Genomic DNA, 56551 nt, shown 5'->3' with positions numbered 1-56551 from the left:
GGCCGGCTACTACGAAGGCTGGTGGGACCGCATCGTGATGCGTATCTCCGATGTGCTGTTCGCCTTCCCCGGCATCCTGCTGGCGATCGGCATCGTCGCCATCCTCGGCAACGGCATGACCAACGTGATCTTCGCGGTGGCGGTGTTCAGCATCCCGGCGTTCGCCCGCCTGGTGCGCGGCAATACGCTGATGCTCAAGCGCCTGACGTATGTGGAAGCCGCGCGCAGCATCGGCGCGTCCGACTTCACCATCCTGATGCGCCACATCCTGCCGGGCACCATCTCGTCCATCGTGGTGTATTTCTCGATGCGTATCGGCACCTCGATCATCACCGCGGCCAGCCTGTCTTTCCTGGGCCTGGGCGCGCAGCCGCCCACGCCGGAGTGGGGCGCGATGCTCAACGAAGCCCGCGCCGACATGGTGACCGCGCCGCATGTGGCGATTTTCCCCAGCCTGGCCATCTTCCTGACCGTGCTGGCGTTCAACCTGCTGGGCGACGGCCTGCGCGACGCGCTGGACCCGAAGATCGACCGGCGCTAAGGAGCGCACGCGGATGTCCGGATCCATGCCGCATATCGGCGCGTTGCCAGCCGGCGCGCGCAACAGCATCACCGACGTGCCGGGCGTGGCGGTTGGCCAATGCACGCTGGCCGACGGCGCCTGCCAGACCGGTGTGACGGTGGTGCTGCCGCACGGCGGCAACCTGTTCACCGACAAGGTGCCGGCCGCCGCGACCGTGCTCAATGGCTTCGGCAAGAGCGTAGGCCTGGTGCAGGTGGAAGAGCTCGGCGTGCTGGAGACGCCCATCGCGCTGAGCAACACCTTTGCCGTGGGCGCGCTGTCGCAGGCGCAGATCCGGCAGGCCATTGCAGCCAATCCGGAGATCGGGCGTGCCTGGCCAACGGTCAACCCACTGGTGTTCGAGTGCAACGATGGCTACCTGAACGACATACAGGCGATGGCCGTGCAGGAGGCGCACTATGCGCAAGCCTGCGCCGCGGCCAGCGTGGATTTCGCGCAGGGCGCTGTCGGCGCAGGGCGCGGCATGTCGTCGTTCGGACTGAAAGGCGGCATCGGCTCCGCCTCCCGCCAGGTGGGTGGATACCATGTGGGCGCGCTGGTGCAGGCGAACTTCGGCACCTTGCCCAGCTTCACCGTGGCCGGCGCGCGCCTTGGCGGCTTGCTGGCCGAACGGCTCCAGGCGCATACGCAAACGCCGGCGGAGTCAGGGCCGGAGAAGGGCTCGATCATCATGATCCTCGCCACCGACGCGCCGCTCGACGCCCGCCAGCTGCGCCGCCTGTCGCGACGCGCGGGGGCGGGCCTGGCGCGTACCGGCTCGGTATTCGGCCACGGCTCGGGCGACATCGCGCTCGCTTTTTCCACCGCCTACACCGTGCCGCAGCAAGCCGGCGCGCCCATGCCGGCGCTGGCCATGCTGCATGAAACCCGGCTCGATGCGCTGTTCCATGCCGCCGCCGACAGCGTTGAGCAGGCCATCCTGCATGCGCTGTGGCAGGCCGAAACCGTGCGTGGCCGCGATGGGCACCAGCGTGTCGCGCTGCGCGAACTGATGCCCGAGCTGCCGCAATGGCTGCTGCGCGCGGCACCGACGAACTGAATCCCCACAAGCCATGAAGATCCTGATTTCCACCGACATCGAAGGCGTAGCCGGGGTTTTCCATCCCGAGCAGACCCGCGCCGGCAACGGCGAGTACGAACGCGCCCGCGCCTGGATGACGGCCGAAGCCAATGCCGCCGTGCAGGGCGCCTTCGCGGGCGGCGCGGCCGAAGTGCTGGTCAACGACTCCCACGGCGGCTTTCGCAACCTGCTGCCGGATCAGCTCGACCCGCGCGCGCGCCTGGTGCTAGGCAAGCCGCGCTACCTCGGCATGATGGCCGGGGTGCACGGCTGCGACGGCGTCTTCATGATCGGCTACCACGGCCGCGCGCAAAGCCGCGGGATCCTCGCCCACACCATCAACAGCAGCGCGTTCGCCCGCATCTGGCTCAACGGCCAGGAGCTGGGCGAGGCCGGGATCTACGGCGCCCTGGCGGGCGAATTCGGCGTGCCGGTGCTGATGGCCAGCGGTGACGATATCTTCGTGGAAGAGACCCGACCGCTGATGCCCTGGGTGCGCTACGTGCAGACCAAGGAGGCCGGCGGGCAGGGCAGCGGCAACACGCTGTCGCTGGCCGCCTCGCGCGAGGCCATCGCTGCTGCCGCCGAAGTGGCGGTGCGCAATGCGGACGGGCGCCCCCTGAAGATCGACGGCCCGATCCGTTGCCGCCTGCAGACCCAGAGCCCGGCGTTCGCCGACCTGTTCTGCCAGTGGCCCACGCTGGAGCGCGTGGACGGCGTCACGCTGGTATTCGACGCCGCCTCGGTGCAGGCGGCCGTGCGCATGCTGAACTGCCTGTCGGCGATGTCGTTCATGCTGAAGTAGGCTGCGCCCTGGCCTGTTGTGCCCTGTTGTGCCCGGTTGTGCCGCTGCTGGCCGCATGGTGGACAATGGCGGGTGGCAGCCGCCGGCGGCGCCCCGCAAGCCATAAGCCACTTTGCAGCACTCATCACGGCAGGTACAAGCAGATTCATGATCGCAGTCAACGACGGGAGCTGGACTCCCGTACGCAAGGATTTTGTCGAGCCCGGCACGCGCTGCCGGCAGCAGGTCGGCCGTGGGCGGCACCACGGCTTCGGTAACGGCCAGGCCTTTATCCTGCGCGACGGGCAAGGCCACGAGTACCCCTTTGGCGAGGCCTGCGCGCGGGCCGTGCTTGCTGAGCCAGACCTGTTGTACCTGGTGCCAGACTACACCGAGCGGGACGCCGGCCAGCCCGTGCCCGAAGCGACCGCGCCGGACAGCGACGAGTTCGAGGCCACCGGCCCGGCTGCTCCGCGTTCCCGCGGCGCGGCGGGCGGTGGCCGCCAAGGCAAGGCCAGCGACGCCGCGCTGCGGCGTACAGCCGCCATTCGTTACCTCGTGCTGCGCATGGAAAAGGTGGCCGGCGTGCCGCGCGTGCAACCCACCGTGCGTTTTCCTGCGCTCGAAGCGGTGTATCAGTCCTTCCTTGAGACCGGCGAGCTGCCGGATGCCCAGGTCAAGCGCATTCTCGCCATCGAGCGCAGCGCAACCACGCCGCCCAAGCTCAAGACCATCAACCTGCTCGATGTCTACACTGCGCACGTCAAGCTGGAGCGCGTGATCCAGGAGTCCAACCGCGTCGAGCAGCGCCGGTTCCTGCGCAGCATCCATGACTGGCTGGCGCGCCACCTGGTGCTGTCCGCCGCCCAGATCGCCGCGGCAGGCATCCAGATGCATCCGCATGCGTTCCGCTCCCTGTTGCTGCGTGAGGCGGTGCCGGCGGATGCCGCCAAGGGCGGGAAGGCCGAGAAGGGCGATTTGGGTGCCAAGAACGAGAAGGGCGCCAAGGGCGGCAAAGGCTAGCTGCCCGGCTTCGGGCGGCTTCGGATGGCAATGCCGGCCAAGTTGGCGTTTAATAGCGGCACCCCCACTCCTCGCCAAGCGCGAAATCTGCTGTCATGTCCTTGCACACCAGCTTTTCCCGCAGTTATGTCGAAGCCCGGCAGAAATTCCGTGACGCGGCCCAGGCTGCCGGCGGCACCCTGACCGATTTTCCCCATCCCACCAAGCGCGGCTGCGCCGACGAGGAACTCGCCATGGATGTCGCCTGGGTGGGCGGCGCCGAGGCCGGGCGCGTGCTCATGGTGACTTCAGGCATGCACGGCGTGGAAGGCTTCTGCGGCTCCGGGGCGCAGGTCGCCATGCTGGGCGACGCGGATCTGCTGCAGGCGTGCGCCGGCGCGGGCGTGGCGCTGCTGCTGGTGCATGCGGTCAATCCCTACGGCTTCTCGCATATGCGCCGGGTCAACGAAGACAACGTTGATCTCAACCGCAATTTCATGGATTTCACCCAGCCGCTGCCCGACAACGCGCCGTATGCCGAGGTGGCGCCCATGCTGCTGCCCGAGCACTGGCCGCCCTCCGAGACCGACCAGGCCGCGCTGATGAAGGCGGTGGCCGAGAAAGGCCTGCCCTGGTACCAGGCGGCGGTGAGCGCGGGCCAGTATCAGGCGCCCGAAGGGCTGTTCTTCGGCGGCAACAAGGCGACCTGGAGCAATTACACGCTGCGCCGCATCCTGGCGCGCTTCGGCGCCGGGCGCGAAGCCCTGCGCTGGATCGACCTGCATACCGGCCTGGGGCCTTGGGGCTACGGTGAGCCGATTTACATGGGGCCGGACCGCGAAGAGGCAATCGGCAAGGTGCGCGCTATCTGGGGCAGCAATGTCACCTCGATCTACGATGGCTCGTCGGCATCGGCCAATCTCAACGGCATGGCCTGGGTGGCCGCGCCGCAGACGTTGCCGACGCTGGCGTATAGCGGCATCGCGCTGGAGTTCGGCACCTTGCCTGTTACCGAGGTGTTGGAGGCATTACGTGGCGATCATTGGCTGCACCTGCACCCGGAGGCGGATGAAGGCCAGCGGAATTTGATTCGGCAGGCGATGTGGCATGCCTTTTATGGGGATGCGGACGACTGGCGGGCGAGCGTGGTGGAGCAGGTCAGGGAGGCGGTGGTGAAGGGGCTGGCGGGATGGTGAGGGACTGAGCGAACTATCCGGCCGTCGCGGCTGGCATCCATTGCGAAGAAAGACGGCCGCAGGAATCTGCGGCCGTGTCTTGTGCACGCCTTCAACCTGGCAGTGCTTCGTAAGTCAGCAGGAACACCTGTTCCTCGCCAGCGCTGACCGGCAGCCAGACGATCTCCAGTCCGGGGAACGCGGCCTCCACATTGGCGTGCTCGTTGCCGATCTCCACCACCAGCGCGCCGCCCGGGTTCAGGTGCGCTTTGGCGCCAGCGATGATGCGCCGTACCACGTCCATGCCGTCGTCGCCGCCAGCCAGTGCGATGCGCGGCTCGGCCTGGTATTCGGCCGGCAGCGCTTGCATGGAGGTTTCGTTGACGTAGGGCGGGTTGGTGAGGATCACATCGTACTTGGCGCCTGCGGGCAGCGGTGCGTACAGGTCGCCCTCATACAGGCTGATGCGGTCTTCCATCTTGTAGTCCGCCACATTGCGGCGGGCCACAGCCAGCGCATCCGGCGAGATGTCGACCGCATCGATGCGGGCCTTCGGCCAGACATGCGCGGCGATGATGGGCAGGCAGCCCGAGCCGGTGCACAGCTCCAGCACCGGGCCGATTTCGGCGCTGTCGCCTACCCACGGTTCCAGTCCTTCATGCAGCAGTTCGCCAACGAAGCTGCGCGGCACGATCACGCGCGAGTCCACGTAGAAGCGCAGGCCGTGCATGAAGGCCTCGTTGGTGATATAGGCCGCGGGCACGCGCTCGGTCACGCGGCGCTCGATGACCTGCAGCACGGCGTCGACTTCTTCGGGCAGCAGGCGCGCGTCGAGGAACGGGTCGAGCGTGTCCAGCGGCAGGTGCAGCGTATGCAGCGTCAGGTACGCGGCTTCGTCGTAGGCATTGGCGCTGCCGTGGCCAAAGGACAGCTTGGCCTGGGTGAAGCGCGATACCGCGAAGCGCAGCAGGTCGCGCACGGTGAGCAGGGGGGAGGAGGTTGCCATAACGTCTTTTTCTGGTCCGCGGCGATCAGGCGATCAGGCGTTCCAGCACGCCACGGTAAATGTTCTTGAGGGGTTCGATAAATCGCACTTCCACGTGCTCGTCAATCTTGTGGATGCTTGCATTGGGCGGCCCGAACTCGATCACCTGCGGGCAGATCTTGGCGATAAAGCGGCCATCCGAGGTGCCGCCGGTGGTGGACAGCTCGGTCTTGATGCCCGTTTCCGCCGCGATGGCGCCAGCCAGCGCTTCGGAAAGGTCGCCGCGCGCGGTCAGGAAGGGCTCGCCGCCCAGGGTCCAGTCCAGGTCGTAGTCGAGCTGGTGGCGGTCCAGGATGGCATGCACGCGCGCCTTCAGGCCGTCGGGCGTGCTGGCGGTGGAGAAGCGGAAATTGAAATCGACGGTGACATGGCCGGGGATCACGTTGGTGGCGCCGGTGCCGCCGTGGATATTCGACATCTGCCAGCTGGTGGCGGGGAAGTACTCGTTGCCTTCGTCCCAGCGCTCGTTCACCAGGTCGGTCAATGCGGGCACGGCCAGGTGGATGGGGTTCTTGGCCAGATGCGGGTAGGCGATATGGCCTTGCACGCCCTTGACGCTGAGCTTGCCCGAGAGCGAGCCGCGCCGGCCGTTCTTGACCATGTCGCCGAGCGTGTCGACCGAGGTGGGCTCGCCGATCACGCAGTAATCGAGTCGCTCGCCGCGCGCCTTCAGCGCTTCGACCACCTTGACGGTGCCATCGTGCGCGGGGCCTTCCTCGTCGCTGGTGATCAGCAAGGCGATGGAGCCGGCGTGGTCCGGGTGGGCCTGCACGAATTCTTCGACAGCTACCACGAAGCCAGCGATGGAGGTCTTCATGTCGGCGGCGCCGCGGCCGTACAGCTTGCCGTCGCGGTGGCTGGGCAGGAAGGGGTCGGAGCCCCATTGCTCCAGCGGGCCGGTGGGCACCACGTCGGTGTGGCCGGCAAAGGCCAGCAGCTTGCCGTCCTGGCCGCGCGTGCCGCGCTTGACGGCCCACAGGTTGGTCACGCGGAAGTCGTCCGGGCCGCTGACGATGGCTTCGCAGGCGAAGCCCAGCGCCTTCAGGCGGGTTTCCAGCACGGCCTGGCAGCCTTCATCGGCGGGCGTGACGGAGCGGCGGCGGATCAGGTCTTCGGTGAGGGCGAGGGTGGGGTTCATGGTGGCAGCGAGGAGGCGCGTGGCGCCGGAGTCCGGCGGGGTGCATGGTTCGAGTCTTGCGTCCTGGCAGCGCGCATGTCCTGGCGCTGCCATCGGGCTTAAAAAAGGCTGGCGTAATTATCCGGTGAAAACCCCACGCTGACGCTGCCCTTGTGGGCCAGCACCGGCCGCTTGATCAGCGACGGGCTTTGCTGCATCAGCGCAATCGCGCCGGCTTCCTGTTCTGCAAGCGCCTTGTCCGTGTCGGACAGCGCGCGCCAGGTGGTGCCTTTGCGGTTGAGCAGGGTGGCGAGCGGCACATGCGCGAGCCAGCCGCGCAGCATGGCTTCGTCCACGCCTTGCTTCTTGAAGTCGTGGAAGGTGTAATCCACACCGTTGGATTCCAGCCAGGTGCGGGCGTTCTTGACGGTATCGCAGTTGGGAATGCCGTAGAGCAGGACAGTCATGGCGAATTCGGGGCCAGCCGGGGCTAGCGCAGCAAGAGGTTGAGGGCGACCACCAGGCCGGCGAGGCCCAGCGCGAAACCAGCCATGGCCACCGCCGTCATCCGGCGCAGCCGGCGGTCCAGCCGTGCGGCTTCGCGGCGCAGGGCCTCGATGGTGATGGCGTGTTGCTCGGCCAGCAGCTTGACGGCCTCGGCCTGCTGCATGGCGGCGTTTTCCAGCTCTGCAATGCGCGCGGCAGGGTCACGCGCGTCCTGGCCGGGCATGTCGGCGCTGCCATCGCGGCGCTTGCCTTTCTTGATCTTCTCGATGGTCTTGTTGGCCTGTTCGAGGATCGTGGGCAGCAGCGAGAGAACGGTGGTGACAGTGGTCGGGTCCAGGGCCATGAGTCGCTTGCGAAGGGCGGGCCAGCGGCGGCCGGCGGCGGTATCCATTGAGCGGGAACCGTTGGAGAGCGAGAAAAGGGAAAAGGAAAAAGGGGTGAGGGGAGCGTTAGCGTTCTGAACCGGCATTCCGGTTCAGGCCGGCCGTGCACGCGCACGTTTGCGGGCCAGGGGCGCTCCCCTCGATGCAGCGGGCGAGATCAGTCGCCGCGCAGCAGGTCGTTCAGGCTGGTCTTGGCGCGGGTTTGCGCGTCCACCTTCTTGACGATCACGGCGCAGTACAGGCTGTACTTGCCATCCTTGGAGGGCAGGTTGCCCGCCACCACCACCGAGCCAGCCGGCACGCGGCCGTAGTGGATCTCGCCGGTTTCGCGGTCATAGATCTTGGTCGACTGGCCGAGGTACACGCCCATCGAGATCACCGAGTTTTCTTCCACGATCACGCCTTCGACCACTTCCGAGCGCGCGCCGATGAAGCAGTTGTCTTCGATGATGACCGGGTTGGCCTGCAGCGGCTCGAGCACGCCGCCGATGCCGACGCCGCCGGACAGGTGGACGTTCTTGCCGATCTGGGCGCACGAGCCGACGGTGGCCCAGGTGTCGACCATGGTGCCTTCATCGACGTAGGCGCCGATGTTGACGTACGAAGGCATCAGCACGGCGTTCTTGGCGATGAACGAGCCACGGCGGGCGACCGCCGGGGGCACCACGCGGAAGCCGCCCTTGGCGAAGTCGTCAGCGGTCCAGTTGGCGAACTTGGTCGGGACCTTGTCGTAGAACTGGGCGAAGCCGCCAGCGGACATCGGCGCGTTGTCTTCCAGGCGGAACGACAGCAGCACGGCCTTCTTGATCCACTGGTTGACGATCCATTCCTTGCCTTGCTTCTCGGCTACGCGCAGGGCGCCGGTGTCGAGCTGGCCGATCACGTTGGCTACGGCTTCGCGGATGTCGTTGGGGGCGGACTTGGGCGAGAGGCTTGCGCGGTCTTCCCATGCCTGGTCGATCAGGGCTTGCAGTGCTTGCGTCATATGCGTGTTTTCAGTGGTTGATCGTTGTCTACAACAAAATACGGTGTGTGCGGCGCGGTGCACTTTGCCCGCATCCGCTGGTTTCAGCCCAGCGACTTGCAGAAGGCGACGATGCGGCGCGCGCCTTCCAGGCACTCCTCGGGCGTGGCCACCAGCGCCATGCGCACGCGGTTGGCGCCCGGGTTGATGCCGTCGGCCTCGCGCGCCAGGTAGCTGCCCGGCAGCACGGTAACGTTCTGCTCGGCCAGCAGCCGCGCGGCAAACTCGGTGTCGGACAGGCCGGTGCGCGAGACATCCGCCCACAGGTAGAAGCCGGCATCGGGCAAGGCCACGTCCAGCACCTCGGCCAGCATCGGCGTGACCTCGGCAAACTTGCGTACGTAGGCGGCGCGATTGTCGCGCACATGGGCCTCGTCGTTCCAGGCCGCCACGCTGGCGGTCTGCACCGCCGGGTTCATGGCGCCGCCGTGATAGGTACGGTATAGCAGGAATTTCTTCAGCAGGGCGGCATCGCCGGCCACGAAGCCCGAGCGCAGGCCCGGTACGTTGGAGCGCTTGGACAGGCTGGAGAACATCACCAGGCGCTCGAAGGGATGGGCGCCTTCGGCACGGCCCAGCTTGTGCGCGGCTTCCAGCGCGCCCAGCGGCGGCTCGCCTTCCTTGAAGTAGATCTCGGAGTAGCACTCGTCCGAGGCGATCACGAAGCCATGGCGGTCGGACAGCGCGAACAGCTCGCGCCAGTCTTCCAGCGACAGCACGGCACCGGTCGGGTTGCCCGGAGAGCACACAAAGACCAGCTGCACCTTGGCCCAGGTCTCGGCGCTAATGCGGTCGAAAGCGGGCGCGAAGTTGCGCGCCGGATCGCTGTTTGCAAATACCGGCGTGGCACCGGCCAGCAGGGCCGCGCCTTCATAGATCTGATAGAACGGGTTGGGGCACAGCACCAGCGCGCCGGGCTGGCTGGCGTCGACCACGGTCTGGGCGAAGGCGAACAAGGCCTCGCGCGAGCCGGTGACCGGCAGCACCTGGGTGGCGGCATTGACCGCCGGCAGGTTGTAGCGGCGCTGGATCCACGTGGCCATGCACTGTCGTAGTGCATCCGATCCGGCCGTTGTGGGATAATTCGCCAGCCCTTGCAGCGCGTTTGACAGCGCTGTCTTGATGAATTCGGGCGTGGGGTGCTTGGGTTCGCCGATGCCGAAGCTGATCGCGGGCAGCGCGCCGTTTGGCTTGACGTCAGCCAGCAGCGCGCGCAGTTTCTCGAACGGATAGGGCTGGAGCAGGTCGAGGCGGGGATTCACGATCGGGTTCAGGCCGGTAGGGCCAAGCTCAAAGCCGGTCATTATAAAGGATTGCCGCGCATTCCCGCGTGCCGGCAAGGCCTTGCCGGCACGCCGCGCCGGCTTGTCCCTGCCTATCCCCGGCCGTCCGCGACCGGCCCCGGTCGCGCCGCGGTGCTTTTCCGATACCGAATGCTGACTGGCTGCCCAAGTGGCAGCCTTAACCGTTTTCCCATGAGCAATCTGCCCGTCACTTCCACCGCTTCGGCCCCGGCCGACCCGCATGCCTTCAAATCCACCTTGTCCATCCTGCTGGGCGCCTCGGTCTGGGGCATCGCCTGGTTCCCCTACCGGCTGCTCGCCGGCTGGGGGCTGGGTGGCATGACGGCAGCCGCGCTGGTGAGCGCCATGGCCGCGCTGATCGCCCTGGTGGCCTTCGCCCGCCACCTGGGCGGCCTGCGCTGGTCGTGGCTGTTCGTGGCGATCGGGCTGGCGGCGGGTGTGACCAACGCCGGCTTTGTATGGGGCAGCGTCAACGGCCATGTGATGCGGGTGTTGCTGCTGTTCTACCTGACGCCGGTATGGACGGCCTTGTTTGCCCGCGTCTTCCTGGGCGAGAAACTGTCGGCATCCGGCTTGCTGCTGGTGGTGCTGGCGCTGTTTGGCGCGGGGCTGATGCTGTGGACGCCGGAAGTGGGCCTGCCGCTGCCAACGCACGCGGCGGAATGGTCCGGCCTGATCGGCGGCATGGGTTTTGCCGTCAACAATGTGCTGTCGCGCCGGGCCGGGCAGCTTTACCCGGAGATGGATGCGCGCCTGCGCACCGTGATGGTCTACGTGGGCTGCACCGCGGTCGGCCTGCCGTGCGCGCTGTTGCTGGAGCCGGGCGGTGTGGCGCTGGCGCCGGTGATCGGCTGGGGCGGCGTGGCGCTGATGCTGGGCCTCGCCGCCACGCTGGTGCTGAGCAATTCGGTGGTCCAGTACGGACTGCAGCGCCTGCCGGCCAACCGGGTATCGCTGCTGATGCTGTTCGAGATCGTGATCGCGGCGGTGTCGTCGTGGTGGCTGGCGACCGAGACGCTGAGCTGGAAGGAGGCCGCCGGCGGCCTGTGCATCGTGGCGGCTGGCGCCTTGTCGGGGCTGGTGCACCGCACCAAGGCGCGTCGCGGCAACGATGCCGCCGGTGCGGCGGACCAGGCGCTACAGCCGCAATAGCTGGCGCCGCGCCTCAATAAAGCATCGCCCGCGACACCACCGCCACCAGCGGCTTGCGGATGGCGCGTTCCACGCCGGCATGCAGGTGCAGCGGGCGGAGCAGCATCTTGACCGTCATCTCGATCGGCAGGTTGCGCCGGATCACGGCGCTCACCCGGGAGTTGAGCTTGCGCACGTCCCGTTGCGGGATATCCTCGGTGCCGCGCTCGATGCGCAGCACATTGCGCAGCGCGATCTCCGCGTCTTCGTTCTTGATTTCCAGCAAGCGGCGCACCAAGGCGCCCAGTACGCGCAGGCGGCCGAGCCGTTCCACGCCGTTGAAGGTGTTGAAGTAGCGGTAGAAGTGCTTGTAGTGGCGCACCTCGTCGTCAGCGATGCGCCGCGTCAGGTTGCGCAGCACCGGCTCGTCGCTGGCTTGCTCCAGAGAGCGGTAGAGGGCTGCGGTGCCCGTCTCGACCACGCAGCGCGCTGCCATCTCAAGGGCTTTCGTGGGTTCGAAATTGTCGATCGAGCAGGTATGGCGGTATTCGTCGAAGAACCGCGCATAGCCGCGCTCCCAGTCGAACTCGGGCCAGACATGTTCCACGTAGCGCCGCAGGGCCAGGCCGTGCTGCAGCTCCTCCGCCTCCCAGTGTTCGGACAGCCAGCCGGAGGCCTCGGGATTGGCGGCGTAGTAGTTGGCCAGGTTGCCGGCGTACGTGTCCGAGCCGCTTTCGACAAAGGACGCCGACACCAGCAGGTAGAACAACTCCCGATCGGGCCGGACAAGGGCGGTGTCGATGGCCTGGAAATCGATGTCGCCCAAGGACCATTGTGGCGTTTTGGGCACATTCACGGCATCTTGGCCGGGCAAGCTGCTGTCGGATATCGCCGGTAAGAAGGCGGTCATGCTGGACACTCCCAGAAGGGTCGCGAAGCCGGGTTCCGTGTTGGCCGGAGGCAGCCATTGCGCCGGGAACGGGGCGGCAGGTGCAATGGGCCTCAAGGATCACGCTGACAATAAGAGACTAGCACTAACCCTTGGAAGTTTCCCGCCGGTGCCAAGAAGTGCGACGACGTTAAGCGCAGGGTGGTGGCCTTTAGCCGCATGGCAGCATCGCCGCAAGTGTGGGGCGTGAACCGCACGGGGTGTATCGGAAGCGGCCCAAACTCCCTTGGGGAAATGGCTTGCGCTTAGCCCGGAAAGCGCCCGGACGCCGAAGGCGCGATGGTATGATTAGCGCCATCTATCGGGCACAAGAGAGAAGGCATGGGGCGCAACCGGCACGCGTCGGCCCCGCTTCTCGTTGGGGCCCGGCTCTCCTGAACGCTGCATTACGCTAGATACCCCACGACCAACCGTGCGACTGTCCTCGATCAAGCTGGCGGGCTTCAAGTCCTTCGTCGATCCCACCAATTTTCAAGTGCCCGGCCAACTGGTCGGCATCGTCGGTCCCAACGGCTGCGGCAAATCGAACATCATCGATGCGGTGCGCTGGGTGCTGGGCGAGTCGCGCGCCTCCGAGCTGCGCGGCGAGTCCATGCAGGACGTGATCTTCAATGGCTCCACCGCGCGCAAACAGGCTGGCCGCGCCAGCGTCGAACTGGTGTTCGACAACCCTGAGGGGCGCGCCGGCGGGCAATGGAGCCAATACGCCGAAATCGCCGTCAAGCGGGTGCTGACCCGCGACGGCACGTCCTCCTACTACATCAATAACCAGGCCGTGCGCCGCCGCGATATCCAGGACATCTTCCTGGGCACCGGCCTGGGGCCGCGCGCCTACGCCATCATCGGGCAGGGCATGATCTCGCGCATCATCGAGGCCAAGCCCGATGACATGCGGATCTTCCTGGAAGAAGCCGCAGGAGTGTCCAAGTACAAGGAACGCCGCCGCGAAACCGAAAACCGCCTGTCCGACACGCGCGAGAACCTGACCCGCGTGGAAGACATCCTGCGCGAGCTCGGCACCAACCTGGACAAGCTCGAAGGGCAGGCCGAAGTGGCCCAGCGCTTCAAGACCTTGCAGTCCGACGGCGAGGAAAAGCAGCACCTGCTGTGGCTGCTGCGCAAGCGCGAGGCCCAGGCCGAGCAGGAGCGGCACACGCGTGCCATCGAGCAGGCACAGATCGACCTGGAAGCGCAAACCGCGCAACTGCGTCACGTCGAGGCCGAGCTCGAGACCATGCGCGCAGCGCATTACGCCGCCTCTGACAATATGCACACCGCGCAGGGCGGCTTGTACGAGGCCAATGCCGAGGTCAGCAAGCTCGAGGCCGAGATCCGCTATGTGGTGGAGTCGCGCAATCGCGTGCAGGCGCAGATCGCCGCACTGACGGCGCAGCGCGAGCAGTGGCAAGGCAAGGCCGAGCAGGCTACCGATGCCCTGGCGCAGGCCGAGGAAGAGCTGGCGGTGGCCGAAGGCCGCACCATCGAAGCCCAGGAGGCCGTGGCGCACAAGACCGATGAGCTGCCCACGCTGGAAGCCCAGTGGCGCGATGCCCAGGTGCTGTCCAACGAGCAGCGCGCCAGCATCATGCAGGCTGAGCAGGCGCTCAAGCTGGAGGCCGCGCAGCAGCGCAGCGCCGACCAGATGCTGCAGCAGCTGGAGCAACGCCGCGAGCGCTTGTCCGGGGAAGAAAAGGGGCTGGACCGCCCCGATGAAACCCGCCTGGAAGAGCAACGCGCCGAGCTGGCCGAACAGGAAGCCGTGCTGGAAGAGGCGCAGGCCATCCTGGCTGACTCCGCCGACAGCGTGCCGCGCCTGGACGGCGAGCGCCGCAGCGCGCAGGAACGCGTGCAGCGCGAGGCCGCCGCGATCGGATCGCTGGAAGCGCGCCTGGCCGCGCTAAAGCAGTTGCAGGAAAACGTGCAGACCGAAGGCAAGGTGCAGCCCTGGCTGGCCAAGCACGGCCTGGCCGAACTGCCGCGCCTGTGGAAGAAGCTCCATATCGAGCCGGGCTGGGAAAGCGCGCTGGAATCCGTGCTGCGCGAAAAGCTCGGCGCGCTCGAAGTCTCCAACCTGGACTGGATCAAGTCCTTCCTGTCCGACGCGCCGCCCGCCAAGCTGGCCTTCTACTCGCCGCCGCCGGCCGCGCGCCCGCAGGAAATCCCCGCCGGCATGCGTCCGCTGATGGCGCTGGTGCAGATCACCGAGCCCGGCATCCGGGCCGTGATGCAGGACTGGCTGGCCGATATCTACATCGCCACCGACATGGCGTCGGCGCTGGCCCAGCGTGCCACGCTGCCCGAAGGCGCGTCGTTCGTCGTGGCCGAGGGCCATCTGGTGGGCCGCAGCTCGGTCCACCTCTATGCGGCCGATTCCGAACAGGCCGGCATGCTGGCCCGCGAGCAGGAAATCGAAAACCTGCAGAAGCAGGCGCGCGCCCAGCTGCTGCTGTCCGACGAAGCCAAGAGCCAGGCGGTTCGCGCCGAGGCTGCCTACACCCAGGCCAGCGCCGCGCTCACCGAGGCCCGCGGACGCAGCGAGCAGGCCACACGCCGCGTGCACGCGCTGCAGATGGATGTGCTCAAGCTGTCGCAGGCCATGGAGCGCTACGCCGCGCGCAGCGGCCAGATCCGTGAGGAACTGGCCGAAATCGCCGCGCAGATCGAAGAGCAGCGCGCCATCCGCGCCGAGTCCGAAGCCAGCTTCGAGCAGCACGACGCCGCGCTGGCGGAGATGCAGTCCACGCACGAAGACCACCAGATGGCCTTCGAGGCGCTGGACAGCAAGCTGTCATCGGCGCGGCACCAGCTGCGCGACTTCGAGCGCGCGGCGCAGGAAGCGCTGTTCGCCGAGCGCAACCTGGCTAACCGCATCGACGAGCTGCGCCGCAATATCCAGACCGCGGGCGACCAGTCGGAGCGTCTTGCCCAGTCGCTGGAAGATGCCCGCGTCGAGCTGGAAACCATCAATGAGCAGACCGCCCACACCGGCCTGCAGGATGCGCTGGAGCGCCGTGCCGAGAAGGAAGAAAAACTCCAGCTCGCCCGCACCGAGCTCGATGCGCTGTCGGCGCAGTTGCGCCAGTACGACGACCAGCGCCTGGCCGCCGAGCGTAGCCTGCAGCCGCTGCGCGACCGCATCACCGAGTACCAGTTGAAGGAACAGGCCGCGCGCCTGAACCAGGAGCAGTTCAGCGAGCAACTGACGACCGCCGAGGTGGACGAGGCAGTGCTGGCCGAGAAGCTCACGCCCGATCTCAAGCCCTCCTACCTGCAGGGTGAGGTCACGCGCCTGAACAACGCCATCAACGCGCTCGGGCCGGTGAACATGGCCGCGCTGGACGAACTGGCGGCGGCGCGCGAGCGCAAGACTTTCCTCGATGCGCAGTCGGCCGACCTGATCGACGCCATCACCACGCTGGAAGACGCGATCCACAAGATCGACCAGGAAACCCGCGCGATGCTGCAAGGGACCTTCGACCAGGTCAACCATCACTTCGGCGAGCTGTTCCCGTCGCTCTTCGGTGGCGGGCAAGCCAAGCTGATCATGACCGGCGACGAAATCCTCGACGCCGGCGTGCAGGTGATGGCGCAGCCGCCAGGCAAGAAGAACTCGACCATCCACCTGCTGTCGGGCGGTGAGAAGGCCCTGACGGCCATCGCGCTGGTGTTCGCCATGTTCCAGCTCAACCCGGCGCCGTTCTGCCTGCTCGACGAGGTGGACGCGCCGCTGGACGATGCCAATACGGAGCGCTACGCCAATATGGTGGCGCGCATGTCGGACAAGACCCAGTTCGTCTTCATTTCCCACAATAAAATCGCAATGGAAATGGCACACCAGTTGATTGGCGTGACGATGCAAGAGCAAGGTGTATCGCGTATCGTCGCCGTGGATATGGACGCAGCGCTCTCGATGGCGGAGGCAGCATGACGCTCCAGACCGCCCTGATCGTTGCAGGCATTGTCCTGCTGCTGCTGGTAGTCGCCTACAACCAGTGGCAGATCCGCAAGGCGCGCCGCCCGCGCGCGCTGCAGCCCGAAGACGACCTGCCGCCGATGCGCGAGCCGGTGGTAAGCCCGGTGGTCAAGCCGGAAGTCAGCGCCAAGCTGCACGAGCCATTGCCCGAGCATCAGGTCGAGCGGCGCGAGCCCACGTTGTCGGCTTCGCCGCTGGACGCCGCCGCCGTGGCGGCTGGCATGGCCGCCAGCTCAGCCGATGCCGACGAAGCCCTGGCGGATGAAGTCGCCGTTGCCGCGGCGCCGTCGTCGGTCCATGCGCCCCATGCGGCTGCCGGCAAGCCCGTGCATGCCGAGGAGGCGGGAGAGTCTGCCGGGCCCGCCGAATCGCATGACGTTGCAGACCATGAAGAATACGCAGAACATGCGGAGCACGCGGAACGAACCGAACAGATAAAGCCCAAGCAAGAGGCCGCGCCTGCCAAGGCAGCGCAGCTGGAGCCCGTTGCGCTCGATGGCCAGCCCACACCGGCCGTCATCGATCCGCTGATCGACTGCATCGTGCCGCTGCACCTGGAGCGCAAAAGCTCGGGCGATCGCATCCTGCCGCTCACCGGCCGCCTGCGCCGTGCGGGGACCAAGCAGGTGCACATCGAAGGCCTACGCAGCGAAGCCAATGCCTGGGAGCCGGTCACCGCCGGCCATCAGTACGAAGACCTGCAGGTAGCGGTGCAGCTTGCCAACCGCGGCGGCGCGCTCAATGCGCTCGAGTTTTCGGAGTTCATCAATGCGGTGGAAGCGCTGGCAGAAGCGCTCGACGCCTCGGCCGATCTGCCCGACATGACCGAGACGGTCGCCAACGGCCGCGAGCTGGATGCGTTTGCCGCCAGTTGCGATGTGCAGCTTGGCGTCAACGTGATCTCCGACGGCGCGCCGTGGTCGGCCGCTTATGTGCAGACGGTGGCGACCCAGGACGGGCTGGTCCTGTCGCGCGACGGCACTCGCTTCACGCGCTATCAGGCCAACGCCGAGGGCGTGCAGCGGGCGCTGTTTACGCTGCAGTTCGGCGATACCAACTTCCTGCGCGATGACCTCACGGCCAAGGCCGGCCGCCAGATCACGCTGCTGCTCGATGTGCCGTCCGCGGCGCAGGCGACCAAGCCGTTCAAGACCGTGTGCGAGTACGGCTACAGCCTGGCGCAGCGCATGGGCGCGCAACTGGTCGACGACAATATGCGGCCGTTGAGCGAATCGTCCTTCGTCGCCATCTTCGGCCAGCTTCAAACACTCTACGACAAGCTGGAAGCCCGCGGCATGCCCGCGGGCTCGCCGGTGACGCTACGTTTGTTCAGTCTCTGATACGCCAGTTCGGCATCGACGATAACGACGACAACGGATTCAGCCCTTCAGCATGAGCACCAAACCAGAAGGTGCGGCGGCGCAAGCCCCCGCGCCTGTCAGCGATTCTCCCGCCGCGCGCGCCGACTGGCTGCGCGCCGAGCTGGAGCGCCACAATTACCAGTACTACGTCCTCGATGCGCCGTCGGTGCCCGATGCCGAGTACGACGCGCTGTTCCGCGAATTGCAGGATATCGAGGCCAGGCATCCCGAATTGCTGACACCTGAGTCGCCCACGCAGCGCGTGGGCGGCCAGCCGCTGTCGGCCTTCGATACGGTGCGCCACGCCATCCCGATGCTGTCGCTCAACAACGGCTTCGAGGATGAGGATGTGCTGGCCTTCGACCGTCGTTGCGCGCAGGGGCTGGGGCGTGCCGCCCCAGCCGAGGGCGCGGCTGACCTGTTCAGCGCCGCCGAGGCGGTGGAGTATGCCTGCGAGCTGAAGTTCGATGGCCTGGCCATGTCCTTGCGCTACGAGGCCGGCCGGCTGGTGCAGGCCGCCACCCGCGGCGACGGCGAAACCGGCGAGGACGTGACCGTCAACGTGCGCACCATCAAGGCGATTCCGCTGCGCTTGCGCGGGGAAGCTGAGGCCTTGCCGGCGGTGCTGGAAGTGCGCGGGGAAGTCTTCATGTATCGCCGCGAATTCGACAAGCTCAATGCGCGGCAGGCCGAGGCCGGGGAAAAGACCTTCGTCAATCCGCGCAATGCCGCCGCCGGCAGCCTGCGCCAGCTGGATCCACGCATCACCGCCAAGCGTCCGTTGTCGTTCTTTGCCTACGGGCTGGGCGAGCTGCAAGGCGCGCCGCGTCCCGAGACGCACAGCGCCATGCTCGACTGGTTCGCCGGGTTTGGCATGCCGGTCTGCACGGAGCGCGAAGTCGTGCGGGGCGCGGACGGCTTGCTGAGCTTTTATCGCGGCGTGGGCGAGCGGCGCGCGGCGTTGCCCTACGACATCGACGGCGTGGTGTACAAGGTCAATGCGCTGGCCGAGCAGGAGCGCCTTGGCTTCGTGTCGCGCGCGCCGCGCTTCGCGCTGGCGCACAAGTTCCCGGCCCAGGAAATGACCACGGTGGTTGAAGACATCGAGGTGCAGGTTGGCCGCACCGGCGCCATCACGCCGGTAGCGCGGTTGGCGCCGGTGTTCGTGGGCGGCGTGACGGTGACCAATGCCACGTTGCACAACGAGGACGAAATCCGCCGCAAGGACGTGCATATCGGCGATACCGTGATTGTGCGGCGCGCGGGCGACGTGATTCCCGAAGTGGTGGCGGTGGTGCCGGAGCGCCGGCCCGCCGACGCACGCGCCTTCGTCATGCCCACCGCATGCCCGGTGTGCGGATCGCACATCGAGAAGCTGGAAGGCGAGGTGATCGCGCGCTGCACTGGTGGGCTGATCTGCGCGGCTCAGCGCAAGCAGGCGCTGCTGCATTTCGCGCAGCGCCGCGCCATGGATATCGAAGGCCTGGGCGACAAGGTGGTCGAGCAACTGGTCGACATGGCTATCGTGCACACGCCGGCCGATCTCTACAAGCTCGGCGTCGCCAAGCTGGCCGCGCTGGACCGGATGGCCGACAAGTCGGCCACCAACCTGGTGGCAGCCATCGAGGCGTCGCGCGAGACCACGTTCAACCGCTTTATCTTCTCGCTTGGCATCCGCCATGTGGGCGAAGCGACGGCCAAGGACCTGGCCAAGCATTTCGGCAAGCTCGATGGGCTGCTGGCAGCCGACGAGGCCGCCTTGCTGGAGGTCAACGACGTGGGGCCGGTGGTGGCGCAGTCCATCGCCAACTTCCTGGCCGAGCCGCACAATGTGGAAGTCATCGAGCAACTGCGTGCAGCCGGCGTGCACTGGCCGGAAAGCGAGCCGGCGGAGCGCGCCGCGCCCGCGCCGCTGGCCGGCAAGACGTTCGTGCTGACTGGCACGCTGCCCACGCTGTCGCGCGAAGACGCCAAGGAAAAGCTGGAAGCGGCCGGCGCCAAGGTGGCCGGCTCGGTGTCGAAGAAGACCGACTATGTGGTGGCTGGCGCGGAAGCCGGCAGCAAACTGGAAAAGGCCGAGGCGCTCGGCGTGCCCGTGCTGGACGAGGCCGCCTTGCTGGCTTTGCTGGCCGAGCTTAATACCGGAGATCAAGCATGATCCGTGACATTCTCAAGATGGGCGACCCGCGCCTGCTGCAGGTAGCGCGCCCTGTCACGCGCTTCAACACGCCCGAGTTGCGCATCCTGATCGACGATATGTTCGACACCATGGATCACGCCAATGGTGCTGGCCTGGCCGCGCCGCAGATCGGCGTGGACCTGCAGGTGGTGATCTTCGGCTTCGACCGCAATCCGCGCTATCCCGACGCCCCCACCGTGCCCAAGACCGTACTGATCAATCCCGAGCTGACGCCGCTTGGCGAGGAGCAGGATGAAGCCTGGGAAGGCTGCCTGTCGGTGCCGGGGCTGCGCGGGGTGGTGCCGCGTTTCACGCGCCTGAAGTACACCGGCTTTGACTTGATGGGCGGGCGCATCGAGCGCGTGGCCGAGGATTTCCACGCGCGCGTGGTGCAGCATGAATGCGACCACCTGCAGGGCATCCTCTATCCCATGCGGGTGACGGACTTCACGCGCTTCGGATTTACCGATGTGCTGTTCCCCGACCTGCCTCCGAATAGCGATGACTGACTGGCGACGACTGACCCGCGACGACTGATCAGCGATTGCCCTGGCGGCGATGGCGTGCCGCGATGCGGTGGGTCAGGGCGACCAGTGCCGCGCAGGCAGGATTGTCGTCTCGCTCCCGGTAAGCCAGCGTCAGCGGCGCGCGCAACTGGTCGGCTTCTTCCATGCGGCGGTAAGCCACGCCGTGCGGGTTGAGCCCGGCCATCGAGGCCGGTACCACGGTCACGCCGGCGCCGGCGGCTACCAGGTTCAGGTTGCTCAGCATGCGCTCGACTTCAGCGCCCACGCGCGGCGTGAAGCCCAGCCGCTCGCACACCTTCAGCAGATCGCCATACATGCCCGGCGCGCCCGGGCGCCGCACCAGGATGAACGCATCGTCTGCCAGCGCGCGCAGCGAGATGGCTTCCTGGGCCGCTGCGTGGGCCGGCGCGCCGCGCTTGCGCAGCAGCGGATGGTCCAGCGGCAGCGCGATCACCATTTCCTCTTCCAGCAGCAACTCGAAACGCAGGCCTTCGGGGCGTCCCACCGGCGCGCGCAGCAGTGCGACATCGAGCGTGCCCGCGGTGAGTTGCTCGATGACCTCGGCGGCGTTGTTCTCGCTGAGCTTGAGCGCGATGCCGGGAAAGCGGCGGCGGCAGGCGCGCAGTACCTCGAGCGTCAGCTTATGCGCGGCTGCCGAGCTGGTGAATCCGACCGATAGCATGCCTTGCTCGCCGCGCGCCATGCGTTGCATGCGCTGGCGCATCTGGTCCAGGCGCGCGAAGATGTCTAGCGCGTCGGTACGCAGCGCGTGCCCGGCGGCGGTGAGCGCCACACCGCGCGGCTGGCGCTCGAACAGGATCACGCCTAGCTCCGTCTCGAGCGCCTTCAACTGTTGCGACAGCGGAGGTTGCTGGATGCCGAGCTGCTCGGCGGCGCGCGTGATGTGGCCTGTTTCGGCTACCGCGAGAAAGTAGCGAAGGTGTCTCAGTTCCATGGTGTCTTTGCGGGCCGGGCGCTGTAGAAGGCATATCTTTTCGATATGTATTTCCACTGTGGCATATATTTTACATCCAGGTCGCGGGAGCCTAGGATGACACGGCTTTACGAACGAAAACACGGGCGCGCGCCAGGCGGCGCGCCGCATCGAGCACCGGGAGACAGGACATGAAAACACTTCGCCTTGCGCATTGCGCATCGATTGCACTGATTGCGCTAGCCGCGGCGGCCCAGTTTGGCTGCGCCGCCCCGGGCGTGGACAGTGCCGCGAGCGCGAAGCAGGCCGCACCGGCGCCCGGCACGGCGGCGCAAGCTGCCGCGCCCCAATGGCAGCGGGTCAGGCTCGGCGCGGGCGCTGGCGCCTACGATTTTCCGGTCTACGCCAACCATCCGCTGGACGCGGACCTGCGCGGTATCCGCGAGGTGATCTTCGTCCAGCACGGGCTGCAGCGTAACGGCGACGACTACTTCGCGGCCGGCGCGGCGCTGCTCAAGCAAACCGGGCGCAATCCCGACGAGGTGCTGCTCATCGCGCCGAACTTTCCCGGCACGCCGGATGCGGCCAAGGGCAAGCATTTCGACGGCATGCCGATATGGAGCGTGCAGGGCTGGATGAGCGGGGAGGATGCGGTCAACCCGCCGTTCTCGGTCAGCTCGCTGCAGGTGCTGGACGATCTCGTCGGCATGGTGACCAACAAGGCCCGTTTTCCGGCGGTGACCCGCGTGACGGTGGCCGGCCACTCCGGTGGCGCGCAACTGGTGCATCGCTATGCGGTGCTGAACAATGTCGACGAGCGTATCCGCGCGGGCGGCATCGATCTGCGCTACGTAGTGGCGAATCCTTCGTCGTATCTGTATTTCACGCCGGAGCGCCCACGCGGCAAGGGCTTTGCGCCCTATGACACGGCCATTTGCGCGGACTACGACAAATACCGCTACGGCATGCGCGACATGGTGCCCTATGCGCGCGGTGCGACCGGCGATGCGCTGTTCCGCCGCTATCTCCAGCGCCAGGTGACCTACCTTGTGGGCTCGGAAGATAACGACCCCAACCACCGCGTGCTCGACAAGGCCTGCGGCGCCGAGGCCGAAGGCCCGACCCGGCTGGAGCGCGCGCGCGGCTACCTGCGCTACGCGCAGTACCTTGCCGCGCCGATGGGCAGCCAGCGCCCGCCGGTGCGCCACCAGGCGTTCGAGGTGGTAGGCGTCGGGCACAACCAGCACCGGATGCTTGGCTCGCAATGCGGCGCCAAGGCAGTGTTCGGGCTGGCGGAGACGGCCAATGCGGACGGCGCGGCTTGCCGTGCGCCGCGGCTGTGAAGCGATTGGCGCAGGGCAGGGCGCCCGCTTGAGGCATGGCTTGAGGCATTGGCTATGCGAGGCCGCTGGGTTTGTCCCGGCGGCCAGACCGGGCAAGCGATGCTAGGGTGTCGAGTGCCACGTGCCTGGCAATGGCACGGCGCGTGGCATCATGCGATCGAGCCGGTGAGTATGCGGCTCGGCAGATGCGCGCTGGTGGCCATGGCGGCCGCCAGCTTGCTTTTTCGCCTGGCGCTCAGAACTTCTCGAAGGCGCCGAGGAAGCGCCACTGGCCCACCGGCAGGTCGCCCAGCACGATGCGGCCCATGCGCACGCGCTTCAGTCCCACGACCCGCAGGCCAACCTGTTCGCACATGCGGCGGATCTGGCGCTTCTTGCCTTCGCGCAGGACGAAGCGCAATTGCTCCTCGTTCTGCCAGCTCACCTTGGCCGGCTTGAGCGCTTCGCCATCCAGCGACAGGCCGTGGCGCAGCTTCTCGATCAGTTCCACCGGGAACACGTGCGAGATGTCGCGCTCGACCAGGCCTTCCGGCGAATCCCAGCTCACCCGCACCAGGTATTCCTTCTCGACGGTCGAATCCTCGCCGATCAGGTGGCGCGCAACGCGGCCGTCCTGGGTCAGCACCAGCAGGCCGGTGGAGTCGATGTCGAGCCGGCCGGCAGGTGCCAGGCTCTTGCGCTGCCACGGGGCAAAGCGCTTGCGGGTGGGGTCCAGCTCCCACTGGTTTTCCGGCGCGAACAGCACGGCGGCGGGCTCATAGCCATCTTCGGCCTGGCCCGACACGTAACCGACCGGCTTGTGCAGCAGCACGGTCACGCGTTCGCCTTGCTCGGAGCGTGCAGCCTGGTGGATCTCGATATTGGCGTCCGGGCTGATGCGCGAGCCCAGTTCGGTGACGGGCTGCCCGTCGACCAGTACCCAGCCGCGCGGAATCCATTCATCGGCTTCGCGGCGCGAGCACAGGCCGAGTTCCGACATCCGCTTGGACAGGCGTACCAGGCCATCCGAGCTGGGCTGGGGCGCGTTCTGTACGGGTGCGGCACGTTCCGTACGTTCCGCACGGGCGCCCTGGTAGTCACGCTGGCCGGCATCGCCGGCGCGGCGCGGACGGTCATTGTCGCCACCGTGAGCGGGACGGCGAGGGCGGTCGTCGCCCTGGCCCGCAAAGCGGCGCGGACGGTCCTGGCCTTCGCCGGGGCTGAAGCGGCGTGGACGATCGTTGCCTTCGCCTGGGCCGAAATTGCGTGGACGATCATTGCCTTCACCGGCAAAGCGGCGGGGACGGTCCTGGCCTTCGCCTGGGGCGAAACGCCGCGGACGGTCATTGCCTTCGCCAGCAAAGCGGCGGGGGCGATCCTGGCCTTCGCCAGGGGTGAAACGGCGCGGACGGTCCTGGCCTTCGCCGGAGCCGAAATTGCGCGGGCGGTCGTTGCCTTCGCCAGCAAAGCGGCGAGGCCGATCCTGGCCTTCGCCCGGGGTGAAACGGCGCGGACGGTCCTGGCCTTCGCCGGAGCCGAAATTGCGCGGGCGGTCGCTGCTGTCGCCGCCAAAGCGGCGGGGCCGATCCTGGCCTTCACCCGGGCCAAAGCGTCGCGGACGATCCTGGCCTTCGCCCGTGCGCGGGCCGCGCGGCGGGCGCTGGCCAGCGTCTTGCGCTTTCTTGCGGCCGCCGGCGCGTTCCTGTGCCTGCTTGATGCCGTCGACCACGGCGCGCACGCGTCCGCGGTTCAGGTCGGACACCCGCACCGGCCGGGTGGCGGCGGGTTTGCGGGCATTGCCCTCGGGCGCGGCGGTCTTGATGCCCAGCGTCTTGCGCTTGGGCGAATTGCTATCGGTCATATCTTCTATGTGGGGCGTCCGGCCTAGATGGCCAGCGCCGCCAGCAGGTCCTGTTCAAGCTGTAACTGCAGTTTGTTATCCGAGGCGAGGCGGCTGCCATCGACCAGGAAAACGTCTTCCACCCGCTCGCCGAGCGTATTGATGCGGGCGGTATGCACCGAGGTGCGATGTTTGGCCAGTACGCGGGAGATCGCGTACAGCAGGCCGGTGCGGTCGTTGGCCGACAAGGAAAGCAGGTAGTACTGGCCGCGTTCGTCGGGGCGCAGGTCCACGCGCGGCTTGATCGGGAAGCTGCGCGACTGGCGTGACAGCCGCCCCTGGGCGGGTTCCGGCAGCGTGCTTTGCTGCTGCAGGCGCTCGGCCAGTTCGTGCTCCACCAGCGCGATGATGTCGCGGTAGTTGCCGCTGGCATCGCTGCTGATGCCCGGGTCGGTCACCTGGAACGTATCCAGCGCATAGCCGTGGCGCGTGGTGTGGATCTTGGCTTCCTGGATGGAGAAGCTCTTGCGCTCGAAGTAGCCGCAGATGCGCGCGAACACGTCGGGCTGGTCCTTGACGTAGACTGCCACCTGCAGGCCTTCGCCCGCGGGCGACAGGCGCGCCTTGACCACCGGCACCGGACTGTCCACCTTGTTGTACAGGTGCCGCGTGAGCCAGGCGATGTCGCGCGCATCGTGGCGCAGGAAGAAGGCCACGTCGAGCTGGGCCCACAATGGCTTGCCCAGTTCCGGGTCAAACGCCTTGAGCCGCAGCTGCGCAATGGTGTCGTCCTTGCGCTGCGCCCACAGCGAGTGCGGGTCCACGCGCGCGCCGCCCAGCACGCGCAGCGTGATGCGGTAGAGGTCTTCCAGCAGCTTGCCCTTCCACGCGTTCCACACCTTGGGGCTGGTGCCGCGGATATCGGCCACGGTCAGCAGGTAGAGCGCGGTCAGGTAGCGTTCGGTGCCGACCACGCGGGCGAAGGCATGGATCACGTCCGCATCGGTCAGGTCTTGCTTCTGCGCGACATGGCTCATGGTCAGGTGATGCTCGACCAGCCAGGCGATCAGGTCGGCATCTTCGCGCTCGATGCCGTGCTGCTTGCAAAAGCGCCGCGCATCCGCCGTGCCGAGCTTGGAGTGATCGCCACCGCGGCCCTTGGCGATGTCGTGGAACAGCGCCGCCACCCACAGCACCCAGGGGCGGTCGAAGGTCGCCATCAACTGGCTGCAGAAGGGGAACTCGTGCGTGTGCTCGACGATGGCGAAGCGGCGCATGTTGCGCACCACCATCAGGATGTGCTGGTCCACCGTGTAGACGTGGAACAGGTCGTGCTGCATCTGCCCGACGATACGGCGGAAGTTGATCAGGTAGCGGCCCAGCACGCTGGTCTGGTTCATCAGGCGCAGCGCGTGGGTGATGCCCTGCGGCTCCTGCACGATGGCGAGGAACAGGCGGCGGTTCACCGGATCGTTGCGCCAGCTCGCGTCCATCACCGTGCGGGCGTTGTACAGGCCGCGCAGCGTGCGTGGCGACAAGCCCTTGACGCCCGGCGTGCGCTCGTACACCAGGAAGGTTTCCAGAATGGCGTGGGGCTCGCGCTCGTAGAGATCGTCGCTGGTGATCTCGAGCATGCCCTGGCGTTCCACGAAGCGCTCGTTGATGACGCGCGTCACCTTGGATTCGCTGGGGAACAGCATGGCCTCGATATTGAGCAGCAGCACGATATTGAGCTGCGTGACCGCCTTGGCTGCCCAGTAGTAACGGCGCATCAGCTGCTCGCTGGCGCGCTTGTTATTGTTCTGGCGGTAGCCGAAGGCCTCGGCCAGCGCGGTCTGCAGGTCGAACACCAGCACGTCCTGGCGGCGCCCGGCCACCAGGTGCAGCCGCGCGCGGATGGTTTTGAGCAGGCGCTCGTTGCGGGCGAGTTCCTGCGCTTCGCGCTCGCTCAGCAGCCCGCGCTCGAACAGTTCCTTCCAGCTGTCGCCCAGCCCCGCGGCCTTGGTCATCCACAGGATCACCTGCAGGTCGCGCAGGCCGCCGGGGCTTTCCTTGCTGTTGGGCTCGAGCGAGTAGGGCGTGTCCTGGTACTTGGCGTGGCGCTGGCGCATTTCCAGCAGCTTGGCCTGGAAGAAGGCGCGCGGGTCCAGGTCGGCCTGGTAGCGCGTCTGCAGCTCGGCAAACAGCTTGCGGTTGCCCGTCAGCAGGCGCGCTTCCAGCAAGGACGTCTGGATCGTCACGTCCTGGCGCGATTCGCGGATGCAGTCGTCCACGGTGCGCACGGCGGAGCCGATTTCAAGGCCCAGGTCCCAGCACAGGCCAATGAATTTCTCCAGCCTGGAGGTGGTGTCCTCGTCGGGTTCCGATGGCAGCAACAGCAGCACATCCACATCGGAAAACGGGAACAGCTCGCCGCGCCCGTAGCCGCCCACCGCCACCAGCGCGCTGTCGTCCGGCAGGCCCAGGCCGCGCCAGGCCTCGACCAGCGCGGCATCGACCGCGCGCCGCAGGCGCGTCAGCAGGTGGCCGACATGGCCGTGCGCGTTGAAGTCCGCGAACACGGCTTGCTTGTCGGCTTTCAGCTGATCGCGAACACGGGTGGCGAGGATGATTTCCGGCGTGGCGTCCATGGCTAGGGCTTGGGGCATCGAAGGGACAGCTGAAACAAGAAGGGCGCCAACTTTGGCGCCCGTAGCGTCAGGCTGCAACAGAATCAGTGACGAACGACGGCGGCGCCTGCGTGCCCGCGGAGACGGTGAGCACGTCGTAGCCGGTCTCGGTCACCAGGATGGTGTGCTCCCACTGCGCGGACAGGCTGCGGTCACGCGTCTTGACGGTCCAGTGGTCGGGCATGGTGCGGATATCGCGCTTGCCGGCGTTGACCATCGGCTCGATCGTGAAGATCATGCCGGCCTGGATTTCCATGCCGGTGCCGGGGCGGCCGTAGTGCAGGATCTGCGGGTCCTCGTGGAAGTTCTTGCCGATGCCATGGCCGCAGTACTCGCGTACCACGGTATAGCCGGCCGCTTCCGCATGGACCTGGATCACATGGCCGATATCGCCGAGGCGGGCGCCGGGGCGCACCTGGGCGATGCCCTTCCACATGCATTCGAAAGTGATCTGCGCCAGGCGCTTGGCCAGGATCGAGCCCTCACCAGCAATGAACATGCGGCTGGTGTCGCCGTAGTAGCCTTCCTTGGTGATCACGGTGATGTCGAGGTTCACCGCGTCGCCGGACTTCAGCACGCGCTCGCCCGGGATGCCATGGCAAATCACGTCGTTGACCGACGTGCAGATGGCGCCGGGGAAGGGGGGGTAGCCGGGCGGCGCATAATTCAGTGGCGCGGGTACCGTGCCCTGCACATCGCGCATATAGGCGTGGCACAGCCGGTCGAGTTCGCCGGTGGTGACCCCCGGCTTGACGAAGGGCGTGATGTAGTCGAGGACCTCGGAGGCCAGCCGGCAGGCTACCCGCATTTGGGCGATATCGTCGGCGTTCTTGATATGGATGCTCATGCTGCTCGCAAAAGTGGCGGCGAAGCCACGGGCTGCGCCTCAAATTGAATCTGAAAGTGGGATTATCGCACCATCGGGCACCAACCGCAGCCGAAAACGGGCTTCGCCGGCTACAGCCGCCTGCTTTTCATGGCAAGTGGCCCCTTGAGCGAAGTCCTATTTTGTTGCTACAATCGCTGGCTAGCCTTCTTGCGGCTACCTGGCAGGTCGATGTGACCTTGGACCTTGCGGGCAGCGGCTGGCGGGCTGGGCAGTCACTACTGTGCTGCGGTAGTGCTACGGTATTTGGCAGGCGCCTTGCGCTTATTAAATACAAAGTTATTGAAATTGCGAGTCCGTCCATCCGGGGTGTTCCTTTTCAGGAATGTCGGGGCGGACTTCAGACCTAACCCTTTTGGAGATTTTTCATGTCCGTTACCATGCGCGAAATGCTGGAAGCCGGTTGCCACTTCGGCCACCAAACCCGCTTCTGGAACCCCAAGATGGCTCCGTACATCTTCGGCCATCGCAACAAGATCCATATTATCAACCTCGAAAAGACGTTGCCGATGTTCCAGGACGCGCTGAAGTACGTGCGTCAACTGGCAGCAAACCGCGGCACCGTGCTGTTCGTGGGCACCAAGCGTCAATCGCGCGAGATCCTGGCTGAAGAAGCAGGCCGCGCTGGCATGCCTTACGTCGATGCCCGCTGGCTCGGCGGCATGATGACCAACTTCAAGACCGTCAAGATCTCGATCAAGCGCCTGAAGGACATGGAAGCCGCCAAGGAAGCTGGCGCGCTGGAAACCATGAGCAAGAAGGAAGCGCTGATGTTCGAGCGCGAAATGGACAAGCTGCAAAAGTCCATCGGCGGCATCAAGGACATGGGCGGCGTGCCTGACGCCATCTTCGTGGTCGACGTCGGCTACCACAAGATTGCCGTGACCGAAGCCAAGAAGCTGGGCGTGCCCGTCATCGGCGTGGTCGATACCAACCACTCGCCGGAAGGCATCGACTACGTGATCCCGGGCAACGACGACTCGAGCAAGGCAGTTGCCCTGTACGTGCGCGGCGTGGCCGACGCGATCCTGGAAGGCCGTGCAAACGCCGTGCAGGACGTGGTTGAAGCCGCACGCGGCGGCGACGATTTCGTCGAAGTCGAAGAAGCCTAAAGGCTTGCTGCCGAGAGGACCCCGTACCGCGCGCATCGCAAGCTGACACATCATCGCTAGCCAACCGGCCCCTGGGCCGGGGCGCTGCGCGCAGCCGGGGGTTTTCCGGCAACCGAGGGGGCGAATCTTACGCCCCCTTTTTTCGAATTGTTGTCATCCGCCCCTGGCATGATCTGGCGCGGGTGAAGTTGAACTTACCTCCGGTCCCGGATCGCGCCACATCGACGGCGGGGTAGGGCGGGGCGAACCATTCAAGGAGTGACAAATGGCGGCAATTACCGCAAGCATGGTGGCAGAACTGCGCGCGAAGACCGACGCGCCGATGATGGAATGCAAGAAGGCCCTGACCGAGGCCGAAGGCAACCTGGAAAAGGCTGAAGAGCTGCTGCGCGTCAAGCTGGGCAACAAGGCCAGCAAGGCCGCTTCGCGCGTGACCGCCGAAGGCGTGGTCGTGTCCTTCATCGAAGGTACCACCGGCGCGCTGGTGGAACTGAACTGCGAAACCGACTTCGTGTCGAAGAACGACGACTTCATGGCGTTCTCGAACAAGGTCGCCGAGCTGGTCGCCAAGCAGAACCCGGCCGACGTGGCTGCGCTGTCGGCGCTGGAAATCGACGGCGTGACCGTGGAAGCCACCCGTACCGCCCTGATCGGCAAGATCGGCGAAAACCTGGCGATCCGCCGTTTTGCCCGCTATGCCAATGGCGGCAAGCTGGCTGCTTACCTGCACGGCACCCGCATCGGCGTGATGGTCGAGTTCGACGGCGACGAAACCGCCGCCAAGGACGTGGCCATGCACGTTGCCGCGATGAAGCCGGTGTCGCTGTCGTCCGCCGACGTGCCCGCCGACCTGATCGCCAAGGAACGCAGCATCGCCGAGCAAAAGGCTGCCGAATCGGGCAAGCCGGCCGAAATCGTCGCCAAGATGGTCGAGGGCTCGGTGCAGAAGTACCTGAAGGAAGTGTCGTTGTTCAACCAGACCTTCGTGAAGAACGACAAGCAGACCGTCGAGCAGATGCTCAAGGCCGCCAACACCACGGTCAAGGGTTTCACCCTGTACGTGGTCGGTGAAGGCATCGAGAAGAAGCAGGACGACTTCGCCGCTGAAGTGGCCGCCCAAGTGGCAGCTGCCCAAAAGGCCTGAAGTCCTGGCGGCCAGGGTGCCCGGTAGGGTGCCCCACCGGTCGCCGTATAATGCCGAGGGGCACCGCAAGGTGCCCCTCGGCACAAATGACCGCGCCGCGCTTACCCGTGCGGCGCGGGCTTGGTAGCCCGTTTCCGCAGTCGTCTGACCTGCCGTGCCCCAGGGGCGCTTTGAACGCGAGTTTTTCGTGTGTTATCGCGCTGTTGCCGTGCCGGAGCCAGGCCACCCCGAAAACCGGCTTTTATAGCGGCGGCACGCCGATCCGTGCCGCCTGCCTTCAAATTTCCGGCTCAACAGAACGAGCCGAACCAGCTCCGGGGATCAATATGCCAGCCTATAAGCGCGTCCTACTGAAATTGTCCGGCGAAGCCCTGATGGGCGATGATGCCTTCGGCATCAACCGCTCCACCATCGAAAGCATGGTCAATGACATCGCCGAGATCGTGAGGCTGGGCGTCCAGGTCGCGGTGGTGATCGGTGGCGGCAATATTTTCCGCGGCGTGGCCGGCGGGGCGGCGGGCATGGACCGCGCCACGGCTGACTACATGGGCATGCTGGCCACCATGATGAATGCGCTGGCCCTGCAGGATGCCATGCGCCACGCCGACATCGTGGGGCGCGTGCAGTCGGCCCTGCGCATGGACCAGGTGGTCGAGCCTTACATCCGCCCGCGCGCCATCCGCCAGCTGGAGGAGGGTAAGGTGGTGATCTTCGCCGCCGGCACCGGCAACCCGTTCTTCACCACCGATACCGCGGCGGCCCTGCGCGGCGCGGAAATCGGCGCGGAGATCGTGCTCAAGGCGACCAAGGTGGACGGCGTCTACACCGCCGACCCCAAGAAGGACCCCAGCGCCACGCGTTATACCACCATCTCCTTTGACGAGGCGATCTCGCGCAACCTGCAGGTGATGGATGCCACGGCATTCGCCCTGTGCCGCGACCAGAAGCTGCCGATCAAGGTGTTCTCCATCGTCAAGCCGGGTGCGCTCAAACGCGTAATCCTGGGCGAAGACGAAGGTACTCTGGTGCACGTATAAGTGCTGCACCAGGCGCTGGCGCGCTGCCGCCGAAGGTGGCGCGCGTGCCGGCAAAGAGTAGAATGATTCATTTTCGATCCCGCCGTCCAGGATCATGGTTACCCGTTTTCGGAGGTAAAGATGAGCGTCGCCGACACCAAGAAGAGCGTCGAGCAGAAAATGCAAAAGACCATTGAAGCGTTCAAGGCCGACCTGGCCAAGATTCGCACTGGTCGTGCACACACCGGTCTGCTCGACCACGTGCAAGTGGATTACTACGGCTCCCCGGTGCCGATCAGCCAGGTGGCCAACGTCGGCCTGGCCGATTCGCGCACCATCAGCGTGCAGCCTTGGGAAAAGAAGATGGTCAGCGCCATCGAGAAGGCCATCCGCGACGCGGACCTGGGCCTGAACCCGTCGACCATGGGCGAGACCATCCGCGTGCCCATGCCCATGCTGACCGAAGAGCGCCGCAAGGAACTCGCCAAGGTCGTCAAGGGCGAGGCCGAGGGCGCCAAGATCGCCGTGCGCAACCTGCGCCGGGATGCCAACGAGCAGTTCAAGAAGCTGGTCAAGGACAAAGCCATTTCCGAGGACGACGAGCGCCGCGGCCAGGACGATGTCCAGAAGCTGACCGACAAGTTCGTTGCCGAGATCGACAGGATGGTCGCCGAGAAGGACAAGGAGATCATGACGGTGTGACGCTTGATGCGGCGGCTTGCCAGCCGCCGCTGTGTCCGGTACCGTTTCCCATCATGCATCACATCAGTTCCACGCTCAGCGTCCCCGACTCTACCTATGTGCCCCGCCACGTCGCCATCATCATGGATGGCAACGGCCGCTGGGCGACCAAGCGGCACCTGCCACGCGTAGCCGGCCACAGCCGTGGCCTGGATGCCGTCCGGGCCGTGGTGGAGGCCTGCGCCGCGCGTGGCGTGCAGTACCTGACCCTGTTCGCGTTCAGTTCCGAGAACTGGCGCCGCCCGGCGGACGAAGTCTCGTTCCTCATGCGGCTGTTCATGACCGCGTTGCGCCGCGAGGTGGTCAAGATGCACGCCAACAATATCCGGGTGAGGGTGGTCGGCGACCTGAGTCGCTTCAGCCCGCGTATCCAGCAGCTGATCGCCGACGCCGAGGCCCGCACGGACAACAACACCGGCCTGACGGTGACGATCGCCGCCAATTACGGCGGCCGCTGGGATCTGCTCCAGGCCATGCGCAAGATGCTGGCGCGCTCGCCCATGCTCGATCCGGAGTCCGTTGACGAATCCATGCTCGCGCCGCACCTGGCCATGGCCTACGCGCCCGAGCCGGACCTGTTCATCCGCACCGGTGGCGAGCAGCGCATCAGCAATTTCCTGCTGTGGCAGCTGGCCTACTCCGAACTCTATTTCACCGACGTGTTCTGGCCGGATTTCAGCCCCGCCGAGCTCGACAAGGCGTTTGCCTCGTACCGGCAGCGCGAGCGCCGCTTCGGTCGTACCAGCGCGCAAGTGGTGGCACCACCCGGCCTTTCCGGCACCGCCTGAAGCCCGTTTTCCATTTTTTCACCGGAATCCCGCAGCGCATGCTTCTTACCCGTGTCATCACCGCCGTATGCCTGTTGCTGCTGATCCTGCCGATCCTGTTTCTGGCACCTCCGTCGGCGCTGGCCGGCCTGGTGGCGGTGATCGTCGTCCTGGCGGGCTGGGAATTCGGCCGCCTGATCGGGCTGCGCGGCTTCTGGCCCTATGTCTATGCGGTGGCCTGCCTGGTTGCCCTGATCGGCTGGCATGACGCCGCCGACCGCCAGGCGCTGACGCGCCTGCTGCAGATCGGCGTGGCCTGCTGGGGCGTCGCCGTGGTGCTGCTGGCGCGCGGCGTGCGCCAGGCGAGCCCGTCCTTTACCTTGCTGGGCGCCATTCTCGGCCTGTTCATGCTGCCCGCGTTCGGCCACGCCACCCTGATCCTGCGAGAGCTGGGCATCGGGGTGCTGCTGTCAGTAGCGGTGCTGGTCTGGGCGGCCGATATCGGCGCCTATTTCGTCGGCAAGGCCATCGGGCGGCGCAAGCTTGCCCCCACCATCAGCCCGGGCAAGTCCTGGGAAGGCGCCATCGGCGGCTGGCTGGTGGTGCTGCTGATCGCACTCGGGCTGGCCGCTACCCAAGCTTTTTCCCCGACCTGGTTCTCTCGCATGGCCGACCATAAGGGCCTGGCCGTCGTGGCGCTGCTGTCGACCCTGCTGGTGGTCGCCAGCGTGGTCGGCGATCTCTTCGAGTCGTTGCTCAAGCGCCAGGTTGGCATGAAAGACAGTAGCCGGCTGTTGCCCGGCCATGGCGGCGTGCTCGACCGGATCGACGCGCTGTTGCCCGTGTTTCCGCTGGCCGCCTTGCTGGCCATCTATCTTTGAGTTGATCTGATATGCGTCGTATTACCGTCCTGGGTGCCACCGGCTCGATCGGGGAAAGTACGCTTGATGTGGTCAAGCGCCACCCCGAGCGCTATGCCGTCCATGCGCTGACGGCGCACCGGCAGGTCGACAAACTGGCGGCGCAGTGCCGCGAGTTCCGCCCGGCGCACGCTGTGGTAGGCACCGCCCAGGCCGCAAGCGAGCTGCAGGCGCTGCTGCGTGCCGACGGCATCAAAACCGAGGTGGGCTATGGCGAAGCGGCCCTGGAAGCGGTGGCGGTCGATCCCGCGGCCGATTCGGTGATGGCCGCCATCGTCGGCGCCGCCGGGTTGCGTCCCACGCTGGCCGCGGCGCGGGCGGGCAAGCGCGTGCTGCTGGCCAACAAGGAAGCGCTGGTGATGTCGGGCCGGCTCTTCATGGATGCCGTGCGCGAGCACGGCGCCACGCTGCTGCCGATCGACAGCGAGCACAATGCCATCTTCCAGTGCCTGCCGGCGGACGATCCGCGCCTGAGCGCGGGCGTCTCCAAGATCCTGCTGACGGCTTCCGGCGGCCCGTTCCGGACTCGGGACCCGGCCACCTTGCACGATATCTCGCCGGACGAGGCCTGCGCCCACCCGAACTGGGTGATGGGCCGCAAGATCTCGGTCGACTCCGCCACCATGATGAACAAGGGGCTGGAGGTGATCGAGGCGCACTGGTTGTTCGCCGCGCCGGCGGACCGCATCGAGGTGCTGATTCACCCGCAGAGCATTGTGCATTCGATGGTGTCCTACGCGGACGGCTCGGTGCTGGCCCAGCTCGGCAACCCGGACATGCGTACGCCGATCGCCTACGGGCTCGCCTATCCCGAGCGCATGCACGCGGGCGTTTCCCCGCTGGACCTTACCCGTGCCGGCGCGCTGACCTTCGAAACCCCGGATCTGGCGCGTTTTCCCTGCCTGGGCCTGGCGTTCGACGCCTTGCGGGCGGGCGGGGTGGCCCCGGCCATCCTGAACGCCGCCAACGAGGTTGCCGTCGAGGCGTTCCTGCAAGGCCGGATCCGTTTTACCGACATCGCGCGCATCGTGGCGCAGGTGCTGACGCAGGCCTCGCCGGGCAGTGTCGACACGCTGGAAGGCGTGATGGACATCGACCAGGATGCGCGCCGCCGCGCTGGCGCCTTGCTGGAAAGCGCGCGTTCGTGCTGACGCCGGTGGCGGTGCGGCCGGGATCGGCGACAATAGCGGCGCACCGGCCGAGGCTGGCGCACCGGTTGCCGGGCCTCGTGCCCGGCGTCTACTTTGTGCCATCGGGGCGTTCCAGCCCCTGACGACAAGCTGCCTGCCATGCAAACCGTAATTGCTTTCGTCGCCGCCCTTTGCATCCTGATCTATTTCCATGAAATGGGTCACTACCTGGCCGCGCGCCTATGCGGGGTCAAGGTGCTGCGCTTCTCGATCGGCTTCGGGCGGCCGCTGGTGCGCTGGGTGTCCAAGGGGCGGGACCGTACCGAGTGGACCATCGCCGCGATTCCGCTCGGCGGCTACGTCAAGATGCTCGATGAGCGGGAGAGCGATCCGGGCCATGACGCGCCGCTCGATCCCGCGGACCTGCCACGCGCCTTCAACCGGCAACCGGTGGCCAAGCGCTTCGCGATTGTGGCGGCTGGTCCGCTGGCCAACTTTGCGCTGGCCATCGTGCTGTATTTCGTGCTGTTTGCCGGCGGCATGCGCGAGGCCGCGCCCATCGTCGCGGCGCCGCCTGCCGGCACCCCCGCGGCTGCGGCGGGCTTGCGCGAGGGCGACCGCGTGTTGGCGCTGCAGGCCAATGGCGAGACCGAGCAGGTGCGTTCCTGGAACGACCTGCGCATGGCCGTGTTCGCCCAGGGCTTTGGCGACGCCAGCGCGGTGCTGCACGTGCGCGCTGCCGATGGCGCCGAGCGCGATGTGAAGCTGCCGCGGTTGCCGAATACCGGCGGCAATCCCGAACAAGACCCGCTTGCCACCCTGGGGCTGGCCCTCAAGGGCGGGCCGGTGACGATCACTGAAGTCCTGCCGGACTCCGCTGCGCAACGCGCCGGCCTGCGCCAGGGCGATCGCGTGGTGGCCTGGCAAGGACACCCGCTGACCCAGGCTGGCGAACTGATCCGCGGGGTCAGGGCGCAGCCCGGCGCCGAGGTCACGCTTGGCATCGAGCGGGAGGGCCGGCGCCTGGATGTGCCCGTGAAGCTCGATACGGTTCCCGCGGCGCAGGGCGCCAGCGCGGCAGCCGCCGCCACTGGCAAGCTGGGCGCCGCGCTGAGCCAGGCGGTCGAGATGGAAACTGTGCGCTACCAGCCGGTCGAGGCGCTGAGCCGCGCGGTCGGGCAGGTCTGGAGCACCAGCGCGCTCTCGCTCAAGCTGCTCGGAAAGATGCTGGTGGGGCAGGCTTCGCTGCAGAACCTGAGCGGCCCGCTGACCGTGGCGGACTACGCGGGGCGCGCCGCCCACCTCGGCTGGCAGCCCTTTGTCGGCTTCCTGGCGTTGGTCAGTGTTAGCCTCGGTGTATTGAATTTGTTACCTATTCCGGTATTGGATGGGGGGCATTTGCTGTATTATTGCGTTGAATTTTTGACTGGCAGGCCCGTACCAGACCACTGGCAGGCTGTGCTGCAGAAGGTCGGCATCGCCTGCGTCTTGCTCCTGACTTCGCTCGCCTTGTTCAACGATGTCAGCCGGCTGTTTTTAGCGCGCGGCTAGACATAGGTTGCCGGCTGCGGCGTGCGGGTGTCACTGACACCCCGCGCCTGCCGAGCCAAAGCGCAGCCCCGTGAAGCATCGGAGCCCAATCCTGCATGGAATCAAAGAGGGGATCAAGATTGATCAGACATAAGCGCATCTCGCTGGGCGTGCTGGCGAGTGCCATCATCGCAGCCTGGACCCCAGTGAGTTGGGCCGCGGAGCCATTCGTCGTCAAGGACATTCGTGTCGAGGGCCTGCAGCGGGTCGAGCCGGGTACGGTGTTCGGCTACCTGCCGGTCAAGGTCGGCGAAACCTTCAGCGACGACAAGGGCGCGGACGCCATTCGTGCCCTGTATAACACCGGGTTCTTCAAGGACGTCCAGATCCGTTCCGAGGACGGCGTGCTGGTGGTCCAGGTGGAAGAACGTCCCGCCATTTCCCAGCTCGAATTCGTCGGCATCAAGGAATTCGACAAGGACACCCTGCGCCGCTCGTTGCGCGCGGTGGGCGTGGCCGAGGCCCGGTACTACGACAAGGCCCTGATCGACAAGGCAGAGCAGGAGCTCAAGCGTCAGTACGTGGCGCGTGGCTACTATGCCGCCGACGTCCAGACCACGATCACCCCGGTCGACCGCAACCGCGTGTCGGTGGTGTTCAATGTCGACGAAGGTCCGGTGGCCAAGATCCGCCAGATCAATATCGTCGGCAACAAGGCCTTCAAGGAAAGCACGCTGCGCGATGAAATGCAGCTGTCGACTCCGAACTGGCTGTCCTGGTACACCAAGAACGACCTGTATTCCAAGCAGAAGCTCACCGCCGACCTGGAAGCACTGCGTTCGTACTATCTGAACCGTGGCTACCTCGAGTTCGCCATCGAATCGACGCAGGTGTCGATCACGCCGGACAAGAAGGACATCTTCCTGACGCTGAACATCAAGGAAGGCGACCAGTACAAGGTGTCGGATATCCGCCTGGCGGGCGAGCTGCTCGGCAAGCAGGCCGAGATGGAAAAGCTGCTCAAGCTGCAGAAGGGCGAGGTCTTCTCGTCCGAGAAGCTGACCCAGAGCACCAAGGCCATTACCGACCTGCTGGGCACCTACGGCTACGCGTTCACCACCATCAACCCGCAGCCGCAGATCGACAAGGAAAAGCGTGAAGTCGCGCTGACCCTGATGGTCGATCCTGGCCGTCGCGTCTATGTGCGCCGCGTCAACGTGGTGGGCAACAGCAAGACGCGCGACGAAGTGGTGCGCCGCGAAATGCGCCAGATGGAAAGCTCGTGGTTCGACAGCGAAAAGCTGACGCAATCGCAGGCCCGTATCAACCGTACCGGCTACTTCACCGACACAAACATCACCACCGAGGACGTGCCCGGCGCGCCCGACCAGGTCGATGTCAACGTCAACGTGACCGAGAAGCCGACCGGGCAGATCAGCCTGGGCCTGGGCTTCTCCTCCACGGACAAGCTGGTGCTGCAAGCCGGCCTGCGCCAGGACAACGTGTTCGGGTCGGGTACCAGCCTGGGCCTGGACGTGAACACCGCGAAGTCCTTCCGCACGATCTCGCTGACGCAGTACGACCCGTATTTCACGGTGGACGGCATCAGCCGCTCAACCGATATCTACTACCGTACGTCGCGGCCGCTGTACTACACCGGTGACCAGGACTACAAGATCGTATCGGAAGGCGGCAACGTCAAGTTCGGCGTGCCGTTTACGGAAACCGATACCGTGTTCTTCGGTATCGGCTACGAGCGCACCCAGGTGACCATTTCGCCGAACACGCCGATCCAGTACGGCCAGTGGCTGAACAAGATCGGCAAGTCGAGCGGCGATCCGATCAACAACTTCCCGTTCACGATCGGCTGGGCCCGCGATCGCCGCGACAGCGCGCTGGTCCCCACCAAGGGACCCTACACGCAGGTCAACCTTGAAGTGGGCGTGCCCGGCGGCGATACGCAGTACTATCGCGCCAGTGCCCAGCAGCAATATTTCTATCCGCTGTCCAAGGCCTTCACGCTGGCCTTCAACGGTGAAGTGGCTTACGGTCACGGCTATGGCAACACGCCGTTCCCGGTGTTCAAGAACTTCTACGCCGGTGGTATCGGTTCGGTTCGCGGCTACCAGACCAGTACGCTGGGCAAGAAGGACCAGAACGGCAACCCGATTGGTGGCGCTTCCAAGATGATCGGCAACGTCGAATTCATCTTCCCGCTGCCGGGCTCTGGCGTGGACCGGACCCTGCGCCTGTTCACCTTCTTCGACTTTGGTAACGTGTACGAGGAAGGGGCCCCGATACTGTTCAGCCAGCTCAAGTATTCGACGGGCCTGGGCATGTCCTGGCTCTCGCCGATCGGTCCGCTCAAGATCAGCGTGGGCTTCCCGCTGAAGAAGGACGAGACCGACAAGGTGCAGCGCTTCCAGTTCCAGATCGGTACTGCGTTCTGATCGGGCATAGAAGATAGAAGATTGAGGAACGGATTCATGAAAACAACATTCCCACTGATCAAAAGCCTGACGGCGGCTGCGCTGACGGTTGGTGCGCTGCTGGCAGCCGCGCCCGCCACGGCGCAGGAAGCGCGCATCGCCGCGGTCAATTCCGAGCGTATCCTGCGTGATTCGGTGCCTGCCAAGCAGGCCCAGGTCAAGCTGGAACAGGAGTTCTCCAAGCGCGACCGCGAGTTGCAGGACATGGCCCAGAAGATCAAGGGCATGGCCGACAAGCTCGACAAGGACACCGCCGTGCTGGCCGATGCCGACCGCCAGCGCCGTCAACGCGAAGTGGCCGATCTCGATCGCGAATTCCAGCGCAAGCAACGTGAATTCCGCGAGGACCTGAACCAGCGCCGCAACGAGGAACTGGCCCAGGTGCTCGAGCGCGCCAACCGCGTGATCCGTCAGCTTGCGGAGCAGCGCAAGTACGACCTGATCGTGCAAGAGGCCGTGTACGTCAATCCTCGCATCGACATTACCGACGATGTGATGAAAGCGTTGAACGCCGGCAGCAAGTAAGCTGCCAGTTTTCGCCGTCCAAGGAAGTACTGCCATGCAAACACCCACACTGGGTCAGCTCGCCACCGATACCGGCGCGCAGGTTGTGGGTGATCCCGACCTCGCCGTGCGCGGCCTCGCGCCGCTCGACCAGGCCGGTCCCGACCAGCTCTCGTTTCTCTCGAATCCCCTGTACCTGCCGCAGGCGCTGGCCTCCGGCGCCGGCGCCGTGATTGTGTCGGCGACCGACCTGGAGCGCATTCGCGCCGAAGGGCAGGCCGACGGCCGCAACTGGCTGGTGGCACGCAATCCCTACGTGTGCTTTGCGCGAATCGCGCAGGGGTTCGATCGCCGTGCCAATACCGACCACCGTACCGGCATCGACCCGCGCGCCAGCGTGGCGCCCGATGCCGTGGTGCCGGCGTCCTGCTTTATTGGCCCCAACGTGGTGATCGAGAGTGGGGCCCGGCTAGGCGAGCGGGTGCGTATCCTGGCCAACGGCTTTGTCGGCGCCGGGGCGCAGATTGGCGATGACACGCTGATCTACGCCAATGTCTCGGTCTATCACCAATGCGTAGTGGGCATGAGGTGCATACTGCACAGCGGTGTGGTGCTGGGGGCGGATGGCTTCGGCTTTGCCCCGGACATTGGCCCGGCTGGCGTCGAGTACGTCAAGATTCCCCAGACCGGCCGCGCTGTGCTGGGCAATGACGTCGAGGTCGGCGCCAATACCGCCATCGACCGCGGCGCCATGGCCGACACGGTCATCGAGGACGGCTGCAAGCTCGACAACCAGGTACAGATCGCGCATAACGTGCGGGTGGGCGCGCATACTGTGATCGCGGGATGCGCAGCGATTGCCGGCAGTACCAAGGTCGGGCGCTTCTGCGTGATCGGGGGGTCTGCCAACTTTGCCGGCCACCTGAACATTGCCGACCGCACCACGGTGTCCGGTGGCACTTCGATCACTAAATCCATTTCCAAGCCCGGCGGGCATTTCACCAGCGTGTTCCCGGTCCAGCCGCATGGCGAGTGGGAACGCACCGCAGCCACCTTGCGAGGCCTGAGCAAATTGCGCGATCGCGTGATCCAGCTCGAGAAGCGCTTGCAAGGGCAGGACGCCGGCAAATCTATCCAGCATACCGAAGAGAAAAAACCATGAACGCCGTCGATATCGACATCCGCAAGATCCTCAAGCTGCTGCCGCATCGTTACCCGTTCCTGATGGTAGACCGCGTGCTTGAACTGGAGCCGCAAAAGCGTATCAAAACGCTGAAGAACGTCACCATGAACGAGCCGTACTTCCAGGGCCATTTCCCGGGTCACCCCGTAATGCCGGGTGTGATGATCCTCGAAGCGCTGGCGCAGTCGGCCGGCTTGCTGACCTTCGGCGAAGACGTAGAGCGCAAGGAAGACTCGCTGTATTACTTGGTCGGCATCGACGGCGCGCGCTTCAAGCAGGTCGTGACGCCGGGCGACCAGCTGCACATGACGGTATCTGTCGAGCGCTATATCCGCGGCATCTGGAAGTTCAAGGCATTTGCCACCGTCGACGACAAGGTGGCTTGTGAAGCTGAGTTGATGTGCACCGTCAAACAAGCCGACTAAGAAACCTGCCTTCGGGGCTACGCCCTGGGCAGGTCTTGGACGTATTTGGCTCACTGTGTTGACCGTTCAATCTTTTCATCTCAGACCATAGGACAGGACGCATGACGCAAATCCATCCCAGCGCACTGGTTGACCCGAAGGCCGAGCTTGCAGCCGACGTGACCGTCGGGCCGTTTTCCATCGTGGGTCCCAACGTGCGCCTTGGCAGCGGTACCCAGGTGGGCGCGCATACCACCATCGAAGGGCATACCACCGTTGGCGCGGATAACCGCATCGGGCCTTACGCTTCGGTGGGCGGCACGCCGCAGGACATGAAGTACCGCAACGAGCCGACCCGGCTTGTGATCGGTGATCGCAATACCATTCGCGAATTCACCACCATCCACACCGGCACGGTGCAGGACCAGGGCGTGACCAGCATCGGCGACGACAACTGGATCATGGCCTACGTGCACATCGCGCACGATTGCCAGGTGGGCAATCACACGGTGTTCTCCAGCAACGCGCAGATCGCCGGCCACGTGCAGGTGGGCGACTGGGCCATTCTTGGCGGGATGAGCGGGGTGCACCAGTTCGTGCGCATCGGCGCGCACGCCATGCTGGGCGGCGCCTCTGCCCTGGTGCAGGACCTGCCGCCGTTCGTGATCGCCGCTGGCGACAAGGGCGGCAATAAGGCTACGCCGCACGGCATCAACGTGGAAGGCATGCGCCGCCGTGGCTTTGACGCCGCGCAGATCGCGGCCCTGCGCCAGGCTTACAAGGTACTGTACAAGTCCGACCTGAGCTTTGAAGCCGCCCGCAACGAGATCGCGCAACTGATTGCGCAGGCCGAAGGCACCGCCACGGCTGCGTTGCAGGATTTCCTCGACTTCATTGCCGCCACGCAGCGCGGCATTGTGCGCTGAAGCCGGATACAGCCATGGTCGATGGTGTCCTACCGGCCATGGAGGCCACGCCGGTTGCGGCGGGTGCGGGCAATCGCGGCACCATTGCCATGGTGGCTGGCGAGAACTCCGGCGACCTGCTTGCCTCCCTGCTGATGGGCGGGCTCAAGGCCCGCCTCGGTGAAGTGAGCTACGCCGGCATCGGCGGCCCCCGCATGATGGCGCAGGGGTTCGAGTCGCAATGGCCGATGGACACCCTCTCGGTCAACGGCTACGTGGAGGTGCTGGGCTCGCTGCGCGAGATTCTCGCCACGCGCCGCGCCATCAAGGAAAAGCTGCTGGCGCAGCCGCCGCTGTGCTTCATCGGCGTGGACGCGCCGGATTTCAACTTCGGGCTCGAAGTGCCGCTGCGCCGTGCCGGCATTCCGGTGGTGCACTTCGTCAGCCCGTCGATCTGGGCCTGGCGCGGCGGGCGCATCCGCACCATCGCGCGCGCGGTCGACCACATCCTGTGCCTGTTTCCGTTCGAGCCGGAGATCTACGCCCGCGCCGGGATTCCCGCCACCTATGTGGGCCATCCGCTGGCCGACGTGATCCCGATGGTGCCGGACACGCAGGGCGCCCGCGAGAAGCTTGGCCTGCCGGCCGGGCCGCGCGTGGTGGCCGTGCTGCCCGGTAGCCGGCAGTCCGAGGTGCGCAACCTGGGCGCGACTTTCTTCGCGGCCATGGCGCGCATGCACAGCATGGACGGCAATCTCGCCTTTGTGCTGCCGGTTGCCAGCGCGCCGCTGCGAGAGATCGTCGCGGGCCTGCACCAGCAGTATCCGCAGATCCCGCTGACCGTCGTCGACGGGCAGTCTCACCTGGCCATGGAAGCCGCCGACGTGATCCTGCTGGCTAGCGGTACCGCCACGCTGGAGGCCGCGCTGTACAAGAAGCCCATGGTGATTTCGTACAAGGTGCCCTGGCTGACCGCGCAGATCATGAAGCGGCAGGGTTATCTGCCGTATGTGGGCCTGCCCAACATCCTGTCCGGGCGTTTTGTCGTGCCCGAGTTGTTGCAGGATGACGCCACGCCCGAGGCATTGGCGCGCGAGACGCTGCTGCAGTTGAACGACGAAGGCAATACCGCGTTCCTGCGGGACCATTTCACCCAGATGCACCAGACGCTTAAACGCAATACCGCCGAGATCGCTTCGGCCGTGGTCGCCGACCTGATCCGGCAGCGGAGGGGCGTGTAATGGCGCGCCGACCCACAGCCACCGCGAAGGGCGATGCGGCCCAGCTCGGCTTTGACCTGGCCGGCACCGCCGCGCAGGCACGCCACTTGTGCGGCGTGGACGAAGCGGGCAGGGGCCCGCTGGCCGGCCCGGTCTATGCCGCCGCCGTGGTGCTGGATCCGGCCCGCCCGATCCAGGGCCTGGCGGACTCCAAGGTGCTGACCGCGCGCCGCCGCGAGGCGCTGTTCGACGAGATTCGCGAGCGCGCCCTGGGCTGGCATATCGCCCAGGCTTCGGTGGAAGAAATCGACACGATCAACATCCTGCATGCCACCATGCTGGCCATGCAGCGTGCCGTGCATGGCCTGGCTGATTCCGGCCTGGAGCCGGACCTGGTGCAGGTCGACGGCAACCGCTGCCCGCAGGTGCGCTTTGCGGTCGAGGCCATCGTGAAAGGCGATGCCAAGGTGCAGGCCATCTCGGCGGCTTCCATCCTCGCCAAGGTGGCGCGAGACCGCGAGTTGCTGGTGCTGCATGCCGCATACCCGCAGTACGGCTTCGATGCCCACGCCGGTTACGGCACGCCGCAGCACCTGGCCGCGCTCACCGAGTTCGGCGCCACGCCGCACCACCGGCGCTCGTTTGCGCCCGTGCGCGAAGCCATCGCGATGGGGCGGATCGCGCCCGTGGCCGCCATCCCGGCGCCAGCATTCCCGGAGCCGCTACAGTGAAACACGTCACGTCGCGCGAAAACGCGCTGTTCAAGCACCTCAAGGCACTGACTGGTTCCACGCATGCACGCCGCAAGGCGGGGCAGTCGGTGCTGGATGGCGTGCACCTGGCGCAAGCCTACCTGGACGCGCTGGGCCAGCCGGTGCAGTGCGTGGTGTCGGAGCGGCACTACGATCATGCCGAGGTGGCGCAGCTGCTCAGGCAGATCGAGCCCGAGCGCGTGGTCCTGCTGGCGGATGCCTTGTTCGATCTGATCGCCGGCGTGGTCAACGGCATCGACCTGATGCTGGTCATCGATACGCCCTCCGGCCACTTGCCGTCGCATATCGACACCGATTGCATCATCCTGGACGGCGTCCAGGATGCAGGCAACGTCGGCTCTATCCTGCGCAGCGCCGCGGCCGCAGGCATCCAGCACGCCTTCCTCGTCACGGGCAGTGCCTTCGCCTGGTCCACCAAGACCCTGCGGGCCGCCATGGGCGCCAATTTCCACCTGAACATTGTCGAGCATTGCACGCTCGACATGCTGGCGCCGCGCCTGGCGGTGCCGCTGCTGGCCACGTCCTCGCACGCGCAGGCAGCCGTGTTCGACACCGATCTGCGCGCACCTGTAGGCTGGGTGGTCGGCAATGAAGGCGCGGGCGTGAGCCCGGAATGGATGGCCAAGGTCAGCCGCACGGTGGGCATTCCCCAGCCGGGCGGGCTGGAATCGCTGAATGTGGCGGCCGCGACGGCGATCTGCCTGTTCGAAGCGGTGCGGCAGCGCCGCCCTGGTTAAGCCTGCCACCACTTCGCCGCACTGACGGGCCTGCGCGCCCGCCGCGCGGCGTCAGCCTGACTCAATAGTTGCTGTCGCGGTCCACCTTGATCTCCTGCAGGATCGTGGTGGCGATCTCTTCGATCGACTTGTGGGTGGACGACAGCCACTTGATGCCCTCGCGGCGCATCATGGCCTCGGCCTCGTTGACCTCGTAGCGGCAGTTTTCCGGCGCGGCGTACTTGCTGCCCGGGCGCCGCTCGTTGCGGATCTCGGCCAGGCGCTGCGGGTTGATCGACAACCCGAAGATCTTGCTCTTGAACGCGTAGAGTGCGGTAGGCAGCTTGCCGCGCTCGAAGTCGTCGGGAATCAACGGGTAATTGGCCGCCTTCAGCCCGTACTGCATGGCCAGGTAAAGGCTGGTCGGGGTCTTGCCGCTGCGCGACACGCCCACCAGGATGATGTCGGCCTCGGCCAGGTTCTTGTGCGACTGGCCATCGTCATGCGCGAGCGAGAAGTTGATCGCCTCGATGCGGTTCTGGTAGGCCTCGGTGTCCGCGTTCTGGTGAAAACGTCCGATCGCATGGGTGGACTTCAGCCCGAGTTCCTTTTCCAGCGGCTCGATAAAGGTCTGGAACATGTCCAGGATCATGGCCTTGGCGCGGCGGATCGCCTTGTTCGACTCCTGGTTGACCAGGGTGGTGAAGACGATGGGCTGCACGCCTTCCGCGTAGAAGGCCTCGTTGATCTTGCCCACCGCGATGTGCGCTTTTTCGGGCGTGTCGACGAACGGCATGCGCACCTTGCGGAAACGCATCTCGAACTGGGCCAGGATCGAGTGGCTGAAGGTCTCGGCGGTAATGCCGGTGCCATCGGAGACGATAAAGACCGTGCGGATGGCGGGGCGCTCCTCCTCCTTACGCGGTTCCTGGGGGTGCTGCGGCGCAAGGGGCGCGGCGGGAGCGTCGGGCTGGGGAGCGTCGGGGAGGGACATGTATGGACAATTATTTTTGAATCCGCGTTCCGCGAAAGTGCGGTGCGGCACGGTAGAATAGCGGCGATCTTTTCGCTAAGCAATTCCGCCAGCGCTGTTGGCACAACGATTCGGCCACGAATTGTCAACAATGTGCGCTGCAGCAATCACGATCGCACACCGATTGTGAGCCGCTGGGGCTGTTTAGCCAAGCGATCCGTCCGGTAGCAGAACTCCAACAATATTCCGGGCGTCAGCAACAGGTTTCTTACTTTGTTTTGAGGCTTTTATGAACAACCCGGCAATTGACGGCGCATACCTGCTGCCGTTCGAGCAGTTGCGCAAGGAAGATGTGGAAACCGTGGGCGGCAAGAACTCGTCGCTCGGCGAGATGATCTCGCAGCTGGCGGAAGCTGGCGTGCGTGTGCCCGGCGGCTTTGCCACCACTTCGCTGGCTTTCCGCGACTTCCTCGCTCATAGCAACCTGACCCAACGCATCTCCGATCGCCTGAAGGCCCTCAACGTCGACGACGTCAAGGCCCTGGCCGAAGCCGGTGCCGAGATCCGCAGCTGGGTCGTCGAAGCGCCGTTCCAGCCCCGCCTGGAAAAGGAAATCCGCGAGTTCTACGCGCGTGCCGAGGAGCGCGAAGGCGCCGAGGCTTCGTTCGCCGTGCGTTCGTCGGCGACCGCCGAAGACCTGCCGGATGCATCGTTCGCCGGCCAGCAGGAGTCGTACCTCAACGTCAGCGGCATTGACGATGTGCTGGACAAGATCCGCCACGTGTTCGCCTCGCTGTACAACGACCGCGCCATTTCCTATCGCGTGCACAAGGGCTTCGCGCACGACATCGTCGCGCTGTCCGCCGGCGTGCAGCGCATGGTGCGCTCGGATGTGGGCGCCGCAGGCGTGATGTTCACCATCGACACCGAATCCGGCTTCCCCGATGTCGTCTTCATCACCTCCAGCTACGGCCTGGGCGAAACGGTGGTGCAGGGCGCGGTCAACCCGGACGAGTTCTACGTCTTCAAGCCCACGCTGCAAGCGGGCAAGTACCCCATCATCCGCCGCTCGATCGGCTCCAAGCTGATCAAGATGGAATTCACCGCGCCGGGCGAAGCCGGCCGCGTCAAGACCGTCGACGTGCCCATCGAACTGCGCAACCGCTACTCCATCACCGACGCCGATGTGTCGGAGCTGGCCAAGTACGCGATGATCATCGAGAAGCACTACGGCCGCCCGATGGACATCGAGTGGGGCAAGGACGGCCGCGACGGCAAGATCTACATCCTGCAGGCCCGCCCGGAAACGGTGAAGAGCCAGTCCGCCGGCAAGGCAGAGCAGCGCTTCAAGCTCAAGGGCACCGCGCCCGTGCTGACCAGCGGCCGCGCCATCGGCCAGAAGATCGGCACCGGCCGTGTCCGTGTGATCAATGACCCGTCCGAAATGGAGCGCGTGCAGCCCGGCGACGTGCTGGTTGCCGACATGACCGATCCCAACTGGGAGCCGGTGATGAAGCGCGCCGCCGCCATCGTGACCAACCGCGGCGGCCGTACCTGCCACGCGGCCATCATCGCGCGCGAGCTGGGCGTGCCCGCCGTGGTCGGCTGCGGCGACGCCACCGACCTGCTCAAGGACGGCACGCTGGTGACGGTGTCGTGCGCCGAGGGCGATGAAGGCCGCATCTACGACGGCTTGCTGGAAACCGAGGTCACCGAAGTGCAGCGCGGCGAAATGCCGGAGATCGACGTCAAGATCATGATGAACGTCGGCAACCCGCAACTGGCCTTCGACTTCTGCCAGATCCCGAACCAGGGTGTTGGCCTGGCCCGCCTCGAGTTCATCATCAACAACAACATCGGTGTCCACCCGAAGGCCATCCTCGACTACCCGCAAGTCGATGCCGACCTGAAGAAGGCCGTGGAAAGCGTGGCCCGTGGCCATGCCAGCCCGCGTGCGTTCTACGTGGACAAGCTGGCTGAAGGCATCGCCACCATCGGCGCGGCGTTCTACCCGAAGCCCGTCATCGTGCGCCTGTCGGATTTCAAGTCCAACGAGTACAAGAAGCTGATCGGCGGCTCGCGCTACGAGCCGGACGAAGAAAACCCCATGCTGGGTTTCCGTGGCGCCTCGCGCTACATCTCCGAAGACTTTGCCGAAGCCTTCGAGATGGAATGCAAGGCCATGAAGCGCGTGCGCGACGACATGGGCCTGACCAACGTCGAGATCATGGTGCCGTTCGTGCGCACGCTCGGCCAGGCCGAGAAGGTCATCGGCCTGCTGGCCAAGCACGGACTGAAGCGCGGCGAGAACGGCCTGCGCGTCATCATGATGTGCGAAGTGCCGTCCAACGCCATCCTGGCTGAAGAGTTCCTGCAGTACTTCGATGGCTTCTCGATCGGCTCGAACGACTTGACCCAGCTCACGCTGGGCCTGGACCGGGACTCCGGCATGGAGCTGCTGGCCAAGGACTTCGACGAACGCGACCCGGCCGTCAAGTTCATGCTGTCGCGCGCTATCTCTACCGCGCTGCGCCTGGACAAGTACGTTGGCATTTGCGGCCAAGGCCCCTCGGACCACCCGGACTTTGCGCTGTGGCTGGCCAAGGAAGGCATCAAGTCGATCTCGCTGAATCCGGATTCGGTGGTCGATACCTGGAAGCAACTGGCTTCCTGAGGCATTTGACGTCACAATAGCGGTACACCGGCCCTGCGCCAGGTGTTCCGAACCCCCGCAGGCGCCCTGGCGCTGCGGGGGTTTTTTGTTTTGGCCGTGGCCAGGACAAACGTCGGTAAGCACGTAAGCAAGTAAGCAGTTAAGCAAGGAGGCAAAGATGGCGCCGTACTACATCTGGTTTGCGCTGGCCGCGGTGCTGGTGATCGCGGAACTGGGCCTCGGCACCTTGTATTTGCTGATGGTGGCGCTGGGCGCCGCGGCGGGTGGCCTGGGTGCGCTGGCCGGGCTTGGTGCAGCCGCCCAGACCCTGCTGGCGGCGCTGGTGGCGCTAGCGGGCTTTGTCGCGCTGCGGCGCTCCCGCTATGGGCGCGTGAGGCGCGATGCGGCGGAGCGCGATCCCAACGTCAACCCGGACATCGGCCAGGAGCTAGAAGTGCCGGCCTGGGGCGACGCCGGGCGGGCACGCGTGCGCTACCGCGGCACCGACTGGGACGTGGAACTCCAGGCGGCCGGCCCGGCAGCGCCCGGGCGTTTTCGCATCGTCGAGGTGCGCGGCAACACGCTCTTCGTCAGCCCGCGATAGAGCAAGGTAGGGCGAGGCAGGGCGCGGCCTCGGTTTCCCCCGTTTTTTGCAGTTCGCTTTTCTCAACCCCGTCACGGAGGTCCCATGTTCGAATTCTTCGGCAGCCTGCTGCCCCTGCTGATCCTGGTCGCCGTCATCGTGCTGGTGGCGCAAAGCTTCAAGATCGTGCCGCAGCAACATGCCTGGGTGCTGGAACGCCTCGGCAAGTACCGCGCCACGCTGACGCCGGGGCTGACTGTCGTGCTGCCCTTCATCGATCGCGTGGCCTACAAGCATGTCCTGAAGGAAATCCCGCTCGATGTGCCGAGCCAGATCTGCATCACCAGGGACAACACGCAATTGCAGGTGGACGGCGTGTTGTATTTCCAGGTAACCGATCCGATGAAGGCATCCTACGGGTCCAGCAATTTCGTGGTGGCTATCACCCAGTTGTCGCAGACCACGCTGCGCTCGGTGATCGGCAAGCTGGAGCTGGACAAGACCTTCGAGGAGCGCGAGTACATCAACCACAGCGTGGTCAATGCGCTGGACGAGGCCGCCGCGAGCTGGGGCGTGAAGGTGCTGCGCTACGAGATCAAGGATCTCACGCCACCCAAGGAAATCCTGCATGCGATGCAGGCGCAGATTACCGCCGAGCGTGAAAAGCGCGCGCTGATCGCCGCGTCGGAAGGCAAGCGCCAGGAGCAGATCAACCTGGCCACGGGCGCGCGCGAGGCCGCCATCCAGAAGTCCGAAGGCGAGCGGCAGGCGGCCATCAACCGGGCACAGGGCGAGGCTTCGGCGATCCTGGCGGTGGCGGAGGCCAACGCGCAGGCCATCGAGAAGATCGGGCATGCCATCCGCACGGACGGTGGCATGGAGGCGGTGAACCTGAAGGTGGCCGAGGAGTACGTGAGCGCCTTCGGCAATCTGGCCAAGCAGGGCAACACGCTGATCGTGCCGGGCAACCTTGGCGACATGAGCACCATGATTGCGTCGGCGCTGCAGATCGTCAAAGGCCAGCAGAAGGGGGCTTGAAGGGAGGGGGCTTGAAGGAGAAGGCTTGCACAGAGCAGGCAGTCATGCGGCGTGCCGCCGGGCTGCCTTGGTCTTTTACTCCTTGCCCGCACCCTTCATGATGCGTGCCTTCTCCCGCTGCCAGTCGCGGTCCTTCTCGGTTTCGCGCTTGTCGAACATCTTCTTGCCCTTGGCCAGCCCGATCTCGCATTTGACGCGTCCGCGCGTGTAATGCAGGTTGAGCGGCACGATCGTGAAGCCGCGCTGCTCCACCTTGCCGATCAGGCGCTTGATCTCTTCTGCCTTGAGCAGCAGCTTGCGGGTGCGCACCGCGTCGGGCGAGATGTGGGTGGATGCGCTGTTCAGCGCGCTGATATGGGCGCCGATCAGGAACAGCTCGGCGTCGCGAATGACCACGTAGCCTTCCTTGATCTGCACGCGTCCCGCGCGGATCGCCTTGACTTCCCAGCCCTCGAGCACGATCCCCGCCTCATATCGCTCTTCGATGAAGTAGTCGAAAAAGGCTTTCTTGTTGTCTGCGATGGTCATGCGGTCCGGATAGTGGAAATGGAGATAAGTAAAACAAGCACCAAAAAACGTAGGGGAAAGACGCTGCAGGGCCGTGCAAGGCCGTCAGGCCGCGGTTTGGGCGCTATCGTGCGCGCCCGGGGTGCCGTCGGCGCGCGCGTGGGCTAAAATCGGGATTCTAGCAAACCGGCCCGCTCCGGTGGATTCCGCAGTGCGTCATGGCGCTGGCGGCGCCTGCGCGGGCCATGATTCCCCACTACATGGCAGACGTCCATAAATCCGTGCTGCTCGGCCATTCCGCCGAGCAGATGTACAACCTGGTCACGCAAGTCGAGGACTATCCCAAGTTCCTCCCCTGGTGCGGTGGCGTGGAGGTGTTCGAGCAGACCGAGACGATGCTCGACGCCAAGATCTACATCCACTTCAACGGCATCAAGCAGTATTTCCACACCCGCAATACGCAGGAGCGGCCCACCAAGATCGATATGGTGTTCGAGGATGGCCCCTTCAAGACCTTCAGCGGTTCCTGGCGCTTCACGCCGTTGCGCGAGGATGCCTGCAAGATCGAATTCCACCTGCATTACGAGTTTTCCAGCTTCCTGCTGGAGAAAATCATCGGGCCGGTGTTCAGCATGATCGCCAATACGTTTGTCGATGCGTTCGTCAAGCGTGCCGAAATGGTCTACGGCAATGGCTGAGCACGACGCCGGCACCGCGGCTCCGGTGCGCATCTCGGTTTGCTATGCCCGCCCAGGCGACGCCTTCCTGAAGGAGGTCGAGGTGCCCTTCGGCACCAGCATTGTCGCCGCGATCGCGGCCTCGGGCCTGCTGCAGGCTTGTCCCGAGGTGGATCCCGCCACCATGCGGGTCGGCATCTTCAGCAAGCTCAAGACGCCGGATACCCTGGTGCGGGCCGGCGACCGCGTCGAGGTCTATCGCCCGCTGGTGGCCGATCCCCAGTCGGCCCGCAACCGGCGCGTGCAAAAGACCCGCAAGGGCGGCACGCGCGAAGGGCAGAAATGGCTGCGTGGCGGCTGACAGGCCCCGGCGCGGAGTTGCGCACGCGCTCAGACGCAGTTTTGTGCGATCGCGGCGTTGACGCGTTGCAATTCGGCTTGCCGCTCGTCATCGTTCAGTTGCTGCGGCGAGCCATCTGGCGCTGACACGGCAATGCGGCGGTTCTGCTGCAGGGACGTCGCATAGTTGCGCGATTGCGCGCAGCGCACCTGGCGCTCCTGCGCGGCCAGGTCCTTGGCGGCCTGGTCCGCTTCGGCCTTTGCCTGCGCGGCGCGGCGTTTCTCGAAGGCTTCCTCGGCACTTGCCATGGACTCGGCTTTCACACTGCCATTGCCCTTTGCGCCCGGCGCCGGCGCAGCCTGGGTGGCGGCGGCAACGCCTGCAGGGCCGGTTGCAGCGGCTGGCGGCTCGACCGGGCGCAAGCTGCCGGCAAAGCGTCCAGGTGCCTTGATCACGCTGGCGGCAGGCACCGAGGGCGGCGGCGGCACGTCGCTGTAGACCATGCGGCCGCTGCCGTCGCGCCACTGCCATTGTGAATCCGCCTGGGCGGTGGCTGCCTGGCACAGGCAGGCGAGGGCGGCCAGCGTGGCGAGCTTGATGTGCGCGGTCGATCGTTTCATGGCTTAGCGTGTTGGGGCAGCCTGCGGTGAGAGTGCGTGGGGCAGCAGGGCGCACAGGGCCGGAACCCCGCTTTGCGAGTGACTCGTGCGCCCTTGGCTGACGGGATTGGCCGCTAGTTTAGGCAGACTTGTCGACAGCGTGCAAGCGAACCGACCAGGCCACGCCAATCATGAGCAACGCGATGGCCGCGATCTCCAGCGGGCGCGGCAGGCGATGGTCGAAGACAAAGCCGTACGCCAGCGCGAACAGCGTCTCGAATACGATCATTTGCCCCGAGAGCGTAAGCGGCAGGCGGCGGCTGGAGATATTCCAGAGGTTGTTGCCGATCAGTGACGCACCAAGCGCCACGGCCGCGTTGACCATCCAGAACCACTGCCAGTCGCGGCCGCCGCTGGCCGCATCCAGGCTGTCGCCGGCGACCAGCCAGCCCAGCAGTGCCAGCAGCGCAAGCACCACCGACACCACGCCGGTGGAGATGCCATACAGCGCGGACCATTCATTGCCGCTGTACTGCGGGTTGCGCTGCAGGTAGCGTGCGTTGTCGACCGCGTAGAGCGTCCAGCACACCAGCGCGCCGGCCGCGCACATCACGCCGGCCAGCCGTTGCCAGACCGTGCGCACCGCCTCGCCCGCGGCAGCGCCGTGCGCATGTCCGCCGCCGGCGAACAGGTCGATATTGATGCAGGCGATGCCGGCGGCCACCACCAGCAGCGGCCAGATCAGGCGCGACAGCGGCACGGCGCCATGGTCGCGCCGGCCCATGATGGTCACGGAGATGGGCAGGATGCCGATGATCAGCGAGGTGGGGCCCACGCCGGCCAGCTGCACGCCGAACGCCAGCAGCACGTAGTACAGCAGGTTGCCGGTGAAGGCCTGGCGCAGCAGCGCAAGGCAGTCCGCGCGCGTGAGCTTGCGCGCAATGCGCATCATCAGCGGCAGCGCGGCGATGAAGGCGACCAGCCCATAGGCCAGGTAGCGGCCGATCGCGAGTTCCCAGGGGGAGAAGACGGGCAGCAGCTTGGGGGCGATAAACACCATGCCCCAGAAGGCGCCGGCCAGCAGGCCGCACAGTACGCCAATACCCATTGTGGCTTGCCTATCCCTGAAAAAAAGACAAAGAGCATAGCAGACTTGAACAAGGGCACTCGCAGGCGCGTCAAGAAACGTGCCATTCCTGTATAATTCGGTTTTGCGCCTAGAGGAATTGCTATGCGTCTTGTCCAGAAAGCACTCACATTCGATGACGTGCTCCTCGTGCCGGCCTATTCGTCGGTACTGCCCCGGGATGTTTCGCTCCGTACCCGCCTGACCCGTTCGATCGAATTGAACATTCCGCTGGTATCCGCCGCCATGGATACCGTCACGGAAGCCCGCCTGGCAATTGCCATGGCGCAGGCCGGTGGTATCGGCATCGTCCACAAGAACCTGAAGCCGGCCGACCAGGCCCGGGAAGTGGCGCGCGTGAAGCGCTACGAATCCGGCGTGCTGCGTGACCCGATCACCATTCCCCCCGACATGAAGATCCGCGATGTGATTGCACTATCACATCAATACGGCATCTCCGGTTTCCCGGTGGTGGAAGGCAAGACCGTGGTCGGCATCATCACCAACCGCGACCTGCGTTTCGAGGAAGAACTGGACGCGCCCGCGCGCGCCAAGATGACGCCGCGCGAGAAGCTCGTCACGGTGGGCGAAGACGCATCGCTGGAAGACGCCAAGCGCCTGATGAACCGCCACCGCCTCGAGCGTGTGCTGGTGGTCAACAAGGACTTCGAGCTCAACGGCCTGATCACCGTCAAGGACATCCAGAAGGCAGTGGAACATCCGCTGGCCAGCAAGGATGACCGCGGCCAGCTGCGGGTCGGCGCCGCAGTCGGCGTAGGCCCTGATAACGACGAACGCGTGGACCTGCTGGTCAAGGCTGGCGTGGACGTGATCGTGGTCGATACCGCCCACGGCCACAGCCAGGGCGTGCTGGACCGCGTGCGCTGGGTCAAGCAGAACTACCCGCAAGTGCAGGTGATCGGTGGCAACATCGCCACCGGTGCTGCCGCGCGCGCGCTGGTCGATCATGGCGCCGACGGCGTCAAGGTCGGCATCGGCCCGGGCTCGATCTGCACCACCCGTATCGTTGCTGGCGTGGGCGTGCCGCAGATCACTGCGGTCTCCAACGTGGCCGAAGCCCTCAAGGGCACCGGCGTGCCGCTGGTGGCCGACGGCGGCATCCGCTACTCGGGCGACATCGCCAAGGCACTGGCTGCCGGCGCGCATGTGGTCATGATGGGCGGCATGTTCTCCGGTACCGAAGAGGCACCGGGCGAAGTGTTCCTGTACCAGGGCCGCTCCTTCAAGAGCTACCGCGGCATGGGTTCGGTCGGCGCGATGAAGGACGGCGCGGCAGATCGCTACTTCCAGGAAGACAACACCGCCAACGTCGACAAGCTGGTTCCCGAAGGCATTGAAGGCCGCGTGGCCTACAAGGGCTCGGTCACCGCCATCATCCACCAGATGTGCGGCGGCGTGCGTGCTTCCATGGGCTACTGCGGCAGCAGCTCGATCGCCGACTGGCACGAGACGTCCGAGTTCGTGCAGATCACCGCCGCGGGCATGCGCGAGTCGCATGTGCACGACGTGCAGATCACCAAGGAAGCGCCGAACTACTACATCGACTAAGTCGGTGTCAGTGAGTCGACCAGGCAGGTCTTTATGAACTGGCGGCTGTGCGGGACCTGGATGTCCCGCCAGCCGCGCGCCGGCTGCGCCGCCCGGCGCCGCCCGCAAGCCAGGCACTGCGCCTGGCCGGAGGAGTTCTCATGAAAGTATTGCTGCGTGCCGTGCTGTTCCTGGACGCGTTGCTGAATCTGCTGCTCGGCATCGTCATGCTGCTGTCGCCTTTCACGACCCTTTATAGCGCGCTGCAACTGCCGCAGCCGCAGCCCGCGATGTACGGGCAGTTGCTCGGCGTGGCCCTGGTCGGCTTGGCCTTGCTGCTGTGGCAGGCAACCGTCAACGGGCAGCTTACGGTGGCGGTGGCGCGAACAGTCGGGCAGGTCAATCTCACCAGCGCGGTGCTGATCGTGGCGTGGATGCTTATGCTCGAGCTGCCGGTGCAGGGCGCCGGCAAGATCTGGCTGCCGGTGCTGGCCGCGGTCCTGGCCTTCTTCGCCGCGGTGCAGATCCCGGCCGCCAAGCGCGTACGCGTGCGCGAACGCGAACAGCGTGAACAACGCGAGCTGCAAAAAGAGACGCAAAACAAGGATGCCGGCACCGCCCCCGTGGCACGCCGGCCGCAATCACCCGAATACCGGCGCGAGCCGGGTGTCACGCCGCCGCCCGGCTATGGTCCGGGCACCGAAGTGATGACCGAGCCCGCACCGGACGAAACGCCATCCGCCCATCATGCACGACAAAGTCCTCATCCTTGATTTCGGCTCGCAAGTTACGCAGCTGATCGCCCGCCGCGTGCGCGAAGCGCACGTCTACTGCGAAATCCACCCGAACGACGTCACGGACGAATTCGTGCGCGAGTTCGCGCCCAAGGGCATCATCCTGTCCGGCAGCCACGCCAGCACCTACGAAGACCACCAGCTGCGCGCGCCGCAGGCCGTGTGGGACCTCGGCGTGCCGGTGCTGGGCATCTGCTACGGCATGCAGACCATGGCCGTGCAACTGGGCGGCAAGGTGGAGTGGAGCGACCATCGCGAGTTTGGCTACGCCGAGATGCGTGCGCATGGCCACACCGCGCTGCTCAAGGACCTGGAAGATTTCTCCACGCCCGAAGGCCACGGCATGCTCAAGGTCTGGATGAGCCACGGCGACAAGGTCGCCGAGCTGCCGCCGGGCTTCAAGCTGATGGCCTCCACGCCGAGCTGCCCGATCGCCGCCATGGCCGACGAAGCGCGCGGCTACTACGCCGTGCAGTTCCACCCGGAAGTCACGCATACCGCCAAGGGCCGCGACATCCTGGAGCGCTTCGTGCTGAAGATCGCGGGCGCCAAGCCTGACTGGGTCATGCATGACCACATCACCGAAGCCGTCGCCAAGATCCGCGAACAGGTCGGCGACGAAGAAGTGATCCTCGGCCTGTCCGGCGGCGTCGATTCCTCGGTGGCCGCAGCCCTGATCCACCGCGCCATCGGCGACCAGCTCACCTGCGTGTTCGTCGACCACGGCCTGCTGCGCCTGAACGAAGGCAAGATGGTGATGGACATGTTCGCCGGCCGCCTGCACGCCAAGGTCATCGCCATCGACGCGTCCGAGCAGTTCCTCGGCCACCTGGCTGGCGTGACCGATCCCGAGCAAAAGCGCAAGATCATCGGCCGCGAGTTCGTCGAAGTGTTCCAGGCCGAGGCCAAGAAGCTGACCAACGCGAAGTGGCTGGCCCAAGGCACGATCTACCCCGACGTGGTGGAGTCCGGTGGCACCAAGACCAAGAAGGCCACCACCATCAAGAGCCACCACAACGTGGGCGGCCTGCCGGAGACGCTCGGCCTGAAGCTGCTCGAGCCGCTGCGAGACCTGTTCAAGGACGAAGTCCGCGAACTCGGCGTGGCGCTCGGCCTGCCGCCGGAGATGGTCTACCGCCACCCGTTCCCCGGCCCGGGCCTGGGCGTGCGTATCCTGGGCGAAGTCAAGCGTGACTACGCCGAGCTGCTGCGCCGCGCCGACGCGATCTTCATCGAAGAGCTGCGTGGCACGGTTGCTACCGAGCAGGATGCCGCTGCGGGCATGTGCGAGCCTTCGCAAGTGGGCAAGAGCTGGTACGACCTGACCAGCCAGGCCTTTGCGGTGTTCTTGCCGGTCAAGTCGGTTGGCGTGATGGGCGACGGCCGAACCTATGACTACGTGGT

The 56551-nt window shown here is 65.8% G+C and carries 49 protein-coding genes and 1 pseudogene (2 of these 50 running past the window's edge); 35 read left to right on the top strand and 15 right to left on the bottom strand.

Annotation, left to right across the window (positions count from 1 at the left end; genetic code table 11):
• From gsiD to AC1RQK_RS09055, 5 genes are all read left to right on the top strand, one after another.
• Positions 1-541, top strand: the 3' portion of a protein-coding gene (gene gsiD, locus AC1RQK_RS09075) for a glutathione ABC transporter permease GsiD (RefSeq protein ID WP_183031225.1). 377 nt of this gene lie to the left of the window's left edge; 541 of the gene's 918 nt are visible here — the last part of the coding sequence; its start codon lies off the left edge, out of view; its stop codon occupies positions 539-541.
• Positions 542-554: 13 nt separating this feature from the next.
• Positions 555-1622 (top strand): DmpA family aminopeptidase, encoded by a 1068-nt coding sequence (locus AC1RQK_RS09070; RefSeq protein ID WP_492808613.1) that lies wholly within the window; start codon positions 555-557, stop codon positions 1620-1622.
• 13 nt (positions 1623-1635) lie between these two features.
• Positions 1636-2448 (top strand): M55 family metallopeptidase, encoded by an 813-nt coding sequence (locus AC1RQK_RS09065; RefSeq protein ID WP_492808612.1) that lies wholly within the window; start codon positions 1636-1638, stop codon positions 2446-2448.
• Positions 2449-2595: 147 nt separating this feature from the next.
• On the top strand, positions 2596-3450 hold the full coding sequence (locus AC1RQK_RS09060) for a hypothetical protein (RefSeq protein ID WP_492808611.1): 855 nt from the start codon (positions 2596-2598) through the stop codon (positions 3448-3450).
• Positions 3451-3545: 95 nt separating this feature from the next.
• Positions 3546-4625 (top strand): M14 family metallopeptidase, encoded by a 1080-nt coding sequence (locus AC1RQK_RS09055; protein ID WP_492808610.1) that lies wholly within the window; start codon positions 3546-3548, stop codon positions 4623-4625.
• Between the two features lie 91 nt (positions 4626-4716).
• Here the strand turns inward: AC1RQK_RS09055 and prmB are convergent, their stop codons facing one another.
• From prmB to dapC, 6 genes are all read right to left on the bottom strand, one after another.
• Positions 4717-5610 (bottom strand): 50S ribosomal protein L3 N(5)-glutamine methyltransferase, encoded by an 894-nt coding sequence (prmB, locus tag AC1RQK_RS09050; RefSeq protein ID WP_183031221.1) that lies wholly within the window; start codon positions 5608-5610, stop codon positions 4717-4719.
• A 25-nt stretch (positions 5611-5635) separates the two neighbouring features.
• Complete coding sequence (dapE, locus tag AC1RQK_RS09045) at positions 5636-6787, bottom strand: succinyl-diaminopimelate desuccinylase (protein ID WP_492371688.1); 1152 nt, start codon at positions 6785-6787, stop codon at positions 5636-5638.
• A 98-nt stretch (positions 6788-6885) separates the two neighbouring features.
• Entirely contained in the window at positions 6886-7233 is a 348-nt protein-coding gene (locus AC1RQK_RS09040; protein ID WP_492808608.1) for an arsenate reductase, read from the bottom strand.
• A gap of 23 nt (positions 7234-7256) precedes the next feature.
• Positions 7257-7616, bottom strand: coding sequence for a hypothetical protein (locus AC1RQK_RS09035; protein ID WP_492808687.1), 360 nt, complete (start codon positions 7614-7616; stop codon positions 7257-7259).
• Positions 7617-7813: 197 nt separating this feature from the next.
• Positions 7814-8641 carry a 2,3,4,5-tetrahydropyridine-2,6-dicarboxylate N-succinyltransferase gene (dapD, locus tag AC1RQK_RS09030; protein WP_043346976.1) on the bottom strand — a complete coding sequence of 276 codons (828 nt, stop codon included), beginning with the start codon at positions 8639-8641 and terminating at the stop codon, positions 7814-7816.
• An 83-nt stretch (positions 8642-8724) separates the two neighbouring features.
• Positions 8725-9942 (bottom strand): succinyldiaminopimelate transaminase, encoded by a 1218-nt coding sequence (dapC, locus tag AC1RQK_RS09025; RefSeq protein ID WP_492808685.1) that lies wholly within the window; start codon positions 9940-9942, stop codon positions 8725-8727.
• 213 nt (positions 9943-10155) lie between these two features.
• Here dapC and AC1RQK_RS09020 point away from each other — a divergent pair, with 213 nt between their 5' ends.
• Positions 10156-11136: a DMT family transporter gene (locus tag AC1RQK_RS09020; RefSeq protein ID WP_492808606.1), complete on the top strand. Its 981-nt coding sequence runs from the start codon at positions 10156-10158 to the stop codon at positions 11134-11136.
• A 13-nt stretch (positions 11137-11149) separates the two neighbouring features.
• On the opposite strand, the gene AC1RQK_RS09015 is transcribed toward AC1RQK_RS09020, so the two are convergent.
• On the bottom strand, positions 11150-12025 hold the full coding sequence (locus AC1RQK_RS09015) for a ferritin-like domain-containing protein (RefSeq protein ID WP_492808604.1): 876 nt from the start codon (positions 12023-12025) through the stop codon (positions 11150-11152).
• Positions 12026-12476: 451 nt separating this feature from the next.
• On the opposite strand from AC1RQK_RS09015, the gene smc reads away from it, so the two are divergent.
• From smc to def, 4 genes are read left to right on the top strand one after another with little or no spacing between them, the layout of a single operon-like run.
• The gene (gene smc, locus AC1RQK_RS09010; protein ID WP_492808602.1) at positions 12477-15992 is read left to right on the top strand and encodes a chromosome segregation protein SMC; all 3516 of its coding nucleotides are present in this window, start codon (positions 12477-12479) and stop codon (positions 15990-15992) included.
• Positions 15989-17377, top strand: coding sequence for a cell division protein ZipA C-terminal FtsZ-binding domain-containing protein (locus tag AC1RQK_RS09005; protein ID WP_492808601.1), 1389 nt, complete (start codon positions 15989-15991; stop codon positions 17375-17377). The genes smc and AC1RQK_RS09005 overlap by 4 nt, the downstream gene beginning before the upstream one ends.
• Before the next feature lie 52 nt (positions 17378-17429).
• Positions 17430-19556, top strand: coding sequence for an NAD-dependent DNA ligase LigA (gene ligA / locus AC1RQK_RS09000; RefSeq protein WP_492808599.1), 2127 nt, complete (start codon positions 17430-17432; stop codon positions 19554-19556).
• Positions 19553-20086, top strand: coding sequence for a peptide deformylase (gene def / locus AC1RQK_RS08995; protein ID WP_492371695.1), 534 nt, complete (start codon positions 19553-19555; stop codon positions 20084-20086). The genes ligA and def overlap by 4 nt, the downstream gene beginning before the upstream one ends.
• 28 nt (positions 20087-20114) lie before the next feature.
• On the opposite strand, the gene AC1RQK_RS08990 is transcribed toward def, so the two are convergent.
• Complete coding sequence (locus AC1RQK_RS08990) at positions 20115-21059, bottom strand: LysR family transcriptional regulator (protein WP_492808597.1); 945 nt, start codon at positions 21057-21059, stop codon at positions 20115-20117.
• A 170-nt stretch (positions 21060-21229) separates the two neighbouring features.
• On the opposite strand from AC1RQK_RS08990, the gene AC1RQK_RS08985 reads away from it, so the two are divergent.
• The gene (locus AC1RQK_RS08985; protein ID WP_492808595.1) at positions 21230-22381 is read left to right on the top strand and encodes a hypothetical protein; all 1152 of its coding nucleotides are present in this window, start codon (positions 21230-21232) and stop codon (positions 22379-22381) included.
• 235 nt (positions 22382-22616) lie between these two features.
• Here the strand turns inward: AC1RQK_RS08985 and AC1RQK_RS08980 are convergent, their stop codons facing one another.
• The 3 genes and pseudogenes from AC1RQK_RS08980 to map all read right to left on the bottom strand — a co-directional run.
• Complete coding sequence (locus AC1RQK_RS08980; RefSeq protein ID WP_492808593.1) at positions 22617-24221, bottom strand: pseudouridine synthase; 1605 nt, start codon at positions 24219-24221, stop codon at positions 22617-22619.
• Positions 24222-24244: 23 nt separating this feature from the next.
• Positions 24245-26830 (bottom strand): [protein-PII] uridylyltransferase, encoded by a 2586-nt coding sequence (locus AC1RQK_RS08975; protein WP_492371723.1) that lies wholly within the window; start codon positions 26828-26830, stop codon positions 24245-24247.
• A 67-nt stretch (positions 26831-26897) separates the two neighbouring features.
• Positions 26898-27719 (bottom strand): annotated as a pseudogene (gene map / locus AC1RQK_RS08970) (type I methionyl aminopeptidase); the annotation flags it as partial.
• Positions 27720-28123: 404 nt separating this feature from the next.
• Here map and rpsB point away from each other — a divergent pair.
• The 16 genes from rpsB to AC1RQK_RS08890 all read left to right on the top strand — a co-directional run bounded on the left by rpsB (position 28124) and on the right by AC1RQK_RS08890 (position 44330).
• Complete coding sequence (gene rpsB, locus AC1RQK_RS08965) at positions 28124-28867, top strand: 30S ribosomal protein S2 (protein WP_043346950.1); 744 nt, start codon at positions 28124-28126, stop codon at positions 28865-28867.
• Between the two features lie 265 nt (positions 28868-29132).
• On the top strand, positions 29133-30011 hold the full coding sequence (gene tsf / locus AC1RQK_RS08960) for a translation elongation factor Ts (RefSeq protein WP_492371699.1): 879 nt from the start codon (positions 29133-29135) through the stop codon (positions 30009-30011).
• A 326-nt stretch (positions 30012-30337) separates the two neighbouring features.
• A complete protein-coding gene (gene pyrH / locus AC1RQK_RS08955; RefSeq protein WP_043346948.1) occupies positions 30338-31048 on the top strand; it encodes a UMP kinase in 711 nt (236 codons plus the stop codon).
• A gap of 120 nt (positions 31049-31168) precedes the next feature.
• Positions 31169-31729: a ribosome recycling factor gene (gene frr, locus AC1RQK_RS08950; protein ID WP_043346946.1), complete on the top strand. Its 561-nt coding sequence runs from the start codon at positions 31169-31171 to the stop codon at positions 31727-31729.
• 53 nt (positions 31730-31782) lie between these two features.
• Complete coding sequence (gene uppS / locus AC1RQK_RS08945) at positions 31783-32556, top strand: undecaprenyl pyrophosphate synthase (protein WP_492371700.1); 774 nt, start codon at positions 31783-31785, stop codon at positions 32554-32556.
• 38 nt (positions 32557-32594) lie between these two features.
• Complete coding sequence (locus AC1RQK_RS08940) at positions 32595-33416, top strand: phosphatidate cytidylyltransferase (RefSeq protein ID WP_492371701.1); 822 nt, start codon at positions 32595-32597, stop codon at positions 33414-33416.
• An 11-nt stretch (positions 33417-33427) separates the two neighbouring features.
• Positions 33428-34606: a 1-deoxy-D-xylulose-5-phosphate reductoisomerase gene (gene ispC, locus AC1RQK_RS08935; RefSeq protein WP_492808591.1), complete on the top strand. Its 1179-nt coding sequence runs from the start codon at positions 33428-33430 to the stop codon at positions 34604-34606.
• A gap of 138 nt (positions 34607-34744) precedes the next feature.
• A complete protein-coding gene (gene rseP / locus AC1RQK_RS08930) occupies positions 34745-36136 on the top strand; it encodes an RIP metalloprotease RseP (RefSeq protein ID WP_492808589.1) in 1392 nt (463 codons plus the stop codon).
• A 95-nt stretch (positions 36137-36231) separates the two neighbouring features.
• Positions 36232-38565, top strand: a complete 2334-nt coding sequence (gene bamA, locus AC1RQK_RS08925) for an outer membrane protein assembly factor BamA (protein WP_492371704.1) — start codon at positions 36232-36234, stop codon at positions 38563-38565.
• Positions 38566-38601: 36 nt separating this feature from the next.
• The gene (locus AC1RQK_RS08920; protein WP_492371705.1) at positions 38602-39129 is read left to right on the top strand and encodes an OmpH/Skp family outer membrane protein; all 528 of its coding nucleotides are present in this window, start codon (positions 38602-38604) and stop codon (positions 39127-39129) included.
• 34 nt (positions 39130-39163) lie between these two features.
• Positions 39164-40270 carry a UDP-3-O-(3-hydroxymyristoyl)glucosamine N-acyltransferase gene (gene lpxD, locus AC1RQK_RS08915; RefSeq protein ID WP_492371706.1) on the top strand — a complete coding sequence of 369 codons (1107 nt, stop codon included), beginning with the start codon at positions 39164-39166 and terminating at the stop codon, positions 40268-40270.
• Positions 40267-40716 (top strand): 3-hydroxyacyl-ACP dehydratase FabZ, encoded by a 450-nt coding sequence (fabZ, locus tag AC1RQK_RS08910; RefSeq protein ID WP_150983486.1) that lies wholly within the window; start codon positions 40267-40269, stop codon positions 40714-40716. Before lpxD ends, fabZ begins: the two co-directional genes overlap by 4 nt.
• 101 nt (positions 40717-40817) lie before the next feature.
• Positions 40818-41621 (top strand): acyl-ACP--UDP-N-acetylglucosamine O-acyltransferase, encoded by an 804-nt coding sequence (gene lpxA / locus AC1RQK_RS08905; protein ID WP_492371707.1) that lies wholly within the window; start codon positions 40818-40820, stop codon positions 41619-41621.
• A gap of 14 nt (positions 41622-41635) precedes the next feature.
• Positions 41636-42841 (top strand): lipid-A-disaccharide synthase, encoded by a 1206-nt coding sequence (lpxB, locus tag AC1RQK_RS08900; protein WP_492371708.1) that lies wholly within the window; start codon positions 41636-41638, stop codon positions 42839-42841.
• Positions 42841-43551 carry a ribonuclease HII gene (gene rnhB / locus AC1RQK_RS08895; protein WP_492371709.1) on the top strand — a complete coding sequence of 237 codons (711 nt, stop codon included), beginning with the start codon at positions 42841-42843 and terminating at the stop codon, positions 43549-43551. The genes lpxB and rnhB overlap by 1 nt, the downstream gene beginning before the upstream one ends.
• Positions 43548-44330, top strand: a complete 783-nt coding sequence (locus AC1RQK_RS08890; RefSeq protein WP_416048775.1) for a TrmH family RNA methyltransferase — start codon at positions 43548-43550, stop codon at positions 44328-44330. The genes rnhB and AC1RQK_RS08890 overlap by 4 nt, the downstream gene beginning before the upstream one ends.
• 61 nt (positions 44331-44391) lie before the next feature.
• On the opposite strand, the gene ppsR is transcribed toward AC1RQK_RS08890, so the two are convergent.
• Entirely contained in the window at positions 44392-45303 is a 912-nt protein-coding gene (gene ppsR / locus AC1RQK_RS08885; RefSeq protein WP_301542523.1) for a posphoenolpyruvate synthetase regulatory kinase/phosphorylase PpsR, read from the bottom strand.
• 268 nt (positions 45304-45571) lie between these two features.
• On the opposite strand from ppsR, the gene ppsA reads away from it, so the two are divergent.
• The 3 genes from ppsA to AC1RQK_RS08870 all read left to right on the top strand — a co-directional run bounded on the left by ppsA (position 45572) and on the right by AC1RQK_RS08870 (position 49556).
• A complete protein-coding gene (ppsA, locus tag AC1RQK_RS08880) occupies positions 45572-47956 on the top strand; it encodes a phosphoenolpyruvate synthase (RefSeq protein WP_492371710.1) in 2385 nt (794 codons plus the stop codon).
• Positions 47957-48113: 157 nt separating this feature from the next.
• On the top strand, positions 48114-48539 hold the full coding sequence (locus AC1RQK_RS08875; protein WP_492371711.1) for an NfeD family protein: 426 nt from the start codon (positions 48114-48116) through the stop codon (positions 48537-48539).
• Between the two features lie 84 nt (positions 48540-48623).
• Entirely contained in the window at positions 48624-49556 is a 933-nt protein-coding gene (locus AC1RQK_RS08870; RefSeq protein ID WP_459371101.1) for an SPFH domain-containing protein, read from the top strand.
• Positions 49557-49631: 75 nt separating this feature from the next.
• Here AC1RQK_RS08870 and smpB read toward each other — a convergent pair whose 3' ends face one another.
• The gene (gene smpB / locus AC1RQK_RS08865) at positions 49632-50084 is read right to left on the bottom strand and encodes an SsrA-binding protein SmpB (protein WP_006164727.1); all 453 of its coding nucleotides are present in this window, start codon (positions 50082-50084) and stop codon (positions 49632-49634) included.
• A gap of 239 nt (positions 50085-50323) precedes the next feature.
• Between smpB and AC1RQK_RS08860 the strand changes: the two genes are divergently transcribed.
• Positions 50324-50761, top strand: coding sequence for a type II toxin-antitoxin system RatA family toxin (locus AC1RQK_RS08860; protein ID WP_150983478.1), 438 nt, complete (start codon positions 50324-50326; stop codon positions 50759-50761).
• A complete protein-coding gene (locus AC1RQK_RS08855) occupies positions 50754-51101 on the top strand; it encodes an RnfH family protein (protein WP_492371712.1) in 348 nt (115 codons plus the stop codon). Before AC1RQK_RS08860 ends, AC1RQK_RS08855 begins: the two co-directional genes overlap by 8 nt.
• A 29-nt stretch (positions 51102-51130) precedes the next feature.
• Here AC1RQK_RS08855 and AC1RQK_RS08850 read toward each other — a convergent pair whose 3' ends face one another.
• Positions 51131-51700, bottom strand: a complete 570-nt coding sequence (locus AC1RQK_RS08850) for a DUF4124 domain-containing protein (RefSeq protein WP_492808583.1) — start codon at positions 51698-51700, stop codon at positions 51131-51133.
• Between the two features lie 118 nt (positions 51701-51818).
• Entirely contained in the window at positions 51819-52787 is a 969-nt protein-coding gene (locus tag AC1RQK_RS08845; protein WP_492808582.1) for a DMT family transporter, read from the bottom strand.
• Between the two features lie 123 nt (positions 52788-52910).
• Between AC1RQK_RS08845 and guaB the strand changes: the two genes are divergently transcribed.
• The 3 genes from guaB to guaA all read left to right on the top strand — a co-directional run.
• Complete coding sequence (guaB, locus tag AC1RQK_RS08840) at positions 52911-54374, top strand: IMP dehydrogenase (RefSeq protein WP_006163509.1); 1464 nt, start codon at positions 52911-52913, stop codon at positions 54372-54374.
• 140 nt (positions 54375-54514) lie between these two features.
• Positions 54515-55126, top strand: coding sequence for a hypothetical protein (locus tag AC1RQK_RS08835; protein ID WP_492808579.1), 612 nt, complete (start codon positions 54515-54517; stop codon positions 55124-55126).
• On the top strand, positions 55101-56551 hold the 5' portion of the coding sequence (guaA, locus tag AC1RQK_RS08830; protein WP_043346901.1) for a glutamine-hydrolyzing GMP synthase. 169 nt of this gene lie beyond the right edge of the window; only the first 1451 of its 1620 coding nucleotides appear in the window; its start codon is at positions 55101-55103; its stop codon lies beyond the right edge, outside the window. Before AC1RQK_RS08835 ends, guaA begins: the two co-directional genes overlap by 26 nt.

The sequence above is a fragment of the Cupriavidus sp. GW822-FHT02D05 genome, from assembly GCF_058802485.1.
Note: the sequence above shows the minus strand (reverse complement) of the source record. Positions and strands in the feature narration are given on the sequence as shown.

Excerpts from the sequence above, each read along its gene's own strand:
- AC1RQK_RS09070 (WP_492808613.1), top strand. The coding sequence starts at position 555 with ATGTCCGGATCCATGCCGCATATCGGCGCGTTGCCAGCCGGCGCGCGC.
- AC1RQK_RS09065 (WP_492808612.1), top strand. The coding sequence starts at position 1,636 with ATGAAGATCCTGATTTCCACCGACATCGAAGGCGTAGCCGGGGTTTTC.
- AC1RQK_RS09060 (WP_492808611.1), top strand. The coding sequence starts at position 2,596 with ATGATCGCAGTCAACGACGGGAGCTGGACTCCCGTACGCAAGGATTTT.
- AC1RQK_RS09055 (WP_492808610.1), top strand. The coding sequence starts at position 3,546 with ATGTCCTTGCACACCAGCTTTTCCCGCAGTTATGTCGAAGCCCGGCAG.
- prmB (WP_183031221.1), bottom strand. The coding sequence starts at position 5,610 with ATGGCAACCTCCTCCCCCCTGCTCACCGTGCGCGACCTGCTGCGCTTC.
- dapE (WP_492371688.1), bottom strand. The coding sequence starts at position 6,787 with ATGAACCCCACCCTCGCCCTCACCGAAGACCTGATCCGCCGCCGCTCC.
- AC1RQK_RS09040 (WP_492808608.1), bottom strand. The coding sequence starts at position 7,233 with ATGACTGTCCTGCTCTACGGCATTCCCAACTGCGATACCGTCAAGAAC.
- AC1RQK_RS09035 (WP_492808687.1), bottom strand. The coding sequence starts at position 7,616 with ATGGCCCTGGACCCGACCACTGTCACCACCGTTCTCTCGCTGCTGCCC.
- dapD (WP_043346976.1), bottom strand. The coding sequence starts at position 8,641 with ATGACGCAAGCACTGCAAGCCCTGATCGACCAGGCATGGGAAGACCGC.
- AC1RQK_RS09020 (WP_492808606.1), top strand. The coding sequence starts at position 10,156 with ATGAGCAATCTGCCCGTCACTTCCACCGCTTCGGCCCCGGCCGACCCG.
- AC1RQK_RS09015 (WP_492808604.1), bottom strand. The coding sequence starts at position 12,025 with ATGACCGCCTTCTTACCGGCGATATCCGACAGCAGCTTGCCCGGCCAA.
- AC1RQK_RS09005 (WP_492808601.1), top strand. The coding sequence starts at position 15,989 with ATGACGCTCCAGACCGCCCTGATCGTTGCAGGCATTGTCCTGCTGCTG.
- ligA (WP_492808599.1), top strand. The coding sequence starts at position 17,430 with ATGAGCACCAAACCAGAAGGTGCGGCGGCGCAAGCCCCCGCGCCTGTC.
- def (WP_492371695.1), top strand. The coding sequence starts at position 19,553 with ATGATCCGTGACATTCTCAAGATGGGCGACCCGCGCCTGCTGCAGGTA.
- AC1RQK_RS08990 (WP_492808597.1), bottom strand. The coding sequence starts at position 21,059 with ATGGAACTGAGACACCTTCGCTACTTTCTCGCGGTAGCCGAAACAGGC.
- AC1RQK_RS08985 (WP_492808595.1), top strand. The coding sequence starts at position 21,230 with ATGAAAACACTTCGCCTTGCGCATTGCGCATCGATTGCACTGATTGCG.
- AC1RQK_RS08980 (WP_492808593.1), bottom strand. The coding sequence starts at position 24,221 with ATGACCGATAGCAATTCGCCCAAGCGCAAGACGCTGGGCATCAAGACC.
- AC1RQK_RS08975 (WP_492371723.1), bottom strand. The coding sequence starts at position 26,830 with ATGGACGCCACGCCGGAAATCATCCTCGCCACCCGTGTTCGCGATCAG.
- rpsB (WP_043346950.1), top strand. The coding sequence starts at position 28,124 with ATGTCCGTTACCATGCGCGAAATGCTGGAAGCCGGTTGCCACTTCGGC.
- tsf (WP_492371699.1), top strand. The coding sequence starts at position 29,133 with ATGGCGGCAATTACCGCAAGCATGGTGGCAGAACTGCGCGCGAAGACC.
- pyrH (WP_043346948.1), top strand. The coding sequence starts at position 30,338 with ATGCCAGCCTATAAGCGCGTCCTACTGAAATTGTCCGGCGAAGCCCTG.
- frr (WP_043346946.1), top strand. The coding sequence starts at position 31,169 with ATGAGCGTCGCCGACACCAAGAAGAGCGTCGAGCAGAAAATGCAAAAG.
- uppS (WP_492371700.1), top strand. The coding sequence starts at position 31,783 with ATGCATCACATCAGTTCCACGCTCAGCGTCCCCGACTCTACCTATGTG.
- AC1RQK_RS08940 (WP_492371701.1), top strand. The coding sequence starts at position 32,595 with ATGCTTCTTACCCGTGTCATCACCGCCGTATGCCTGTTGCTGCTGATC.
- ispC (WP_492808591.1), top strand. The coding sequence starts at position 33,428 with ATGCGTCGTATTACCGTCCTGGGTGCCACCGGCTCGATCGGGGAAAGT.
- rseP (WP_492808589.1), top strand. The coding sequence starts at position 34,745 with ATGCAAACCGTAATTGCTTTCGTCGCCGCCCTTTGCATCCTGATCTAT.
- bamA (WP_492371704.1), top strand. The coding sequence starts at position 36,232 with ATGGAATCAAAGAGGGGATCAAGATTGATCAGACATAAGCGCATCTCG.
- AC1RQK_RS08920 (WP_492371705.1), top strand. The coding sequence starts at position 38,602 with ATGAAAACAACATTCCCACTGATCAAAAGCCTGACGGCGGCTGCGCTG.
- lpxD (WP_492371706.1), top strand. The coding sequence starts at position 39,164 with ATGCAAACACCCACACTGGGTCAGCTCGCCACCGATACCGGCGCGCAG.
- fabZ (WP_150983486.1), top strand. The coding sequence starts at position 40,267 with ATGAACGCCGTCGATATCGACATCCGCAAGATCCTCAAGCTGCTGCCG.
- lpxA (WP_492371707.1), top strand. The coding sequence starts at position 40,818 with ATGACGCAAATCCATCCCAGCGCACTGGTTGACCCGAAGGCCGAGCTT.
- lpxB (WP_492371708.1), top strand. The coding sequence starts at position 41,636 with ATGGTCGATGGTGTCCTACCGGCCATGGAGGCCACGCCGGTTGCGGCG.
- rnhB (WP_492371709.1), top strand. The coding sequence starts at position 42,841 with ATGGCGCGCCGACCCACAGCCACCGCGAAGGGCGATGCGGCCCAGCTC.
- ppsR (WP_301542523.1), bottom strand. The coding sequence starts at position 45,303 with ATGTCCCTCCCCGACGCTCCCCAGCCCGACGCTCCCGCCGCGCCCCTT.
- ppsA (WP_492371710.1), top strand. The coding sequence starts at position 45,572 with ATGAACAACCCGGCAATTGACGGCGCATACCTGCTGCCGTTCGAGCAG.
- AC1RQK_RS08875 (WP_492371711.1), top strand. The coding sequence starts at position 48,114 with ATGGCGCCGTACTACATCTGGTTTGCGCTGGCCGCGGTGCTGGTGATC.
- AC1RQK_RS08870 (WP_459371101.1), top strand. The coding sequence starts at position 48,624 with ATGTTCGAATTCTTCGGCAGCCTGCTGCCCCTGCTGATCCTGGTCGCC.
- smpB (WP_006164727.1), bottom strand. The coding sequence starts at position 50,084 with ATGACCATCGCAGACAACAAGAAAGCCTTTTTCGACTACTTCATCGAA.
- AC1RQK_RS08860 (WP_150983478.1), top strand. The coding sequence starts at position 50,324 with ATGGCAGACGTCCATAAATCCGTGCTGCTCGGCCATTCCGCCGAGCAG.
- AC1RQK_RS08855 (WP_492371712.1), top strand. The coding sequence starts at position 50,754 with ATGGCTGAGCACGACGCCGGCACCGCGGCTCCGGTGCGCATCTCGGTT.
- AC1RQK_RS08850 (WP_492808583.1), bottom strand. The coding sequence starts at position 51,700 with ATGAAACGATCGACCGCGCACATCAAGCTCGCCACGCTGGCCGCCCTC.
- AC1RQK_RS08845 (WP_492808582.1), bottom strand. The coding sequence starts at position 52,787 with ATGGGTATTGGCGTACTGTGCGGCCTGCTGGCCGGCGCCTTCTGGGGC.
- guaB (WP_006163509.1), top strand. The coding sequence starts at position 52,911 with ATGCGTCTTGTCCAGAAAGCACTCACATTCGATGACGTGCTCCTCGTG.
- AC1RQK_RS08835 (WP_492808579.1), top strand. The coding sequence starts at position 54,515 with ATGAAAGTATTGCTGCGTGCCGTGCTGTTCCTGGACGCGTTGCTGAAT.